Source organism: Paenibacillus sp. B01 (assembly GCF_009649995.1).
In the GTDB taxonomy this organism is placed as follows: Bacteria; Bacillota; Bacilli; order Paenibacillales; family Paenibacillaceae; genus Paenibacillus_O; species Paenibacillus_O pasadenensis.
In genome coordinates this window covers 2,715,091-2,771,440 of the sequence record NZ_CP045802.1, presented here as the reverse complement: position 1 = coordinate 2,771,440, position 56,350 = coordinate 2,715,091, and the positions used below count along the sequence as shown (strand labels likewise).

Below are 56,350 nucleotides of genomic sequence, written 5' to 3'. Positions count from 1 at the left end.
TCTTGTCGCCGCCGGCCGTCGTCTGCAGCTCGACGTCCAGCCCCTCTTCCTTGAAAAAGCCTTCGGCCAGCGCCACGTACTGCGGAGCGTAGAAGACCGAGCGGGTCACCTCGCCGATGCGCACCTTGACCGCCTCTTCCTTCCCGGCGCCGCATCCGGGCAGCGCCGCCATCGCCAGCGCAGCCGCCAGCATCAGCCCCGCGATCGCCTTTCGATTCATGTCAGATAGCCTCCCTTAGGTTCGAACGTTCTGTGCTGTAGCCTATGCGCGGCTGGCGGGAGGGGTGCATAGGCCGCACGCCGCCTGGGGGCGGCATGAAACGCAAGCAGCCGGGGCAGATTTGCCCCGGCATGGACCGGAAGCTCGCGCGTCGAGGAGCGGGCATCGTCACCGGCTGCGCTTGCCCGGCGGAGCTGGCAACGTAACCGGAGGCGCTTGTACGGCGGAGCTGGCTCCGAAACCGGAGGCGCTTGTACGGCGGAGCCGGCTCCGAAACCGGCACCCGCTTCGCGGAGCGGGAACTCGTTCCGATCTCCCTGGAGCCCAGATTCCTTTGATTCCATTTTTCCGAAACGGAAGGAATCCGGCCTCCAAGGGAACCGCTGCCGCTTCTCCACGAGCCCCCGTCCGCTTCGCTCTCCGGTTCCCCATCGGCTGCCGCTTCGCTTGCCAGCCGCAATCCGATTGCACGCCGTTTGGCTCTCCTCACCCCCGAGCCCTTCGTTATCGGGCCTCCGGCCAGCCCGCAACTCGATTCTTCGACTTGCTCGCGCCGAGTTGCTCGGTTTTTCCGCATAATTCCCCCGTTCAGCCGCCGATCGCGCCGAGTTACTCGGTTTTTCCGCGCAACTCCGCCCGTTTCCCTTGCTGCACACCCGAGTTACTCGGTTTTTCCGCGCAACTTCGCCGTTTCTCCCGCTGCGCGTCCGAGTTACTCGGTTTTTCCGCGCAACTCCGCCCGTTTCCCTTGCTGCACGTCCGAGTTACTCGGTTTTTCCGCGCAACTCCGCCGTTTCTCAGTTAAGTCCATATAATTGTGTAAAATGCTCCTGACCATAAAAAGAAAAGCCATGGTAGGACTCTCGGTTAGAATGGAAGTTGTCGAGACCAACATTCCAAGGAGAGTGCCTACACATGACTCAATACCAGATTACCGTAGATCAGGACATTTTGCACCAGCTGTTTATCGGAACCGATCGGGACGCGGGAGTGGCCCGCTTGTTGGAGACGGTGCTGAATCAGGTGCTGACAGCCCAGGCGACAGATCAGCTGGCGGCGCAGACGTACGAGCGCACCAGCGAGCGCAAGGGCTATCGCAACGGCAGCTACGAGCGCGACGTCATTACCCGCGCTGGCAGCGTCACCTTGCGCGTCCCCCGGTTTCGGGACGGCTCCTTTTCTACCGAGCTTTTCGCCCGGTATCAGCGCAGCGAGCAAGCGCTGGTTCTCTCGCTCATGGAAATGGTCATCAACGGCGTGTCGACGCGCAAGGTGACTAAAATCACCGAGGAGCTGTGCGGAACCGAGTTCTCCAAGTCAACGGTCAGCCACCTGTGCAAGCAGCTGGACCCGGCTGTCCACGACTGGAACAACCGCTCTCTGGCCGACCACGCCTTCCCCTTCATCACCATCGATGCGATCTACGTGAAGGTGCGTGAAGAAGGCCGTATCTGTTCTCGAGGCGTTCTGGTGGGCTACGGCGTGAACGAGCAAGGCCGGCGTGAGATTCTGGGCCTGCGCGTCGACGACACCGAGTCGGAGGAGAGCTGGGGCGCCTACTTCCGCTGGCTGAAAGAGCGCGGCCTGCACGGCGTAGAGCTCGTCACGAGCGACTATCATGGCGGGCTGGTCAAGGCCATCGAGAAGGAGTTTCAAGGGGTCTCGTGGCAGCGGTGCCAGACGCACTTCATCAAGAACGTGCTGAACGCAGCGCCCAAAGCGCTCCAAAGCGAAATCAAGAGTCGCGTCCGATCGATCTTCGATGCGCCCGACATGAAGACGGCTCGTTCCTATCTCGAACAGACGCTTGAGGCGTATGCCGAGACAGCACCCAAAGCGATGAAAATACTGGAGGACGGGTTCGAGGACGCCGTCGCGGTGCTGGCCTTCCCGGAGGCCTACCGCGTGCGGCTGCGCACCTCCAACGGCATGGAACGCCTGAACGGGGAGATCCGCAGGCGCGAGACGGTCATCCGCATCTTTCCCAATCGCGCTTCCGTCATCCGTCTCATCGGAGCCATGCTCATGGAAGAGAACGAGTACTGGATGACGAAGAAGCCGTACATGGACATGACGGACTTCAAGGCGTGGAAGAAGCAGAAAGCCACTCAGGGCGCCGGCTCGGAGGAGCAGGAAACCAGCACCACCATGACGGAAGCGACGGACAGCCTTTAAACCCGATTCCATTTTCTACCGAGAAGTGTTTTTACACACAATTATGGACTTGACCCGTTTCTCCCGCTGCACGTCCGAGTTGCTCGGTTTTTCCGCGCTGCGGCCAGGACAGCAGCGCCGCAACGTCAAAAAAGCCGTCAAGCCTCCCGTCCGGATCGGTCGGGAGGCTTGACGGCTGCGGCGCTTCGGCGCCTACAGCTTATAGATATCGGTGTACTTCGTCCGCAGGTACTGGACCAGATGGGACGAGTCAAGCGGCTTGCCCGTCGCGCCGAGGATGATCTCCTTGGGCGTGCGCAAGCGGCCGTGGCGGTGCACATGCTCGGTCAGCCAGCCGCGGATCGGCGCCAGCTCGCCCTTGGCGACCAGCTCCTCCATGTTCGGCAGGGCGGTCTTCATCGCATCCGCCAGCTGCGCCGAGTAGATGTTGCCGAGCGAGTAGGACGGGAAGTAGCCGAACAGGCCGGCGCTCCAATGCACGTCCTGCATGACGCCGTCGGCGTCGCTCGGCGGCGTGATGCCGAGGTACTCGCGGTACTTGTCGTTCCAGATCGCCGGCAGATCGGCTGCCTTGGCGCCTTCGTTGAAGATCAGCTTCTCGATCTCGTAGCGGATGATGATGTGCAGGTTGTACGTCAGCTCGTCGGCCTCGATGCGGATGAGCGACGGCTGCACCGCGTTCTGCGAGCGGTAGAACGCCTCGGCGTCGACGCCGGCGAGCTGCTCGGGGAACCGGCTCTGCAGATCGGGGAAGTACCGCTGCCAGAACGGGCGGCTGCGGCCGACGATGTTTTCCCAGAAGCGCGACTGCGACTCATGGATGCCCATCGACGTGCCGTGGCACAGCGACGTGCCTGCGAGCTCCGGCGATATGTTCTGCTCGTAAAGGGCATGTCCCGCCTCGTGGATCGTGCCGAACAGCGCGCTCGTCACGTCCTCCGGCAAATAGCGCGTCGTGACGCGCACGTCGCCGAGATTGAACGTCGTCTGGAACGGATGGGCGCTCTCGTCGATGCGGCCGCCTTCGAAATCGTAGCCGAGCTGCCCGAGCATGTAGCGGCTGAACTCCTTTTGCCGCTCCTTGTCGAACAGGCCCTCGAGGAAGGCGCGGTCCGGACGGTTCGGCGAGGCGGCGATCGCGGCCGCGAGCGGCACGAGCTGGCCGCGCAGCGAGGTGAAGATCTCGTCGAGCTCCTGGACGGTCATGTCCGGCTCGTAATCGTCCAGCAGCGTGTCGTAGCGGGTCGCCTTCGGCCCCCACAGGTCGATGAACTGGTTCGTGTAGCCGATGACCCGCTCCAGGTAGCCCTGGAACGCCGGGAAATCGTTGTCCTTGCGCGCCTGCTCCCAGGCGGATTCCGACTGCGACGCCAGCACGACATACTCCTCGTACAGCTTGGGCGGAATCTTCACGCTGCGATCGTACGAGCGGCGCGTCTCGGAGACGAGCTTGCGGTCGATCTCGCCGAGCGCCGCCTGCGCTTCCTTCTCCTCCAGCTGCTCGAGCAGCTCGCCCATGCGCGGCGAGGTGGCCAGCTGGAACGCTTCCGCGCCGAGCATGCCGAGCACCTCGGCGCGGCCGGCATGGCCCTTGCGCGGAGCGCCTGTCCGGAGATCCCAGCCGATGACGGCCGCAGCCTCCTGATAGCGGACGATCTTGCGGTCCAGCTCGCGGAATTCGGTCAATGCCTTTTCATAAGCGGTCGCGGCTTCTGCCATGTGCTTCATCTTCCTTTCCTCTTCGAAGGTCGTCGGTCTACTTGAATCATAACGGGCACAGCCCGTATAATCAACGGTAACCGCGCGGGAGCCCGGTCCGGCAGGACTCCCCGCAAAAGGAGGAGATTCGGATGCGCATCACATTCCGTCCGGAAGCGGCGGACAAGCTGCAGCCGTATGTCGGCGACGGGCAGGCCATGCTCAAGCTGGTGTACGATACGGAAGGCTGCGGCTGCGTCGTAAACGGCGTGTCCGCCCTGTATGTCGTGCAGGAGCCGCTATCCGGAGACGTCCAGGGCGAGGGAGATCCTTATCCGTTCCTGTACGAGGAGCGCTACGAGGTGTTTTTCGAACCGGAGCTGAAGCTCGGCTACAGCCGGGAGCGCGACGCGTTCATCCTCTCCAGCGACAGCCAGATCTACAACTACGACTTGCGCTTCTTCCCCCGCGCGCCGCAGTTCCAACCCTCGGAGAAAGGTCGGTAACGTCCATGAACAACATCGAGCAGATCCTGTCCTTCAACAAGCAGTTCGTCGAAGAGAAAAAGTATGAGGAGTACCTCACCGACCGCTTCCCCGACAAGAAGATGGTCATCCTCACCTGCATGGATACGCGGCTGACGGAGCTGCTGCCGCGGGCGATGAACCTGCGCAACGGCGACGCCAAGGTGCTCAAGAACGCCGGCGCGATCGTCACGCAGCCGTTCGGCAACATCATGCGCAGCATCCTGGTGGCGATCTACGAGCTGCAGGCCGAGGAAGTCGTCATCATCGGACACTACAATTGCGGCATGACCGGCATCGATCCCGAGGCGATCATCGGCAAGATGGTCAGCCGCGGCGTCTCCCAGACGACGATCCGCACGCTCAAGCATTCCGGCGTCGACTTCCACCGCTGGCTGACCGGCTTCGACAACGTGCGCTCGAGCGTCGAGAAGAGCGTCGGCATCGTGCGCAACCACCCGCTGCTCCCGTCCGGCATCCCCGTCAGCGGCCTCATCATCGACCCGCAGACCGGCAAGCTCGACCTCGTCACGGACGGCCATGAGTTTCTGAAGCAGCCGCCCGCATCCGAGAACTGATACTGATTCCTCCCAAGACAACGAAAGCGGAAGCGGGACGAAAGCCGAGCTGGCTCGGCGATCGTTCCGCTTCCGCTTTTTTGTTCTCCATGGCCCCCCGGGTCCGCGCTACTCCGGCGATACGCCGGGCCGCCTGCGCTCGATCGACTCGCGCCGCGCCAAAATCACTTCGCTGCGGTCGCGCAGGCGATGCCGGTGGACGATCGCCGCCGCCGGCTCGCCGCCGGCGCACCAGTCCGCCTCGAGCCGAGCGCACTCCTCCCGCGCCGCCTCGAGCAAGGAGTCGTCCGCGATCGGAAGCGTCCAGCTGAGATAGGGCAGCGGCTCCCCCGCTTCCAGACGTCCGGCCGCGTCGTCCAGCCGCGCGAGCAAGGCCGGACCGTCCAGTCCCGCCTGTCCCAGATCCTCGCGCCGCAGCCGCTCCCAGGCGGAGCGCAGCATTTTGCGTGCGCCCTCCCGGTTGCCGCGGCGCAGATGGTACTGGCCGACCGCGATCTGGATCAGTCCGTGCCACAGCCCGGAGTCGCTCCCGGGATGCTCCTTCCAATAATCCTCCAGCAGCTCATGGCATTCAAAGTAGTCCCGCGTGCCGTGAAATTCCGCCAAAAACCGGATGTAGGCATCCGGATAGAACGACATCGTCCGCATCACTCGTCCAGCCCTTTCCTATCCTTAAAAACCGCGTTTGCGGGCAAGCTATAAATTAAATGAAACCTGCTTCCCATGATAGACGTATAGGCACCCGAACGCAATGTTCGCCACATATTCCACATGGAGGGGACAAATCACCAGATGAAAAAAGGATTTATTTTGATGATCGCCTTCACGGTCATGCTCGCCTTCACCGGCATCGTCTCCAGCACGGCAGACGCGAAGCGCGGCGGCATCAAATCCCCGCGCCAGGGCTACACCCAAGCGCCGAAAAAATCGACCGACAACGTCCAGCGCAGCGATGCGAACAAAAATACCGGAGCCGCCGCCGGGACCGGCGCCGCAGCGAAGCCGGGCTTCTTCTCCGGCGGCGGGCTGATGAAGGGCCTCATGATCGGCGGCCTCGCCGGCATGCTGTTCGGCGGCATGTTCGGCGGCATGGGCTTCATGGGCGAGATCCTCGGCCTGATGGTCAATTTGCTTGCGCTCTTCGCCCTCGTCATGGTCGTCGTCGCGCTCTTCACCTACGTCCGCAGGAAGCGCAAGCCGGAGCCGGACACGCGGAGACCGTACTGATCCGATGCGGCTTTCGATGGATGAGATCATCAATGCCGTCTGCCTGAGCGAGTCGGCCCGCCGCGGCATCCAGCCCGGCGCGATCGAGGTCCAGCTCAGCTGGGAAGAAGAATACGGCTTCACGGCGGAGGTATGGATCGCCGACCGCTCCCATTACCTCGTCGAGGCCAACCTCAAGGAAGCGATCGAGCAATACGTATTCAAGGAATACGGCCGCAGGATCTACCGCTCCCAGATTACGCTGGACGCGGACGAAGAGTTCTGGGCGGACATCGCCGAATAAGCAGCAAAGACGCAAAGGGACGAAGCTGAGCAGCGCTCAGCCTCGTCCCTTTTTCGTTGTCCGGCGCTCGGGAAGAGGCCGGGCTGCGCCGCAGGCTCATCGTGTGCGGAAAGCAAGCGTCGCGTTGATGCCGCCGAAGCCGTACGAATTGGACAGCGCCGCTCCGAGCCGCGCCTCGCGTCCAGCGCCGGTCACGAGATCGAAGTCCGCCGCCTCGTCGTCCGGCTCCTCGAGATTGGCGGTCGGCGGCAGCCAGCCGCGCGACAGCGCCAGCGTCGTGATCGCCGCCTCGATCGCGCCGGACGCGCCGAGCGGATGGCCGTACAGCCCTTTCGTCCCGCTCACGGCGACAGGGCGGCTGCCGAACACGCTGCGGATGACCCGCGACTCCGTGCCGTCGTTGAGCGGCGTCGAGGAGCCGTGCGCATTGATGTAGCCGACCTCTTCCTGCAGCATGTCCGCATCCGCCAGCGCGAGCCGCATCGCCCGCTGCGCCTGCGTGCCGCAAGGCAGCGGCGCGCTCATATGATGCGCGTCGTTGCTGACGCCGAAGCCGCTCAGCTCGGCGAGCACCCGCGCGCCGCGCGCCCTGGCGTGGCCCTCCTCCTCGATGACGAGCACCGCCGCGCCTTCGCCCATGACGAAGCCGTCGCGCCGGCGGTCGAACGGCCGGCTCGCCGCGGCCGGCTCCTCGTTGCGCGTCGACATCGCCCGCAGCAGGTCGAATGCGCCGAACGACAGCGGCGAGAGCGGCGCTTCCGAGCCGCCGGCCAGCATCGTGTCGGCCTCGCCGCGGCGGATCGCCTGCAGCGCCCGCCCGATGGCGACCGCGCCGGAGGCGCAGCTCATCGCATTCGTCTCGTTCGGCCCCGTGAAGCCGAATTCCATCGCCATATTGCAGGAGGCCGCTCCGCCGAATACCGAGAAGCCGAGCGTCGGCGAGACGCTGCGATAGCCGCCGTTCATGAACTGCCCGCATTGCTCCTCCGCGTAGGCGATGCCGCCGAGCGCGCTGCCCATGAAGACGCCGGCGCGATCGGAATCGACCGCAGCCGGATCGAGTCCGGCATGCTGGAGCGCCATCCGTCCCGATGCGATCGCCAGCTGCGAGTAGCGGTCGGTGCGATGCGCCCGTTTCCGATCCATGTAGTCGCCCGCGTCGAAGCCGCGGATCTGCGCGGCGATCCGGCTGCGCAGCCCTTCCGGCGCGAACCGGTCGATCGCTCCAATCGCGCTTTCTCCTTTTCGCAGCCCTTCCCAAAGTCCTTCCGCGCCGATGCCGATCGGCGTCACGCAGCCGATGCCGGTAATGACCGCCCTCCGCTCGCCCATTCTAGTCGCCTCCCTTTCCCTTTTCGGCCGCCGCCTTCAGCCCGAGCAGCGTGCGCTCCGCGATCGCATGCACGAAGCCCGGACCGATGATGCCGCTCGCCGCCAGCCGGCCGACCGGCGGCCGCTTCCATTCATGCACGATGACCGCCCGGCTGCCGCCTGCATGCGGCTCGACGATCCATTCCACGTCCATGCCGGACGTGACGCCTTCGATATGGCGGTAGACGATCCGGCCCCGCTCCGGCTCCAGCCGCATCTCGCTCACCCACCAGACCGGCCAGCGCAGCGCGCCGAACGGACGGTACGCCTTCATCTCCACGATCCCGTCCCCGGCCTCGCCGGAGCGGAACGTCACCGAACGATAATGCTTCAGATGCCCCGGCCACCGCTCCACGTCGCTGGCGAGGCGGAACACCCGCTCCGGCGACGCCTGCATCGCCGTTTCATTGTAGGTACGCATCGCATGCCGCCTTCTTCCTATAAAATATCTGTCAAATCTCCATCCGCTGTTTCAGCGAAAACGCGGCAAGCCGGGTCCGGCGCCTCTCGGGCAATCCCCGATGCGCGCAGCGAGCAGCGGAGCCGATCCGCTCCAGCGGATGCCGGCCAGCGCCGCGCGGAACAGCCTCGGCCGGGAAGCGCCGTATTCGACCAGCCGCTGCAGCGCCGCTCCCGGCCCGAATTCTCGCTGCAGCCGCCTCTCGTACGCCTGCAGCGCCTGCGCTCCGTCGGATCGCCGGGCAGCCGCGAGCGCCGCGGCGGCGAGCTCCGCTCCGCGCAGCGCGCGGAACAGGCCCTGGCCGGTGAGCGGGTCGTAATAGCCCGCCGCGTCGCCGACGAGCAGCACGCGCCCGGAGCGGACCGCCCGCACCGGCGCGTCGAACGGACCGCAGGCGAGCGTCTCTCCGCTCGCTTGCGCTGAGGCCGTCCTGGCGGCCAGCGACGGCGAAGCGCGCAGGGCGCTCAGCAGCGCCTCCTGCCCGTTCCTCAGCGCGGCGGCGGAGGCGGCCGCCGTCCTCGCAGGCAGCACGAGCGTGGCGTTGGCTTCTCCGCCGGACAGCGGCGCGATGCCGATCAGGACGCCCGGCTGCGCATGCAGCTCGACGAGCGGCCGCAGCTCCGCCAAGCCGCCGATGCGCCCGGTCAAGGCGACCTTGCGCAGCGGTCCGGGCGGCGCCGACAAGCCCGCCGAGCGCGCGACGGCGGAGCGGATGCCGTCCGCGCCGACGACGTAGCGGGCGGCCAGCGTGACGGGCCGGCCCTCGCGGATCGCCGCCGCCCGGCAGCCGCTTCCGTCCTGGCGCACCTCCTTTACCCGGCACTCCGGCAGCAGGCTCGCTCCGGCCCGCATCGCCTGCTCCAGCAGCCAGCCGTCCAGCCGCTCCCGGCGGCAGCTCCAGCCTCCCGCGCCATCCGGATAACGAGCCTCCAGCCGCGCCGTCCCGCTATGGATCGTCCATCCGTCCAGCGGATGAAGCTCGTCCAGCAGCTCGCTCCATGCCGGAGCGCCCGCCGCGCCTCCGTCCCGCGCGAGCCGCTGCAGCGCTGCCGCCGCTCCGGGATTGAGCGACTCGCCGCATGGCTTGCGCCGCGGATGCCGCCCGGCGTCGGCGATCGCCACGCTCAGGCCGAGGCGCGCGAGCCGCCACGCGAGCGCGCTGCCGGCCGGCCCTCCGCCGCAGACGAGCACGTCAAGCATCGCTCAGCAGCGCGAGCCGCCATGGAAAATGGCGGCGCACGGCGGCGCCGTTCAGCCCGGCGCGCCCGAGCAGCTCGAGCGCTTCGTCCGCCGTGTACGAGCGCCGCACCGACAGCGGGCCGTCATGGCGCGTCACCGGGCTGCGCCAGACGGCCAGCGCCAGCAGACGCGCCGCGCCGTACGCGAGCGGATGGCGCTCCAGGTCGGTGACGACCCAGCCGTGGCGCGCCACCCGCTGCAGCTCGCTCAGCATCGCGACCGCATCGGCATCGCTCAGATGATGCAGCGCCAAATTGCTGAAGGCGACGTCGAAGCTGCCGTCGGCATACGGCAGCCGCCGCCCGTCCGCGACGTCGATCGTGATGTCGGCGTTAGCGGCGGTGCGCCGCCGGGCGAGCTCCGCGATCGCCGGGCTGATCTCGACGCCGGTCACGCGGAGCCGCCAGCCTCGAGCCGCCGCCCAGCGGTGCACGGCGAGCGGCTGGTCAGCGAGTCCGGTCGCCACGTCGAGCACGCGCAGCGGCCGCGCCGCCGGGCCGGCCTTGCCCGCCCTGTCCAGCAGCCGCTCCAAATGTCGCAGCAGCGGCGGATTCCCGCCGAGATAGCGGTTCACCGCCCATACTTCCCGCAGGCTGCGCTCCAGCTCCTGCGGCTCCACCGCGCCTTCCTCGTCCAGCCATTCCTTGGCATCATGGCGCTTCATCGGTCCATCCTCCTCCTTCCGCGCGAGACGGGCTTAGTCTGCTCCGCCCGTGCCAAATTCATCCATCGGCGGCATGGATTCATCGGCGGCCGGAGCGGGTAATTTTCCGAAGCGCATTCCCACTCATTCCCACACAACTCGACCGCCGCCGCCGCGTCCAATGAAGGGCAGGCGACAAACGCGCCGGGAGCTTTAGCGACGCTCCTCTACATAACGCCATCATCCTATTCGAACGGGAGGAATCCACCAGATGAAATTCGCTCCGCTCGCCGCCGCGGCCGCCGTCGCGATCGGCTTGCAGGCTTTGGCGGCGCCGTCCGCCGGCGCCGCCAAATCGCTGTCCGCCATCACCCAATACCGCGTCTACCAGAACGACCGGCCCTTGCAGGAGTTCGCCAAGCAGGCGGACGCCGAAGCCTACGCCGCCCGCTATGCGTACAGCCGCGTGGAGCGCATCGCGGACCGCGCGTGGCTGTGGGACAACCTGCCCCGCTACAAGGTTTATCTGAACGGCCTGAGCCGTCCCGAATGGGAGTATGCCGGCTACGCCGCCGCGCGGGCCAAGGCGGACTCGCTGCCGTCAGCCCAGATCCGCGACCTGCAGCAGCCCGGCTGGGTGTACAGCAAGTCGCCGCGCTACCGGGTCTATCAAGGCGGCAGCACGAAGCCTGAATGGGCTTTCTCCACGCTGAAGGCAGCCAAGGCGGAGGCCGCCCGCTGGGCGAAATCCCATATCGTCGACATCGAGGCGGCGGCGTGGATCTGGGACAGCTATACCGCCGAGCAGGCCAAGCAGGCTCGCGCCGCCAAGCCCGTCTACGCGGTCGAAAACAGCGCAGGCGTTCGGCAAAGCGCCTACTCGTTCCTCAAGGACGCCGCGCTCGCCGCCGCCGAGCTGCCCGGCAGCCGGGTCGTCCACGCGGCGACCGGAGCCGTGCTGTTTTCGCGGGAAGCCTCCTACGAGGTGCGGCAAGGCGGCAAGCCGGTCGCCCGCTACTTCGCGCTGCAAAGCGCGCTGGCCAAAGCCAAGACGCTCGCCGGCTCGCAGATCATGCAGGGCGGGCTCATCTGGTGGACGAACGAGCCCTATCTGACGGTGATGCAGGGAGACAAGCCGCTGCGCAGCTTCCATACGCGCCAAAGCGCCCTCTCCTACGCGCTCGGCTACGCCCGCAGCCGCATCGTCACCGCCGACAGCCGCGTGCTCTGGAGCCAGCCGCAGTCGCTGCAGGTGCTCGGCTGGAGCGGCACCTCCGACGAAGCCAGCATCGTCGCGCAGCTCGCCGGCACGCAAGGCGTCGACATCTCGTCGCCGTCGTGGTACGAGCTTGCGGACGCCTCCGGCACGCTCAAGGACGACTCGCTGCCCGAGCTCGCCGCGGCGCTCAAGCAGCGCGGGCTCAGCGTGCAGCCGCTCGTCCACAACGGCTTCGATCCGAAGCGGACGAGCGCGTTCCTGGCCGACGGGAAAGCCCGCGCCGCGTTCGTATCGAAGCTGACCGCCAGCCTGAAGAAGCTCGGCGCAGACGGCCTCAACCTCGACTTCGAGAGCGTCGCGGGCAAGGACCGCGCGCTCTACAGCCTGTTCGTCGGCGAGCTCGGAGCCGCCCTGCGCAAGGCCGGCATGACGCTCACGGTCGATCTGCCGCGCGGCGACACCGCCTGGGACCATCTGACCGCATACGACCATCAAGCGATCGCGGAGGCGGCCGACCGGATCGTCATCATGGCGTACGACGAGCATTGGCAGGGCAGCGACGAGGCCGGACCGGTGAGCAGCCTCGGCTGGGCCGAGGGCGGCATCCAGCAGTTCCTCTCCTATGGCGTGCCGCGCTCCAAGCTGCTGCTCGGCGTTCCGTTCTACGTCCGGCTCTGGGAGCTGGACAGCTCAGGCGAGCCGCTCGGCAGCCGCGCCGTCGCGATGAAGGACGTGCCGCAGCTGATCAGCTCCAAGCCCGTCTACGCCTCGCTGGACGAAGCGGCCGGCCTCACGAAATACACCTACGCCGAGAACGGCAGCACCTATGTGTTCTGGGCCGAGACGGAGCAAAGCGTATCGAAGCGCATCGCGCTCGCGAGGAAGTACGATCTCGCGGGCATCGCCGCCTGGCGGCTCGGCTACGAGCCGGCGTCGCTCTGGACGGCCGTATTGAAGCAGAAGCAATCCTAACTTATTTTTTTTCGGAACGTGCAGCGCTGAACGCCGCAAAAAAAAGCTTGCCGATTCGCCTGAGGGCGAACGGCAAGCTTTTTTTCTTTATTTTTCGCGCGGCTGCAGCCGATCGTGGAGCGCCAGCAGCAGCGTGACCGCTTCGGCGCGCGTCAGCTTGTCGGCCGGGGCGAAGCGCGATTCCGGACGGCCTTTCATGATGCCCTGCCGCTGCATCTGCGCGGCGGCGGCGCGAGCCCATGCCGGAATCGCGGCGGCATCGACATACTCGGGAGCGGCGCTTTCACCGGCGGACGCTGACGCGGCCGCAGCCGCGCCGAGAGCGCGCTCGGCGATGACCGCCGCTTCGGCTCGGCTCACGGCGCGGCCCGGACGGAAGCTTCCGTCCTCATAGCCGTTCAGCAGCTTCGCCTGGACGCCTGCCGCGACGGATGCCGCCGCCCAAGCCGGGATGGCCGCGGCGTCCGTGAACGTCGGAGCCGCGCCTTCCCCGCTCTGGCCGAGCGCCTGATGCAGCAGCACGGCGAGCTCGGCTCGCGTCACGGCGGCGTTCGGCTTGAAGACGCCGTTCTCGTAGCCTTTTGCCCAGCCGCGCGCGACAGCCAGGGCGATCTGCTCCTCGGCCCAGTGGCCTTGGACATCGCCGAAGCGGACCGCCGCCGGCGTGGCCGACGGCGCCGGGACCGGCGACGGCGTCGCGCTAGGGCTCGGAGGCTGCGCTTCCGCCTTGACGCTCGCGGCATCCAGCAGGAGCTCGAGCTCATAGGAGGTATCGAACATATTCGGGACGAAGAAGCTCGGGCGGATCGCCAGCTTGTCCCCGGCCCGCTCGACCTCGATGCGGAACACCCGCTTGTTCGCCTTTTCGTCGGCTGCCGGCTGCTCGGCCTCGATCCATTTGTCATCCTTCTTCACCGACAGCTTCGGAATGTTGCGGTAGCTGGCCTGCAGCTCCACGAAGCTGCGGCCGTCCGCGACGACCAGCTTGGCCGGGCGTTGGAAATAATCGTACAGATGCTCGATCTGCTGGCCGGACGGCGACTTCAGCTTGTACCCGATGTCATAACGTCCTGCAGCATGCAGGTCCGCCAGCTTCGCCTCCGGCGCGGACATGGAGGCGCCGCCGATGGAGATCAGCTTTTTCGATTCGGGCTTCAGCTTGAGATCAACGTCGTAGGAGTGGAAATAGTCCATCTCCGGCCACTTCACGTCGACCCAGCCGCGGTACGTCTGATCCAGGCTCGGCACGGCGAATTGCACCGTCCTCGTATTGGCGGCCGCGTCCGTCGAGACGACGGCCGGCTCCATCAGCCCCGATCCGGTGTCGATCTTGAAGCCCGGAATTTCCTTGCTCTGCTTCAATTGGAACGAGAAGGCCATGACGCCGCCGCGCACGGTCAGCCTGCCGGGAGTGACGACGTAATCCTGCATGACCGATAGCGATTGCGTGCCCGCCTTGTTGAACGTAAACTCGATCGAATAGACTTCTTCCGCGCCGGCGCCAGCCCCGCCTCCGCCGCCTCCGCCAGGGACGGCGGCATAGGAGGCGGTGGCGAGCTCCAGGCGGAAGACGAGCTCTTTTCCGCCCTCGGCCAGCGTCAGGCGATAATACGACTTGCGGTCCAGCTCGAAGCTTGCCCGAGAAGGTAGCTCCTCCGCCGTCCGCAGCGCGGCCGCGGCCGGAGCGGGCGCAGCCGCCTTGCCGAGAATCAGCTCCAGGCTGCCGTCCGCCTTCTCCTTCTGCAGCCGCACGACGCCGACGCCGCTGCGGAAGGACAGCACCGCGGTGTCTCTGGCATCGTCTGCGTACAGGAAGCTGCCGTCCGGATCGAACAGGTCGGCCAGCGCGCGGCTGCCGGTCTCATCCCGGATGGCTTCGCTCAGATGGATGCGGTACACCGCCGCCGATCCGAGCCGGACCGACCCCTTGAAGCGGACGATCGCCTGCTCCAGCTGCCGCGACGCCTCGGCGACGCCGTCCGGAGCGGCGCTTCCGAGCGCCTGCCGGGCCGCCTCGGCCACCTCGGCCAGGCTCGCTTTCGCCCCCGCTTCATACTGGCCCGCAGCCGTTCCTTCCACGGCGTCCTTCAGCAGGGCGTCCGCCTGACGGAGCAGCGACTCCAGCGCGCTCGTCTGCGGCGGCGCCGACCGGAGCGCGAACGAGAGGTCGACCTCGTATTCATGATCGTAGAGGAAGTCGTCCGTCACCTTCCAATAGATCTTCACCCAGCCGGGCAGCCGCTCCTTCAGCGTCTCCGCCTGGAAGCGGACGATCCGCGTATTCGCCTCCGCGTCCTCCTCCAGCCGCTCCGTCTCCTGCAGGCTCCCTTGGCGCATCGTCTTGAAGGAGACGATCTCGCGGCTCTGCTTGAGCCGGAAGGAGACGAACAGCGAGCCGCCGGACACCTCCAGCTTGCCGCTCGACAGGTCGACGTAATCGGCCATGACCGAGTTTTCATCGGTTCCTTTTTTGTAGATGCGGAAGTCGAGCGGATAAGTCCCGTCTGCTAGAGCCTCGCCGTCCTTAACGACGGAGCTGCGGAACGTCTGCACGGCCTTCTTCAGCGCCGCCAGAGCAAGCTCGCTGGCCGCCTGGCTGCCGACAGGCGCGGCCGCCTCGCGCTCCGCTTCCGCGAGCGCGGACTGCAGCGCGGCTTTGGCCGAGGCCGGGTACTGGCCTTGCGCCGAGCCGACGGCCGCGCCGGCGAGCAGCTCGGCGGCTGCCGACGCCTCCGCCGACAAGGCGCGGTTGTCGACGCCGTTGAAGTTGAGCCGGAGCTCATGGACGGCTGCGGCGTCCGCTCCGGACGGAGCGGACTTCAGCCGAGCGGCCGTCAGCCCGTCGCCGGCGATCGGGAAGCGGATCGTGCGCGTGCCGGCCGCCTCGTCCGCGGAGACGGTTTCCGCTTGCCGATACTCGCCCTCCGCGAGCACCTCGAACGTCTGCGCCGCCGCTTGTCCCTGCAAGGTGAGGACCGCCTGCCGGACGCCTCCGGCGGTGGAGAGCAGCGCCGGCTTGAGCAGGTCTCCGTCTCGAGGCGAAAAGCGGTCTGCGGCTCCGTCGGCCGCCGTGTAGTTCCAGCGGTAGGCCGCCTGCTCGCGGAATTCCGCGATCGCCGCTTCGAGCCCGGCGATGGCCGCCCGCAGCTCCGGCCGGCGCGCCGCATAGTTGGACGCGGCCGCGTCCGTGGCGCGGAGCGCTTCCTGCAGCGCCTGCGCAGCCGCTCCTTGCGGCTCCGAGGCCGCCGCGAGCAGCTGCGTCGCGCGCTCCCGCGCGCCTTTCAGCTCCTCCAGCTTGTCGGCGTTGTAGCTGATGTAGAGGGTGCGGGTCTCGCCGCCGATCTCGTACTGGATCATGCTCAGTCCGAGCCATTCTTCGTCCGCCTGCACGAAGCCGGCCGGGTTCACCTGATAGACCGGGCGGCCGGCGGCGGATTCCGCCGAGTTCAGCCCCGCCTGAGGCAGGAAAAACGTGATCGGCTCATACGGCGGATATGGATTGGCGATGCTCTGCCGCACGCCGTTGTCCGGCACGACGTTGAGCCGGATGTTGACCGAAAAATCGGCGAGCGGATGAGCGGACGAGCGCAGCACGACCGAAGTCGCCGCACCGTCGAGCTCGTTTCCGTAGATCGAAAGCTTGTCCGTCGGCTCCAGCGTATCCAGCGCATAAAGCGTAAAGCCGCGGCTCTGGATGTACTGGTTCGCCAATGCAGCCTCATAAGCCGACTCGAGCTGCTCGATGCGCTGGCGGATCTGCGCCGGAGCGGAAGCAGGGTCGGCGATCGCCGCCCTTGCCGCGGCGGCCGCATCATCGAGGAAGTCGAGATTCGAGGCGTAATACTCGCCGGGATGGATCGCGACCGACACCCCGCCGGGGTTGCCTTCGGCGTCCCCGTGCCGCTTGGCCGTCCGGAGGAACGATTCGATCGCCTGCAGGACGTTTTTCAGCTCTCCCTTGTCGGCTTCCAGGCGCTTCGACTGGAAAAAGGCGAGCGACGCCTTCAGCGACGCATGGATCTGGGCATAAGCCGCCTCGTCGCCGTCCGCCGTCAAGCCGAGCATCGCGCGCGCCGAGCCGATCGCGGCTGCGAGCGGCTCCTTGCTGCCGGGGGCGTACATGCCGTAGTTCGGCCCCTCCACCGCTCCGGCATAGACCGACTCGGCGACCGAGATCAGCTCCTTCACCTGCTCGTACGTGACGCGGACGACGCTGCCGCCTCCGTCGCCTGGCCCCGGATCGACCGGTCCGGTCTCCGGCAGCGCCAGCTTGAGCTGCACGTTGTACCAATGGTCGTAGGCGAACTCCGGCATGTTCACATGCATCAGGATATCGAGCGGCTGATCGACTTGCTCGATCGGATACCGCAATGTATAGGAGGTCCCGCCGCCGCTCGCGCCGGCTTGGACCGGAGCATACCCATCCATGCCTTCCACCCGGTCCTTCTGCGTGACCGGATCGAGCCCGATCGACGCCGCCGGCTTGCCCGGCAGACGCGTGCCCAGGTAAGGGAAATAGCCGTAGTTGCGCACGCTGACCTCGTGCTCGAAGGTCGCCGTCCCTCCGGACACGCTCAGCCGCCCTTTTTGCCTCGGCTCCTTCAAATAGTTGTTCGAGACCGATACGGAATTCTTGCCATAAGAGTAGTAATTATAGTCCACTTCGTATACGCCATCTGCAAGGCCGGCAGGCTGCGCCGCTTTCGCGGCTCCCGGCTGCACCATGGAAACGAGCATGCCGGCCGCAAGCAGCACGGCCAGGCTTCTTCTCCAGCTTCTCCATCGCATCGCCACTATTCTGCACTCCCTAATCGTTGATCGGACGCATCGGACATGGAAAACGAAGAGCGCATTCGGCGCTCTTCGCCTTTGTCCGAGCTTCCGCGGTTCGCTCAGAGCCAGTCGATCGTCAAGCTGTACGTCGAGCTATGGATGCCGGCTACCGTCGTCTGCAGCTGGACCGGAACGTTGAACGTGCTGTCGGCCAAGCCGCTGAACGTGAAGTACGTGTAGCCGCCCGAGACCGTCTTCGTCGCCGTGACTTCGTACGTTCCGTCGCCGCCCGGCGCGCCGTTCAGGTCCGCATTCAGGAAGCCGTAGCTTGCCGGAAGCGTGATGCCGCCGTACGAGCCGGAATTTTTGAGCTTGATCGTCACCGTATAATTGCCGGCGGAGCCCGTGACGACAGCCGGTCCTTCAATCGAGCCGGAGGCATGCGACGTCGTTCCGTCCGCCTTGGCGAACTGGTAGTTCTGATCGCCGGCGAACGCCGGGACCGCAAGCGCCAGAGCGAGCACCATCATCATCAGCACGGAAACCATTCTTTTTTTCATCGTTCAACACTCCTTTTTAGGGTTGGGTTGGCTTGCCTGCACTCGAGCTTCCTTCCGCTTGCTTCGTAGAGTCGCGGACTCGATTTTCGCCTCCTTTCGTCGCTTCGACCGGCGCCGTCATTATGATATTGATTATCATTATCACTGAATGGCTGCGCCGATCCGTCTCGCTTGGGCCGGCAAGGGGGCTCACGCTCCTTGCCGGACGTCCGTCCGCTTCCGCTAGAAGAAGCTGCATCAAGCATAAATTTGGAATTTATAATTTGTCAACTGTAATTATTTATTATTGGAATTAATTCGTTTTACTTCTTTTTATCCATGACAAATAATCGAAATCAACCCTTTGATTTCATCGTTTCAATCAATTGGATATGATTCATTTTCGTTTCCGAACAAAAATACAGCCTTGCTTTCACTCCATAAACATCGGCAATAAGCTCCGGCGTCAGCACGAGCTCGGGCCGGCCGCGGACAGCGACGGCGCCGGCCTTCATGACGATAAGCTCGTCGCTGTAGCGGAGCGCTTGATTCATGTCATGGAGCACCATGACGATCGTCAAATTTTGCTCGCGGTTCAGCGCCTGCACGAGCTCCATCAGCTCGAGCTGATGGAACGGGTCCAGGAAGGTCGTCGGCTCGTCCAGAAAAAGAATGCCGGTGCGCTGGGCAAGCGCCATCCCGATCCACGCCCGCTGCTTCTCCCCGCCGGAGAGGCGCGCCAATGGCTCGGAGCGCTTGTCCAGCAGGCCGGTCACGGCGAGCGCCCAGTCGACGCATGCCTCGTCCTCCCGGGCATGCGGCTTGAGCAGGCTGCGATGAGGCTGCCGGCCGAACGCGACCAGCCGCTCGACCGTCATGTCCTCCGGCGCGGAATTCTGCTGGTGGACGACCGCGAGCTTGCGCGCGAGCTCCTTCGGCTTGAAGTCCGCGATCTCCTTCCCGTCGATCCGGGCTGACCCTTCATAGGGCAAATAATTTCGGGACAGCACGCCCAGCAGCGTCGATTTGCCGCTGCCGTTCGGACCGATGATCGTCGTAATCCGCCCCTTCGGAATCTGGAAGGTCAGCTTGTCCAGCAGCGGCGCGTCGGAACGGTGCGAAAAGCTCAGCCGCTCAATGTCCATGGACGCCCTCCTTCCTTCGGATGAGGAAGATCAGGAACGGTCCGCCGATGACGGCCAGCAGCAGCGAGGCCGGAATTTCGGCCGGAGCGAGCGCCGTCCTGCCCAGCGTATCGGCCGCCAGGATCAGCAGCGCCCCCGCCAGCGCGGAGAAGGGCACGAGCTTCCGATAGTCCGAACCGACGAGGATGCGCGCGATATGCGGCACGAGCAAGCCGACAAAGGCGATCAGTCCGCCGATCGCCGTCGCCACGGCGGCCAGCAGCACCGCTGCGGCCGAGACGAGCCACCGCGCGCGCGCGACCCGCAGCCCCAGATTCCGGGCCGACTTGTCCGGCAGCGACAGCAGGTTGCACCATCCGGCGGCGAGCCACGCCAAGGCGAGGCCGACGCCTCCGTATCCGGCTATGACCGCGACATCGTCCCATGTCTTCATCGTCAAGGTCGATGCGGCCGCCGGATTCGCCGTCGCAACCGCAAGGCTGCCCCGATAGTGGAGCGCCTGGCCCAGCCCGCTGAAGGTGGCGTTGACGGCGATGCCCACGAGGATCATGCGGATCGGATCGAGGCCGGACTTCCAGGAAAGCGTATAGACGAGCACGAACGCGAGCGCTCCGCCGAGGCAAGCCAGCGCCGGCATCCAGAAAAACAGTCCCGGAAACAGCGAGACGGTCAGGATGGAGACGAAGCCGGCTCCGGAGGAGATGCCGATGACGCCGGCATCGGCGAGCGGGCTGCGCAGCACGGCCTGCAGGAGCGCGCCGGATGCCGAGAGCGCCGCTCCGACCAGCATCGCCGTAAGGATGCGGGGCAGGCGCAAGTCGCGGATGACCTCGACCTGCTTGTTCCCGCCATGGATCAGGCCCTGGACGAGCTCGCCGAAGCCGACGCTGATGCTGCCCGTCCGCAGCGAATAGATGGCGGTCGCGGCCAGCAGCAGCGCCGCGGCCGCGAACGACAGGACCGTCCGGCTCACGGCTTCTCCTCCAGCTCCGGATAAAGCTTGCGAACCGTATAATCCAACGCCGCGTCGGCCTCGATCGTGCCCGTCGTCGGGAACAGCGGCTCCGGCAAATCGTAGACCCGGCCTTGCTGGACCGCCGAGAAATGCTTCCAGATGTCATTGCGCTTGAACTCCCGGTCGAACATGGCCACGACCTCGTCCGGCATGCCGTGCGCCGCCCGCAGGATGACGTCGGGATCCGCCTGCTGCAGATGCTCCGTATTGGATGCCAAGTACTCCACGTCTTCCCCCTGGACGATATTTTTGCCGCCGGCCAGCCGCACGAGGTCCCCGATATACGACTTTTCCGTGGCGACCAGATAGCTGCCCGGCACGCCGAGCAGAATCAGCACGGTCGGAGCCTTCCGGCCGCTCGTCTTCTGCCGGATCTCCTCGATCTTGGCGTCGAACTTGCCGATCAGCGCCTGCGCCTTCTTCTCGGCGCCGTACTTTTCCCCGAGAAGACGGATTTCCCGGCTCATGCTCTCCACGCTCGTGAAGTCCAGGAAGGTCGCGCGGATCCCGGCCTTGTCGAACATCGGAGCCAGGTCGTATTGAAGCGTCGTCACCGACAGCACCTCGGTCGGCTCCAGCGATTTCACGATCTCCATGCTCGGCGTCATCGGATTGCCGACCTCCGTCACGCCGCGATAACGCTCCGGCAGCGGCTTGGAGCTCGTCGGGATGCCGACGAGCTCGAGGCCGATCGCATCGGCGAGCTGCGTGGCGGCGACCGTCGTGGAAATAAGGCGATACGGCTCCGCAGTCGGAGCCGTCGGAGCCGTCGGAGCGGCCGAGGCGGACGGGTCAGCCTGCGCCGGGGAGCCCGGCGAAGCCGAAGGCGCTCCTGGCGCGGAAGCGCCCGTGCCGCCGCTGCAGCCGGCCGCCAGCGAGCCTGCCGCCAGCAAGCCGGCGAGCAGCAGCATCGGCAGAGGACGCTTCCTCCAAGTGGTGCGAGATTCGTTCATGAATGCGATTCCGCCCTTTCTAGCTTCCGCGCTGCAGGCGGGATTTCAGCCCGAGCATCAGCGTGGCCGCTTCCGCCCGGGTCGCCGTCGCGGACGGGACGAACCGGCTGCCGTCGCGGCCGTTCATGAGCCCTTCCCGCCGGACAGCGGCTACGCTGGGCTGCGCCCATGCCGGTATCGTATCCGCATCGGAAAACACGGGCTTGTCGCCCGGCTCGACCTTGAGCGACAGCGCGCGCGCCAGGACGACGGCAAGCTCCGCTCTTGTGATCGGCCGATTCGGCCGGAAGCTCCCGTCGGCGTATCCGCCGAGCGCCTTGGCCGCGACGGCCGCCTGCACGGAGGAGGCCATCCAGGACGGGATCGACGCTTCATCGGCGAAGCGTGCCTTCGTTGCAGGAGCGGCATAACCGGCGGCCCGGCTGAGCAGCACCGCGAATTCGCCTCGGCGCACCGCTTCGTTCGGACGGAACGTTCCGTCCGCGTATCCGCTCGCCAAGCCGAGCTTCACCGCCTGGGCGACAGCAGCCTCCGCCCAGTGCCCGTTCAGGTCGGCAAACGCGGCCGCCGAGCCGGAAGCCGCTCCGGCTCCGGCCGGATCCGTCCCGCCGGTCCCGGCTTGCGCTGCGGAAGAACCTGCCGTCGGCGCGAGCGGCTTCAGAGAAGCCGGATCAAGCTCGAGCTCGACGTCGTATTCGTGATCGTAGAGGAAGGTCGGATTGACCTGCCAATATATTTTCACCCAAGCTTTCCAGCGGCCGTCGATCCGGTCGACCGGGAACGAGACGACGCGCGTATTGGCGGCCTTGTCCTCCCCTGCGGCGGCGGCCTCGGCGAGCCCGCTCCCGCTGTCCACTTGGAACGACTTGATTTCCCGGCCTTGCTTGAGCGTCAGCTCGAACATGCCGGCGCCGCCGCGCACGAGCAGGCGCCCCGGCGTCACGACATATTGCTGCATGACGGAGTCCTGATCGGTGCCGAACCTCAGCATTCGAAAATCGAGGGCGTAGTCGCCGTCGGCCGGAAGCGGCGCGGCGGCTTCAGCCGACGCGGCTGCGGCCAGTCCGGCCGCAGCGGCCGGCGAAGGCGCGGCCGCCAGCAGCAGCGCGGCCGCCAGCAGCAGCAGCGAAGCGTTGCGGACGGAGCGGGAGATGCGGCTCATCGTCATCGCCCTCCCCTCACTTCGCCTTGGAGCCGAGCGCTTTTGCCGCTTCGGCTGCCGTGCCGGTCTTTTTGATCGTATCCGCATCAAAGACGAACCGGATCGTATAGTCGTGATCGTACTCGATGTCCGGCACCGTCACATGGATTTTCGACACCAGCGGCTTCTGGATGCCGTCCATCCGGAACTGGACGACTCTCGTATTCTTCTTCGCGTCCTTCTGCAGCACGGTCGCGGCAGGAAACTTGTCTCCGCGCGCCGTCTTGAACTCCGTGATCCATTCGCTGTGGTTCAGCTGGATCTTGCCGATGACGACGCCTTTGCTGACGATGATCGTCGCCGGCTTCTCGAAGTAGTCGTTCGCCATCGACACCGACTCGTTCTCCGCCTTGCGGATTTCGTACGACAGCTTGTAGATGCCGTCCGCGAGCTTGCCCGCAGCGGCCGCCTCGGCTTGAAACGGTGCTGCTGCCGGCGCCAGCAGCGCGATCGCGGCGAGCGCCGCGCCGATCGTTCTTCGCATCATGGATTGTCCTCCCGTGTGGTATGAAGCATGGTCCCCGCTTTCCCGTTCCTCGTCCGTATCGTAGGACATCGCCCCGAAAACTGTACATGGATTCCAATTTTTTTTGACATTTCCAATTCGTCCATTGACAATGATAACCATTCTCACTTATCATAAGCCGACTCCCCTCTTTCCCGCTCCCGGGCCGCCGCTCTCCAAGCTGCTCGTGGAAGCTGCCCACACCATAAGGAGGTTGATTCCCCTGTTCATCGTGACCAATACGTCCCGCATCCGCAAAGGCGAAGCCGGCAAGCTCGCCGACCGGTTCGACAAGATCGGCAAAGTGGAGTTCATGCCAGGCTTCCTCGGCCTGGAAGTATGGCAAAGCGAGAAGTCCGCCGAGCATGACCTCATCAATGTCGTCACGCGCTGGGAGCGCATGGAGGATTTCCACGCGTGGACCCGCAGCGACGCCTTCCGCGAATCGCATTCCGGCCGCCAGGTGCCGGACTATATTCTGGACAATACGATCACGCAGTACGAGGTGAAGGTCGTCCGCGAGCCGCGTTCGGCCGCTGCCGAGCGTGATGCGGACTCCGCCTGAAGGGGCTCCGCAGCCGCTCGGGAGCGGTCTCGACACCGTCTCCGAGCCCCTTTCCGTGCTGCGATACGCAAAAAAGCTTGCCTGCCGGCAATTGCCGGCGGGCAAGCTTTTTGCGCGCTCTTGGCGCGGATGATGCGATAGAGACGGCGGTCAGAACGCGACGCCGATGCCTCCGCGGCCCGCGTACGTGCCCATGACCGGTCCCATGCAGGACAGATGGACCGCCCGGAACGGATGCTTCGCCAGGATGCGCTCCTTGACGTCGAGCGCCAGCTGCTCGCTGCCGCTATGGACGATGGCGATCTCCGAGTTCTCGTAGTCATGCTCCTTCTCGTCGAGCTTGGCGAGCAGGCTGCCGACGGCCTTGCGGAAGCCGCGCGTCTTCTCGACGACTTCCACCTTGCCCTCGCCGCTGATGCGCAGCAGCAGCTTGATGTTCAGCACGGAGGCGACGCCCCCGGACAGCCGGCTCAGCCGTCCGCCCTTGATGACGTTTTCAAGCGACTCCAGCGTAAAGTAGGCGCTCGTCTGCTCGATGATCCGCTCCGTCCGCTCCTTGAGCTCGGGCAGTCCGCAGCCGCCCTCGGCATAAGCGGCCGCCATCGCCACGATGCGGGACAGCCCGCCGGAGAAGCTGCGCGTATCGATCACCTCGATGCCGCGTTCGAAGCCTTCATCGAGCAGCATGTCCTTCGCGATGAGCGCGGACTGATAGGTGCTGCTTATATTGGACGACATGCAGAGGACGAGCAGGTCGCTGGCCGGATCGGCGTTGCGGAACGCTTCCAGAAAGACGGCCGGGCTCGGGCTGGCCGTCGTCGGCAGCTCGCTGAACGACTCCATCTTGTCGTAAAACGCTTCGGCGCTTGTCCCTTCCGCCATCGGACCGTCCGGAAACGTCACGGTCAGCGGAACGATTTCGATGCCATAGCGGGCTTGCAGGGGAACGGGCAAATCAGAACCGCTGTCTGTTATGATCTTGATCGGCATAGGTGGGCTCCTTTCGTTCAGGAGACATTATACCGGATCGGCTCCCTTCCCAGTAGTCACAAATATAACTTGTCAAACCCGCTTCTTTATGCTACGAGAAGCGATTCAGCCGTCCAGCTCCGCGCCTCTCACCTTGGCGAACACCATCGTATCGCGCCGGCTGCCGTCAGGCGACAGGTCGTTTCCGCGCAGCACGCCCTCGAGCGTGAAGCCGCAGCGGCGGGCGACCGCGGCGCTGCGCTCGTTGCGGGCGTCGCACCGGATCTCGATCCGATGCGCGCCGAGCCGGCCGGCGGCGAAGGCGGTGATCGCATCGACGGCCTCCGTCACATACCCTTTGCCTTCCTCGCCCGTGCGCACCCAATAGCCGAGCTCGAAGCATCTCGCCTTCCAGTCGATCCGGTGCAGGCCGCTGCAGCCGATCAGCCGCCCGCTCGCGCGGTCCAGCAGCAGCAGCCGCATGTCCTCGCGCTGCCGATAGGCGATGTCCGCCCGCCGCGCGTCCAGCTCCGACTCCTCGGATGTCGGGGCCTGCTGCGCCCACGGCATCCAGACCTTGAGCCGCTCCAGGCTTTCCTTCACCGCTTCGTTGATGGCCGCCCCGTCGCCGCTGCGCGGCGCGCGGATGAGCAGCCGGCCGCTTTCGAACGGCTCGTCGATGTCGAGCAGCATCGGCTCCATCGTACCGCCTCCTCTTTCCAAGTGGGAATATGCTCCATCTTACTTGAAGGGCGGCTTCCTGGCTAGAGGCCGCCAGACGCGAAAAAACCGCCGCCCCGCTCACCAGGAGCGGATGACGGCGGCGCTTTCTTCCGAAGGGTAGTAGCGCTTGTCCGGACTGGCCTCGCCGATGGCGAACACCGAGTAGCCGAGAAACGACTCGCGCCCGCGGAACGCGTCCCGGTACGCCTCGAACAGCCGGGCCTGCAGCTTGGCGTCCGGCGCATCGGACGGCGCGGAATTCCACGGCTCGCTCGCCGCGCCCTCGCGTGCGGGAAAGCCGAGCTCGCCGAAGAAATACGGCTTGCCCCATCGCTGCGCCAGCTCCTCCAGCTCGGCGGGCACGTCCTGGCCGCGCCCGTGGCGCTCCGCATGCCTCAAAGCCGCCTTGAGCTCGGCCGACGACGGCGACATCTTGTCGGTCAGCTCGAAGTATGCCGCCACCGAGATGAAGTCGACCTCCGCCCACAGCGGGTTGTCCCGCTTGGCGCGGAATGCCGCGAGGCTGGCCTCGTCCCAATCCGCCGTGTACCACCAGTTCGTCTTGTAGGTGACGAGCCCGCCGTACTGCGCCTTCAGCTCCTTCAGCAGCCGGATCCAGTCGCCGCTGCGGCTTTCCAGATGGACGAGATTGGACGCCGCCACGACCGCCTCGACCTGCAGCGGAGCGGCCAGCTCGCGCACGAGCGGCTGCAGCACGTCCTCCTGCCAGTGGCGGAAAAAGGCTTCGGGCTCCGACGGATTCCATGCCGTCTCGGCGACGCTGCCGTCCGCGATCCACGGATACGGCTCCAGCAGCACGCGGATGCCTCGCGCATGCAGCATCGGGATGATCCGGCGCGCCTTGTCCAGGCTTGCCTCGTCCAGCTCGAAGCGGCTCGCCCGCGAATCGGCGACGTTCACCGCGACCGGCACGTTGACGGCGTTCAGCTCGAGCCGCCTCGCATCGTCCAGCGCCGTCTCGATGACGTAGTCCGTCGACAGGCTGCCGGAGCGGATGCCGCCCTCGAGCAGCGGCCTCATGCCGTCATCGTTGCCGGCGGCAAGCCACCAGGCCGCCGCGCCGATGAGCAGCGTCCCCGCCGCGCCGAGCGCGAGGACGCCGCGGCTGAAGCTCCTGCGCGCCATCCTCATCCCTCCTCGATCAGCTTCGGTTTTTGCGGTATTTGCGCCAGATCAGGATGATGCCGAGCAGCAGCAGCAGCAGGATCGTGCCGAACAGGATCGCGAACAGCCTCGCTTCTCCCGAGCTCAGGCTGACCCGCTCCGCTACGCCCGGACTGCCTTCATCGGCGAAATAATGGTTCAGCGCCTTCTCCCAGCGGTCGACCAGCGTCGCGTTGCCGACGAGCTCGCTGCCGTAGGAACGCATCGACAAATAGTTCTCCGCCTGCTGCAGGCTCTCCTCCTCGGGCGCCGTCACGGCGAGCAGCGAGCCGCCGCCCTCCGCGGCGGGGAGCAGCTGGATCGAGGCGAGCCGCGCCGCGAAGTCCGGCAGCAGCCGGCGCTTCTCGTTGCCGACGAAGCGGGCGAGGCCGCTGTCGTACGGGAACCATAGCCGCTGGGCCGCCGAGCGGATGAGCTCGCTTTGCTGCGGCGTGCCGACGGCAATCAGCTGCAGCCCTTTGAGGCTGTCCGACTGCCACGGAGCATCGGCACGCGCCTGCAGCGAGCCGCTGTTGTCGGTCAGGTAGGATCCGAGCCGGGCGGCGATGCGGGCCTCGCGGCTCAGGTCGGTCCAGCCGCCGCCCGGGAGGACAAAGGCGGCGGCATTCCAGCGGCCGTTCTTGATGAACGGCCACGGATAATGCTCCAGCAGCAGCGCGCGCTCGTCCTCGGCCGGCAGGCTGACCGTCGACTCCGGCGCGATGTACGCCCACGGCGTCTGCTCGCCGGGACGGATGCAGTCGTAGCCGGTCATCTGCAGGTCGAACGCCACGCTCATCGCCAGATAGCCCGACTGGGCCGCGCCGCTCGGAATCGGCACCTCCCAGACGTCGCCGTCGGCCGACTCGGCGTCCAGCTTCTTGCTGCCGGCCGGGATGCCGTTGACGTAAAGCGTCGCGAGCGACTGGTCGAAATTCAGGTTTTTCGCGTATTTGAGCTCGAAGCGGGCTTTCGCTCCCGGCAGCACGAGCTTGTTGGACGGCAGCTTCACGTCGAAGTCGGCCTGCTGGCGGAACGGTCCTTGCGCCTGAAGCCCTTGCGGATAGCCGAGCTCCTCGAACGTCCAGCGATCGCGGGAGGCGTCGGCGGCCGGCCGGTTCACATTCGTCCCGCGCGGCAGCAGCACGGCGCTGCCGTCCAGCTGGGCGACGAGATCGGGATTTTGCAGCAGCCGGGCGGCCGTGTCGAGACCGCTCTCGTCCGCCCCGGATACGATGCCCATGAGCAGCCGTCCCGGCTGCAGCGGCGATTCCGCGCGGAACAGCAGCGTGCCCTCGGCCAGCCGTCCGAGCGCTTCGGCCGGAGCCGCCGCCTTGAGCGCCTCCGGCATCGAGGAGGCAGGGCCGACATAGAGCAGATGGTCGCTCCGATGCTTGCCGGCGGCGACCTCGGCATAGACGCCCATATGCAGTCCCGGTAGCCCTTCCTCGACGGTCAGGCCGAGCGCGGCCGCCGTCTGCAGGCCGGCGGCGACGGCGGCGGGCGACGCTCCGTCCGGCAGCACGATCGACGTGCCTTCGCCGCGGCGCTCGCCCGCGTCCGGCACGAACGGATACGGGAACTGGCGCAGCTCGCCCGTCGCCGCCTGCTCCTCGTAGTCCGCCTGCAGGTAAGAGCCTTCGCCGACAAGCAGCCAATTCTCGTCGGAGCGGTCGTCGGCGCAGATCTCGAACCGGTCGTCCGCATGGCCGAGCGACAGCCGGATCTCGTTGACGCCCGCGGCCAGATCGGCTCCGGAGATGGCAAGATCGAGGCTGCGGCCGCCCTCGCCGATTTCGGCCAGGCGCAACGATCGCGACGGCTTGCCGTTCACCTCGACCGTCAGCGCGGAATCCGCGGCCAGACGGCTCGAGCGCAGCTCGAGATGGAGCATGCCCGAGCGCAGCTCCCAATGCTTGCCGAGGGTGAAATACGTCGATTGAGCGGAGTAATAGCCTTGGAGCTTCACATCCTTGCCGTATGGAAGACGGATCCGGCTCGAGCCGTCCGGCGCCTGCATGACGGCCGGCGACAGGCTCCTCCCGGGCGCCGGAGAGCTCTCCGGCGCCGCCGATGCGGCTGGCGCGACCGATGCGGACGGGTCCGCCGGCTGCGCCGACGCGGACGGCGCGGGAGACGGCGCTGCCGCGTCTACGGCGGCCGCGAGCGGCGAGGTCAGGATCGAAAGCAGGACTGCTGCGGCCACGATCGTTTTTTTCATGGACATTCTCCTTAGAACCGTTCCGTCTTGTACCATCGGGCTTCCCGCCGCAGGATGGCATCGCGGATGAATTGGTAGACTCCCTGCAGGGCGACGACGAGCCACAGCTGGCAATACGTGAAGTACATGATCGCGACGAGCGCGATGTTGCGCGGGCGGCTCTGCCCCTTTTCCATGCTGAGGGCAAGCCCCATCTCCAGCACGAACACGAGGAACGCCATCAGCCAGAGCAGCAGCGTGTTGCCGACGATGTTGTACTCGATCAGGCCGAGGATGCCGAGCACGAAGATCGCGTCGGACAGCAGCGCCGAGCTGAGGAACAGGAAATAGACCGAGCAGAAATAGATCAGGTCGAAGCGGATCCGCTTCGACTCCGGAGAGAACAGCAGCGGAATGTTCTTGAGCAGGACATAGATGTTGCCCTTCACCCAGCGGCTGCGCTGCTTCATCCAGACCGGCACCGTTTCCGGCTCCTGCTCCCAGGTGACGGAGAGCGGCATGTACTGGATCCGGTAGCCGAGGCGGTAGATGCGAAAGCTGATCTCCGTATCCTCGGCGATCGCCTTCGTATCCCAGCCGCCCATCTGCTCGATGATGCTGCGGCGGACGACGAAGTTGGTGCCGGGTATCGTGCACAGGCCGAACAGCTCCCAGCGTCCCGCCTGCACCATCCACTGGAAGCCGAGCGTCTCGATGTTGATGAAGCGGGTCAGCCAGTTTTTGCTGCCGTTGCGCGTGCGGAACTTGCCGATGACCGCTCCGAGCCGGTCGTTCCGCCAAAGCGTGTGGATGAGGATGCGAAGCGCCGAGCGCTCCGGCGTATTGTCGGCGTCGTAGACGGCCAGCACCTCGCCGGTGCTGACGGCGTAGCCGTTGTTGAGCGCGCCGGACTTTCCTTTGCCGCCCGTCTCCGGACCGGTCGTCAGGATGCGCAGATTCACGTCGGGACGGCTGCGCTGCAGCTCCGCGAGGATCGCTCCTGTGCCGTCGCTGGAATTGTCGTTGATGACGATGATCTCCAGCTTGTCCTTCGGGTAGTCGAGCTCCATGAGCGCGCCGACCGTCTGGCCGATCACCTTTTCCTCGTTATGGGCCGGGATGAGCACCGAAACGGTCGGATAGTCGTCCAGCGGCTCGTCCACGCGCATCTGCAGCGTTTTCAGGTAGTAGCGGTATCCGCCTGCCGTGAGCACGATATTGATGAGAAGCATGATCCAGATGCAGACCATGCAATACAGAAAGAGGTAATCGATCCAGCCCAGCTGCTCCATGGCTCACCTCAGATGCTTTCTGCGATTGATCTGGCGGCCGACGACAAACGCCGCCGTAAACGCCCCCACGACGAGGACCGAGACGACGAACAGCACGGATAGGACGTTCTGGACGCCGCGGTTCACCGTCGTCAGCCCCCCATCCGCCGGCGGCGCGGCTGTCGGCTCGGGGACTTCGGGAGCGGTCCAGGACGCGGGACTGCCGTTCAGCAGCGTCTGCCCGTCCCGGCGGACGAGCGACTGCTCCTCCCAGACGATCCGGCTGTCCACGGAGGCGGGATCGGCGAATGCGGTCCCCCGCCCCAGCTCCGCCTCCACGGCGGCCTGGAACGCGGCCAGCGGCAGTCCGGCCTCGACCGCGAAGACGCGGGCGGAGCTCTCCGGAAGCGGAGCTTCGCCCTCGGCGCCGGCCGCCGGCGCCAGAGCCGCGTAGCGGCCCATCCACGCCTGCGCGGCGTCGAGATCGCGCGAGAAGCCTTGCCAGCCGGCTCCCTCGACGAACAGGTCGGCGGAAGCGGCGAGCCCGCTCCATTCCGGATCGAACAGCAGATCCGGCGGACCGGCGAGTCCGGCCGGATAGACGCCGCGGCTCACATAGGCGTACATCGAGCGCGCGCTGAGCACCGCGGCATCGTCAGTATCGGTCGCGCCGGTCACTTCGTGGCCCGACAAATACGAGTCCCACTCGTCCGGCGGCGTCCAGCCGGCGAGCGGACCGAGCAGCGCGACGCCGCCGAGCTCCTGCATCCGGCGCAGCGTCTCGTAATAGCCGTCCAGCGAAGGCGAATCGCCGCCCGTGAACAGCGGACGCAGCTCCATCCAGTACGGAATGCCGCGCTCGTGCAGCCAGGCGGCCTTGCGCTCCAGCTCCTCGCGATCGAGAAACGGGCTGATGCCGCTCAGAAGCGCGTACGTCGGCGCCGACACGCCGGAGGCGTCGAGCCAGCCGGCGAGCTGACGCGCCGCAGCGGCCAAGCCGTCCGTCGTATCCAGCAGCACCGTATCGCCTCCGGCGGCGCCGGACGGCAGCGGCAGCCCGCTTCGGAAAGGCTCCTCCGCGCCCCCGGCAACAACGACCAGATCCGCCTCCTGCAGCTGCTCCGGCCGCGCGTCTCCGCCGCGGACGAAGCCTACGGCGGCATAGGGCCCGCGCAGCATCCGGTACAGCTCGATCAGCCGCTCGCGCCCGTCCCGGCTGTTCCACTCGCGCCCGTAGACGACGAGCGCCTTGCCGCCCTCCGGCTGCGCCGCCTGGCGCAGCGCCGGAGAAGAATCCGCGCGGAAAGCCAGCGTAGCGGCGGATGCGGGAGACGGCGCGGCGGCCGGCAGCAGCAGGAGAACGAACAGGAAGCAGCAGACGAGCCTCCGGCCGGCCGCATGCCTCGCCGCGCCGCCGGCATGCCGCGCGCTACACATCGTACTCCATGTCCTTTTCGGCCGCGCGGCGCAGGGAAAGCGGATCCGAAGGCTCGGAAGGATCGTAGGCGGCGAGGCCGACGCGAAGCTCGAGCCGCACCGTGACCGCCTTGGCCGCTTTTTGCAGATCGTACGAATAGATGCTTTCCTTGATGCGCGATTTGACGACCTGCGCCCCTTCCCGGTCGCCGAGCAGCAGCAGCGCGAACGTGCGGCCGTCCTCGAGGATGTAGCTGGAGTCCTCGGTGCGCGTGCTCTCGCCGAGCCGCTTGCCGATCCAGGCGACGACGTCCTTCATCGCCTCGCCCCCGACGATGCCGCGGATGTCGTCATAGTAGTCGAGCCGCACGAGCATGACGCTGAGCGGAAGCTCGTAGCGGCGGGAGAGGCTCATGAACTGGCCGAGCACGGCGTAGAAGACGCGCGCGTTCTCGAGCCCGGTGATCTCGTCGATCGTGACGAAGTCCGAGTAGCGCTCCCGCATGCGCAGGTTTTCCTGCTGGATGGAGCGGATCAGGCCGCCGATGACCGCCGTGAGGACGGCGACGAGCGGCAGCAGCACGAGCCAGTAATACACCTGCGACTCGATGCCCTTGCCTTGCATGACGCTGCCGTACATCACATAGCTGCCGTAAAAGAAAATGCAGACGGCCGAGGCGGTGAGCGCGATCATGAGGCCGCTCAGGTAGGACAGCACCGCGACGGCGAACAGCGCGCTCAGCAGCAGCGTGTTTTGCAGGTAGCTGTCCTTTGGAAGCAGGACGAACCAGTTGACGATCCCGTAGCTCAGGACGGCAAGGACGATGACCCAGATATCGAGCTTTTTGACTTCCATTTCGTTTTCCCAGCCTTCCCGCGCAGGCGCAGCCTTTGCATGATCTTGTGCGCGACCCAGCCGGCCATCAGGCCGAACATGAGGTCGAAGCAGACGTTGTAGAGGAACAGATGCTTGGCCAGGTCGGCATCGCCCGCGCCGAGGAACGACACCCCGAGCTGCGACAGGCCGATCAGGCCCGGCAGCGCGAGCGCCTCGAGACGGAACTGGTCCGCTCTGCGGCGGCCCCTCCAGGCCGCGACGTAGAGATAGGCAAGCCCGCCGTAGAAGACGGCGTAGAACAGGACGATGAAGCGGAACGTGCCCGGGAACAGCTGCTGCTTGAGGCTGCTCCACCCGGAGAAGAACGACGACTTCGCTCCCGGCTCCCGGCCGGCGCTTTTTTCGTAGTTGCCCATCGCCGTCGGGCGGATCTGGTAAGCGTGGCTCGCGGCCTCGTTCAGCTTGTCGATCGCCCGGTCCGCATGCAGCGCATAGTAGCGAAGCAGCGCCAAGTAGCCGAACTTGGAGTAGAACTCCTCCTGCATGAGCTCGGATTCCACCGGCTCCAGCTGGTACTTGTCGTAATACGTCGTGCCCGCCAGCACCGCGAACTTCGGATCGAGCCCGATCTCCTGCAGATCGCGCTCCGGATGCTCCGTGTTCTGGAGGATGCCGCGCGTCACGGCGTGGTACTGGTTGATATGCTTGATGTCGTCGGACATCAGGCCGTAGGTGAGGACGCTGACCGCCGCGACCGCCGCCGCGCCGCCGATCGCCAGCCGCCGCAGCCGCCTGCTTTGGTACAGAAACGCCGCGCGCAGTCCGAGCAGCGCCAGCAGGATGCCGGCCGGAGCGTTCTGCTGCTTGGCGGCGGCGAACAGCCCGGCGGCGGCGACCCAGGCGGCGAGCCAGCCCGCCGAGCGGCGGTCGAGCTCAGGCAGCCGCATGAGCAGCGCCATCGTCAGCAGCAGCAGCACGTAGGAAGCCGGCTCCCCGTAAAAGGAGCTGAAATAGGCCGTATAGCCCGTGTCGGCGAGAACGAATACGGCGATCAGCGCCGCCGCGGCTGCCCCCGCCGCGGTCAAGCGCTCGGCCGCCTGCCTCACGATCAAGTAGATCGCCGCCAGGAACAGCGCCGCATACAGCGCGGCGATCGCCCGCATATCGAAGCGGTTGTCGCCGGTCAGCAGCAGGTCCGCTCCGATCGCCCCGCGGATGAACAGCGACAGCGAGGAGATGAAGGCGGTGTTGGAGTCGTACGGATATTCGCGGACGCCGTAGATGCGGTTGTAATAGTCGAAATGCCGGTCCTCGTACGTCTCGTTCAGATCGTACAGGCCCGGGTTGTGGATCTCCCGAAAGAAGTCGCCATTGTCCGCCATGCCGAGATACGGCTTGACGAACAGCGCCGTTATGATGACGATGGCGGCCGCAAGCGCGGCGGCGGCGGCGATTCGAGCCGGATGCTTGGTGCGCCGTGCCTCGTCGAGCATGTCCGGCTTCCCTCCTCTTCTCGAAACCGACGGCGGATTGCGTCGATTCGTCACATCATCTATACCCAATATTTAACGATAACTCCCAAGCGTAATAAAGATATTTTTCGCAAGCTCCTCTAATCTTACGCAAAAAAGCCTTTGGCACAAGGCCAAAGGCGGTTCTTCCAGCAGATTCCTGACTCGCGCGGACCGCTCGGCGATGCGGCATGCGGTACTACTTGGAAGCGGCTGTCCATATCCTTCTTTAGGAAGGAAAGGAGAGTGCCGACGATGAGCGTTCCCGTATATCTGCTGTCCGGATTTCTCGGAAGCGGCAAGACGACGCTGCTGCTGAGGCTGCTGGAGGAATGCGCGCGCCGGGAGCTGAACGCCGCCCTGCTCATGAACGAGCTGGGCCAGATCGACGTCGACGGCAGCCTCGTCTCCGAAAAGCTGCGCCTGCCCGTGCGCAAGCTGCTGGACGGCTGCCTGTGCTGCACGAAGCGCAGCGAGCTGGAGTCGAGCCTCGTCTCGCTTGCCCGTACGGAGCCGGATGTCCTGTTCGTCGAGCTGACCGGGGTAGCCGATCCGGCGGAGCTGCGGGAGTTGCTGCAGGACGGCGGGACGGCGCATGCGGCCGGTCTGGAGCTGGCTGCGGTCGTCACGGTCGTCGACGCCGGCACGTTCGCCGAGTACAACAGCCGCTTCAGCGCCGATCGCGAGCTCGTGCGCACGCTGCGCAGCCAGGTGGCAAGCGCGGATCTCGTGCTGCTCAATAAAGCCGATACGGCGCCGGAGGCACAGCGTCTCAAGGCACGGCGGGCCGTCAAAAAGCAAAATGCGGCAGCCGCCGTCCTGGAGACAGAGCGCTGCCGCATCGATGCCGCTTCCTTGCTACATGGGATTCACCCGCGCCGAAGCACTGCCGGAGCGGCGGCGTCACGGGGAGATGCCGCCCCGGCCGGAGCCGTCCCCGGCGCTTCGGCCGGGACGGGCCCTTCCATGGCCGGAACGGCGGCGGCCGCATCCCGCACGCTGAAGACGCTGCCGACGGCGCAGCCGCTCGCGGACCGCTACAGCGGCGGCTCCCTGCGCTCGCTGACGCTGCCCGCTCCGGCCGGCACCCAGCCGGAGCGGGCCGAGGTCGAGCGGTTCCTGCGCGAGCTCGGCGACGGCCTCGTGCGGGCCAAAGGCTATCTGCGCCTCGGCGGCGAGACGCTGCTGCTCCAGCATGCCGGAGGGCGCGCGGAGTGGGAGCCTGCCTCTTATCCCGGCCAGCCGTACCTCGTGCTCATCGGCTCGGCCCTTGACGAGGGACCGCTTCGCGAGCGCTGGGCGTCCCTCTACGGCAGACGGCCATGAGCCGGAGCCGTCGTTCCCGGCTGCAGCGCCGCCCGCTTCCCGGCTGCGCTCGCCAAGCGGCAGCGGCAGCCCGAATCGTCAGCGCGTCTCGCGGTGAAGCGTCACCCGTTTCAGCCGCGGGCTGTATTTTTTCAGCTCCAGCCGCTCGGGATTCGTCCGCTTGTTCTTGGTCGTCGTATAGTTGCGGTCTCCCGTCTCCGTGCAAGCCAGCGTGATCGTCACTCTCATCCATCGTCACCTCCTTGGTCGAATATCCGGGGCCGCTCAGGCCGGCATGCTCCCTCCGGGAAGCAGATCCGCGAACAGCGACCAGTCGGATGCGAGCTCCGCCTCCGTCAGCAGGCAGCGGTCGAGCGAAGCGGTGACCGTCTCCGGGTCCAGGCCGATGCCGATGAAGACGATCCGGTTCACCCGATCGCCGTAGACGGGATGCCAGCTCGCCGCGAGCTCGGCGTCTTCCCGCTTCAGCTGCTCCTGCTCCTCTCGAGGCAGCGCCGCCGCCCAATATCCCGCCGGTCCGAAGCTGATCGACGGCCCGGCCTGGCTCAAGTTTTGAGCCGTCTGCATCCGCGAAGCCAGCCAGACGTAGCCTTTGGCGCGGACGACCTGCTCCGGCCAGTCCCCCAGCCAGCGCCGCAGCCGCTCCGGATGGAATGGGATACGGCGGTCGTAGACGAAGCTCGAGATGCCGTATTCGTCCGTCTCCGGCGTATGCGCCGGCTTGGCCAGCTCCTTCATCCAGCCGGCAGAAGCCGCTGCCTCGTCATAATCGAACAAGCCCGTATTCAGGATGGCGGAAGGCTCTACCCGGCCATGCTCGGCGCGGATGAAGCGGGCGCGCGGCTGCAGCCGGCGCAGCACGCCCTCGAGGCGTTGCAGCTCCTCCTCCGGCACGAGATCGCATTTGTTCAGCACGAGCACGTCGCAGAACTCCACTTGATCGAGCAGCAGGTCGGAGACGTCGCGGGTGTCGTCCTCGCCGACCGCCTGGCTGCGCTCGAGCAGCGACTCGCCGGAGCTGTAGTCGATCCAGAACCGGTTGGCGTCGACGACCGTCACCATCGTATCGAGCCGGCAGTAGCGGGTCAGGTCGATGCCGAGCTCCTCGTCCACATAGGAGAACGTCTGCGCGACGGGCACCGGCTCGCCGACGCCGGTCGATTCGATCAGGATGTAGTCGAAGCGGCCTTCCTTGGCCAGCCGCTCCACCTCGACGAGCAGGTCCTCGCGGAGCGTGCAGCAGATGCAGCCGTTCGACATCTCGACGAGCTTCTCGTCGAGGCGCGACAGGCCGCCGCCTTCCTTGACGAGCCCGGCGTCGATGTTCACCTCGCTCAGATCGTTGACGATGACGGCGACCTTGAGGCCATCGCGGTTGTGGAGCACATGGTTGAGCAGCGTCGTCTTGCCGGAGCCGAGATAACCGCTCAGGACGGTGACGGGAAGCAGGGATTGAGTCATGGGAATCCTCCTATAATGTAATTTTTACGATCTTTGGGCAAGGAACAAGCCGGCCTCAGCCAGCTCGGTTCCATGGATCGATCCGCATATCCTATCGTTATATTTACGATTTGATGACGGGAAAACAGCTCGTTCCGGCGCTGCGGGGCTCGTTGCCCCGGATCAGCCGTTCAGAGCGTCGACCAGCGCCTTCAGGTTGCTCTTCATGATGCTGATGTAGTCCTCGCCTGCGTCCGCCTGCTCCTTGGTCAGTCCTTCGAGCGGGTTGAGCACGTCGGTGCCGGCTTTTGTCTCGGCTGCGATCGTATCGGCCAGCTTGGAGTCGACAAGCGTCTCGAAGAAGATCGTCTTCACCTGATGCTCGCGCACGAATTCGATGACCTGGGCCATCTGCTCCGGCGACGGCTCCTGCTCCGGCGACAAGCCGCTGATCGGCACCTGCTTCAGCCCGTAGCGCTCCGCCAAGTAAGCGAAAGCGGCATGCGAGGTGACGAAGTCCTTGCGCTTCGAGCCTTTCAACTCGGAAACGAATTGCTGGTTCAGCTCCTCCAGCTTCGCGATGTACGCATCGGCGTTTTTCGCATAGTCCTCTTTATGCTCCGGATCGGCCTGCTCCAGTCCTTTTTGGATGGCGCGCACTTCCTGCTGGGCCAGCACCGGATCGAGCCAGACATGGGGATCCTTGGCATGCTCGTCCGCATGCTCGTCGGCGTGCTCATCCGCGTGCTCGTCGGCATGTTCTTCCTCGCCGTGATGATGGCCGTCGTCGATTCCTTCCAGCTCGGCCAGGCCGTGGCTCGCCTCGACGACGACGCGGTTCGGATTGGCCGCGCTGCCGATCGCCTGCTCGGCCCAGCTTTCGACGATGCCGTTGTAGACAAAGACGTCGGCGTCGCTGATCGCGGCCATGTCCTTGGCGCTCGGCTCCCAGTCATGCGGCTCCACGCCGGTCGGCACGAGCGGCACGACGTCGACATGAGCGCCGCCGACCTGACGGGCGAACTCCGCCATCGGGTAGATCGTGGCGGCCACCTTCAGCTTGGCGCCTGCTTCCGGCGCGGCTCCGTCGTTTCCGGCCGCCTCGTTCGCCGCTCCGCCCGAGCCGCTGCTGCCGCAGCCGCTCAGCGCCAGCGCCAGTCCGCCGGACAGCAGCAGGCCGGAGATCCATTTCCTTTGACTTGCCATGTTGACCTTCACTCCTTCTCTCTAAGCCTCAAGATGTATGGGAATCCTCGCCCAGCCTCGGAATCGGACCGTAGGAGTGCATCTCCGTGTCCGTGGCGGCAGCATGCTTGGACTTCGCCCGGACGAGCCGGACGACCTTCTGCGATGCGACGCCGAGAGCCAGGAAGGCGAGGAGCACCAGCGCGATCGTGCCGCCGGGCGGCGTGCTCAGCTCGTACGAAGCGGTCAGCCCGCTCATGACGCCGGCCAGGCCGATCGCCACGGCGAGCAGCAGCGCGGCGCTGAAGCGCGACGTCAGCCGGATCGCCAGCGCCGCCGGCAGGATGATGAGCGACGAGACGAGCAGCACGCCGACAATCGGCATCGCGGCCGCGACGATCATGCCGGTGATGACGCTGAACAGCATCGAGATCAGCCCCGTCGGCAAGCCGCTTACTTTGGCCGTCTCCTCGTCGAACGTCATCTGATACAGCGGACGGCGCAGGAAAAAGAAGAACAGCGCCGCGGCCGCGGTGACGATCAGCATGAGCAGCAGCTGGGAACGGTCGACGGCGACGACCGACCCGAACAGGTACGAGGTGAAGCTTTTGCTCATCGTCTTGTTCAGGCTCATGAGCACGACTGCCGTCGAGAGGCCGCCGACCATGATGATCGCGATCGACATCTCGCTGTACGTCTTGTAGAAGCGGCGCACGTACTCCACCGCCACCGCTCCGATCGTCGCGGTCAGGAACCCGGAAAGCGTCGGGCTGAGGCCGAGGAAAGCACCCGCCGCGACGCCTGCCAGCGAGACGTGGGAGAGCATGTCGGCCATGAGCGCCTGACGGCGCAGCATCAGATACACGCCGAGCACGGAGGCGACGACGGCGATCAGCGCGCCGGCGAAAAATGCCCGCTGCATAAAGTCGTAGTGCAGCATTTCCATCCTCCCTCCCCCTTTCGCTCGAGCTCGATGATCCGATCCAGGTAGGGGCGGCATTCCTCCAGGCCGTGGGTGACCATGACGATCGACATGCCGTGCGCGTCGACCATATGGCGCATCAGCTCGTAAAAGCCTTTGCGGCTCGCCTCGTCCATGCCCGTCGTCGGCTCGTCCATGACGAGCAGATCCGGCCGCTGGGCGAGCGCGCGGGCGATGCAGATGCGCTGCTTCTGACCGCCGGAGAGCTCGCCGATGCGCCGCTCCCGCAGCTGCCACATGCCGACCTGCCGCAGCGACTTCTCGGCCAGCTCGCGGTCTTCCTTGGTCACCCGCCTCAGCCAGGAGCCGCTGCTTAGGCAGCCGGACAGGACGAACTCCTGCACGTTGCTCGGAAAGCCGCCATTGAACGCGGCGATCTGCTGCGGCACGTAGCTGACCTTGAGCGGCCGGCCGTCCTCGCGCTTGCCGGCGAGGAACGTCTTGCCCTTCCACGGCTTGAGCAGCCCGAGCATCAGCTTCAGCAGCGTCGTCTTCGAGGCTCCGTTCGGCCCCGTGACGGCCGCGAACTCCCGGCTCCTCACCTCGATCGTCGCATTATGGAGGCTGGGCGCATCGTTGTAGCCGAACTCCACTTCTTTCAACGAAGCTAAGATCATCGCTTTCGTCTTCCTTTCTATCTTTCGGGCGTCTCCGTCTATCATCGTAATATTTACATCTCGAGACAAAAGAAATCGCTGCCTGTCCGCACGAACGAGGTCAGCGAAGAAAGTTGTAATGATTACACTTTAAGTATAGTACCAGCCGCGAAGCGGGCTGTCAACGCCTAGCGGCCTACTTCGCTCTGGCAGCCCTCGCAAAGGCCGTATACCTCGAAGCGATGGTTCATGATCTTGAAGTTGCCCGGCAGCCTCATCTCCTGCTCCATCGGGCAGTAGTCGAACGTGAGCGTCTTCTCGCAATTCGTGCAGATCAGATGATGGTGGTGATGATGATTGCAGGCCGCCTTGAACTTGAGCCCCGCGTCCATCGAGTAGAACTGCTCCAGCACGCCCATCTCGCTCATGAGGCGCAGATTGCGATATACGGTATCGAAGCTGACGCCCGGATAGTGGACCGTCATCGCCTCGTAGACGTCCTTCGGGGACAGATAGCCTTCGCAGCCGGCGAAAATTTCCGCCAGACGCCGCCGCTGCTCGGTGATGCGCCAGCCTCCGCGGGCCATCGCGTCGACGATCTCCTTGGCCGTGCCGCCGGCATGGGTATGCGCCATGATCCCGTCTCCCTCCCTTTACATTCCAGTCGATGGTCCTATTGTACCATAACCGGACGTGGACAAGGTAGCTCCGCCCGACCGCGCATGCCGACGACCGGCAGGCGGAATCCGCCTGCCGGTGTCCGGGACCTCAGCCGCTACGACTTGCCGCCGCGCCCCGCCAGATGGATCATGGAAACGACGAGGGCGAGCAATGCGATCAGCGTATCCGTACTCATGAAAACCGCCTCCTGAAGCGTAGGCTTCTGTCGGCCGGCTTCCTCTCCCATGAGCGGTGCGGAATCGGTTTCCCCGTACTAGGACTATGCGGGCGCGGCGCCGAGTATTCTCCTTTTCCTGCCAAAAAAGCTCTCCCACATCCCCAGCCGCGCACGTATAATAAGAACTACGCTCTCGCGAGCCGAGCGCGGCCTATCCGAACCTTCAAGGGGAGACCATCATGAACCTCTACTTGATCGTGCTGTCCTTGTTCATGTATCTCATCGCCTTTTTCACCGGCGTCAAGCGCACGCCATGGCTGCTGGCCGCCTTCGCGCCCGGCAGGATCCGCAACCGCGACAAGCTGTTCCGAACCGTCTCCCTCTATAATTTGATCGCTTGCGTCATCGTGTTTTTCGTCGGCGTCATCAACCTGCCGGAGCTGTCGTATCTGCTCGTGCTCATCGGCTGCGGCTACGTCGCGCTGCTGCTGTACTGCAACCGCAGCATGTAGGGTCCCGTCCTCCACCGCGCAAAAAAACAAGCCCTGGATGAAGCCATCCAGGGCTTGTCTTGCGTGAAGCGATGCGGCGGCCATGCGTCCGCCGCGCGTTGAATGCTCTTGCGCGGATCAGCCTTCGAGCAGAAGGGATTCCGGATCCTCCAGCAGCTCTTTGACCGTGACGAGGAAGCGGACCGCTTCGGCTCCGTCGACGATGCGGTGGTCGTAGGAGAGCGCGATGTACATCATCGGGCGGTTCTCCATCTCCGTGTCGCTGGTCGCGACCGGACGGATCTGGATCTTATGCATGCCGAGGATGCCGACTTGCGGTGCGTTGAGGATCGGCGTCGAGAGCAGCGAGCCGAAGACGCCGCCGTTCGTGATCGTGAACGTGCCGCCTTGCAGGTCCGACAGCGCCAGCGAGTTTTTGCGGGCTTTGCCGGCCAGCTCGGAGATCGACTTCTCGATGCCGGCGAAGCCGAGGCGGTCGGCGTCGCGCACGACCGGCACGACGAGGCCGTCCGGAGCGGCGACGGCGATGCCGATGTCATAGTATTTCTTGACGATCAGATCGTCGCCGTCGATTTCCGCGTTGAGGAGCGGGAATTTCTTGAGCGCGCCGACGACGGCCTTGGTGAAGAAGCTCATGAAGCCGAGGCCGATGTCGTTCTTCTCCTTGAACGCATCCTTGCGGCGCTTGCGCACGTCGAGGATCGCCGTCATGTCGACCTCGTTGAACGTCGTCAGCATCGCGGCCGTCTGCTGGGCTTCGACGAGGCGCTTGGCGATCGTCTGGCGGCGGCGCGACATTTTGGTGCGCTCGACCGGCTTGCCCGGCTGCTCCGTGAACGCCGGCTTCGCGGCCGGAGCCGGAGCGGCGGCCGGAGCCTTGGCCGCAGGAGCCGGAGCGGAGCCGTGGCTCGCCACGTCCTGGCTGTAGATGCGGCCGTTCGGGTCGGTTCCCTTCACCTGGTTGAGATCGATGCCGCGCTCGCGGGCCAGCTTGCGAGCCGACGGGGAAGCGATCGGCTCTCCCTCGGAGGATGCGCTCGCAGGAGCGGGAGCTGCCGCCGGCGCAGCGGCCGGAGCCGCTGGAGCCGCCGCCGGAGCGACCGGAGCTGCCGTCTGGACCGGCTGCGCCGGAGCGGCGGCTGCGCCGCCCTCTCCGATGACGCCGATCGACTCGCCGACGAGCACGGTATCGCCCTCGCCCTTCAGGATGCTCGAGAGCACGCCTGCGGATTCCGCGCTGATCTCCAGGTTGACTTTATCGGTTTCAAGCTCCAGCAGCAGGTCGCCTTGGCTTACGGCTTCCCCTTCCTTCTTGAGCCATTTGGTGATTGTCGCTTCCGAGATGGATTCGCCCAGATCGGGAACTTTGATGTCAGCCACTTGCTTCTACCTCCCAAGTAAAATCGTGTTCAGAGCTTTTTGCTGCAGCGAGAGCGAAAGGATGGACTGCTGCTCGGCGGCGTGCACTTCCTGATGGCCGCTAGCCGGGCTCGAGCGGTCCGGACGGCCGATGTAATGGACGGCCTTGCCTCCGGCCAACTCGCGGATGCGAGGCTCCATGAACGTCCAAGCGCCCATGTTCTTCGGCTCTTCCTGAACCCAGACGATCTCCTCCAGCTTGCTGTAGCGGGAGATGATTTCGGCGATCTCCTTGGCCGGGAACGGATACAGCTGCTCGACGCGCACGATGTGCAGCCAGCTCATGTCCTGGTCCTTGGCGGAATCCAGCGCTTCCTCGAGGTCGACGGCGACCTTGCCGGTGCAAAGGATCAGGCGGCGCACGGCGGACGCCTTCTTGCCGAGGCCTTGCTGCTCCAGCACGAGCTTGAACGAGCCGCTCGCCAGCTCCGAGCCCGGCGACAGGACGCGCGGGTTGCGGATGAGGCTTTTCGGCGACATGAGCACGAGCGGACGCGCGCCCTCATGCTCCGTCCAGGCAGCCTGGCGGCGCAGCAGGTGGAAGTATTGGGCGGCCGTGCTCAGGTTGGCGACGGTCCAGTTGTTCTCGGCGGACAGCTGCAGGAACCGCTCCAGACGGGCGCTGGAGTGCTCCGGTCCTTGGCCTTCGTAGCCGTGCGGCAGCAGCATCGCGAGGCTGGAGCGCTGCTTCCACTTCGTCCGTCCCGCGGAGATGAACTGGTCGAAGATGACCTGCGCCGCATTGGCGAAGTCGCCGTACTGCGCTTCCCAGATCGTGAACGTCTCCGGCGAGAAGACGTTGTAGCCGTACTCGAAGCCGAGCACCGCGCCTTCGGTCAGCGGGCTGTTGTACACCGCGAAGCTCGCCTTGGCTTGCGGGAAATGATGCATCGGCGAAAATTTCTCGCCGGTCTTGTGGTCGTTCAGCACGATATGGCGATGCGAGAACGTCGCGCGCTCGGCGTCCTGGCCGCTCATGCGGATCGGCTTGCCGTCGGCGAGGATCGTCGCCAGGGCGAGCGTCTCGGCGAGCGCCCAGTCGACCTTCTCGCCCTCGTCGAGCATCGAGCCGCGGCGCTGCAGGATGCGCTGCAGCTTCGGATAGACGGTGAAGCCATCCGGAACCTGCAGCAGCGCGGCGTTGATTTCCTTGAGGCGCTCGAGCGGCACCGCCGTCTCGGTCGTCTCCGGGGCGTCCGGAATCGAGCCTTCGTTCCGGCGCTTGCCGCTGGCCGCCTGCTCCTTCATGACGTCGTAAGCCTTTTGCAGCTCGGCTTGCGTGTCCTGGATCATCCGGTCGATGTCGGCGGCGCTCAAGGCGCCTTCGGCCTTCAGGCGCTCGGCATACAGCGTCGCGACCGTCTTGTGGGCGCGGACCTTTTCGTAGACGAGCGGCTGCGTGCCCTCCGGATCGTCCATCTCGTTATGGCCGTAGCGGCGGTAGCCGACGAGGTCGATCAGGAAATCCTTCTTGAACTTGTCGCGGTACTCGCAGGCGAGGCGGACGGCGGCGATGCAAGCCTCCGGATCGTCGGCGTTGACATGCACGATCGGAATCTCGTAGCCCTTGGCGAGGTCGCTCGCATAATGCGTCGAGCGGGAATCCTTGCTGTCGGTCGTGAAGCCGATGCGGTTGTTGGCGATGATATGGATCGAGCCGCCGTTCGTGAAGCCGTCGAGGCCGGTGAAGTTGAGCGTCTCGGCGACGATGCCCTCGCCCGGGAACGCCGCGTCGCCGTGCACCTGGATAGCGAGCGACTTGCTCGGATCGCGGCGCGGGAAGCCCGGCTGCGTGCGGTCCTCCTGCGCGGCGCGCGAGAAGCCCTCGACGACGGAGTTGACGTACTCCAGGTGGCTCGGGTTGTTGGCGAGCAGGATGCGCGCTCCGGCGACGGAGCGGTCCGCGCCGAGGTGGTACTTCACGTCGCCCGCCCAGCCGGAGTTGATGCCGACGGAGCCTTCCGACGGCACGAGCTCCTTGTTCGGCGCATGATGGAACTCGGAGAAGATCTTCTCGTACGGCTTGCCCAAGACATGCGCAAGCACATTCAACCGGCCGCGATGCGCCATGCCCATCAGGATATGACTCGCCCCGTCCTGAACCGCTTGGCGGACGATCTCGTCGATAACCGGAATAAGCATGTCGACACCTTCTACGGAGAACCGTTTCTGGCCGACGAACGTGCGGTGAAGGTAAGACTCGAATTGTTCGACATGAAGCAGCAGATTGAGCAGGGACTTGCGTTCTTCAACGTTCAGGGAGGCGTTGGCAATGCCCGATTCAGCCTTCGCGCTGAGCCAGTCCCGTTCGGTTTCGTCGTGGACGTGGCTGAACTCGAAGCCGATGGATTGGGTATACGAATTGCGCAGCTTCTGGATCGCTTCCCAGCCGTTGGAGACGCCGGCCGGCGCATGATCCCAGAGGAGGGAGGCCGGGAATCGGCTCAGATCCGATTCGTTCAGCTCAAAAGTGGATGGCTCGAGCAAGCGTGTATCCGAGGATGCGCGCAAGCCGAGAGGATCGGTATTGGCGGCCAGATGGCCGTAGGTGCGGATGTTGCCCACCAGCTTTTCGGCGGCGACGAGCTTCTTGAGCAGCGTCGCGTCGACGGCGACCTGTCCGCCCGCGGCCGGGGCCGTGCGGGAAGGCTGGGCGCCGAGTTCGGCAGGAGGCGCTCCCAGTTCGGCGAAAAGCTCGCGGAAGGAAGCGTCGACCGATTCCGGGTCGCTGCTGAACTGTTCGTACTGTTCCTGGATGTAGCCCAGGTTAGGTCCGAAAAAGTCTTTCCATTGCCTTTTCGTGTTTGATTCGTCGGTCATTTGCCAACTACCTCCGTTAAGTGAAAAAGGTTGGTACGGATGATAACCAAGCGCTGCCGAACCTCCGTCATGCCCGTGAAAAAGCCGCCGGCAGAGTACCGGCGGCCTGACAACAACGAATCATTGAACAGGTTCGGCTTCGATTGTGCCTCTATTATAAAGAAAATAAAGCGCTTATTCAACGTTTCGCGACAACCTTTCCGAAATTGTGACGATTTCGTTCACAACCTTGAGCGAAGCCGGCCTCTTTGCGGCCGAACATCGCGGGCAAAAGTCCGTCCTCCAGCCGAACCAGGCGCCGAGCGCCCAGCCGGATGCCGGATCAGGAGCGGTACAAGCCGCTGCGGAAGCTGACGAGCTTGGCCTCGGTCATCTCCTCGGCGGCGTAGCGGACGCCTTCCCGGCCGCTGCCGCTGTCCTTGCGGCCTCCATACGGCATATGGTCGAGCCGGAACGTCGGCACGTCGTTGATCATCACGCCGCCGGCCTGCAGCTCGGCTGCCGCATGGAGCGCATGCTCCACGTCCTTGGTGAACACGCCGGCCTGCAGCCCGTAGCGGGATCGGTTGGCCGCGGCGACCGCCTCCTCCCATCGGCGGAACGGCGCGATCGCGGCGACCGGGCCGAACGCCTCCTCGCAGCTGAGCTCGGCGTCCTCCGGCACTCCGCGCAGCACCGCCGGCCGCATCAGGCTCCCCTCGAAGCTGCCGCCGCACAGCAGCTCCGCTCCGCGCGCCAGCGCCGCGTCCAGCCAGCCCTTCAGCCGCTCCGCCGCCTTGGCGCTGATGAGCGGCGTGATGTCGGTCTCCTCGGCCAGCGGATCGCCGGCGACCAGCGCCTTCGCGCGCTCGGCGAGCATGGCGGCGAACCGATCCGCCAGCTCCTCATGCACGAAGACGCGCTGCACCGAGATGCAGACTTGTCCATTATAGGCAAACGCTCCGGCCGCCGTCTCGTCGGCGATCCGGCCTAGCTCCTCCTCCGTGAAGCCGCGATCGATCAGCAGCGGCGAGTTGCTGCCCAGCTCCAGCGTCGTGCGGCGCAGCCCGGCCAGCTGGCGGATTTGGCGGCCGACCTCAGGGCTGCCCGTAAAGGAGACGAACGAGACGAGCGGATGCGAGGCGAGCGTCGGCCCGAGCTCGCGCCCGTCTCCGGGCACGATGTTCAGCAGCCCGGACGGAAGGCCGGCTTCCTCGAACAGCTCGGCCAGGAACAGCGCGGAGATCGGCGTCTGCTCCGCCGGCTTGAGCACGACCGCGTTGCCGGCGGCCAGCGCCGGCCCGACCTTATGGGCGACGAGGTTGAACGGGAAGTTGAACGGCGTGATCGCGCTGACGACGCCTACCGGCTCCCGCCGCACAGAGGCGGTCCGGCCTTCGCCGCGCGGAGCGGCGTCCATCGGCACGGTCTCGCCGGTCAGGCTGCGGGCCGCCTCCGCGGCAAACAGATACGTCTGCACCGTGCGCGCGATTTCGGCGCGGGCCGCTCGGATCGGCTTGGCCGCCTCGAGCGCGACGATCCGCGCCGCCTCCTCCGCCCGCCGCTCGAGCAGATCGGCCGCTTGATACAGAATGGAGCTGCGTCGATGCGCCGGCATGCCGCAATGCTCGCGGAACGCCCGATCCGCCGCTTCGACCGCGCGCGCGGCCTGCTCCGGCGACGCATAGCCGACGAGGGCCAGCTCCTCTCCCCCGTATGGCGCGAGCAGCGGCGCCTGCTTATGCCCGTCTTCCCACGTCCCGTCGATCCATAACCGCATCAGTTGCGACATTTCGTATCCCTCCATCTTCATATTGTGATAGAAGCCAAACAAAGTCTAATGAATTCGTGCTTTCATGCGCCAATTTTCAAAGCGCTTTGCTTGACATGATACAATTTGTATCATAAAGTTTGATTATAAGGCCTGCTCGTCAAGCCTTTCTTTGAACCGCCAAGGTTCAGTCTGATGTAAGGAGCCACCGACATGACCATGACCATGGGCGACCGTCTGCGCGAGCTGCGACTCAGCAAGAACCTGTCCCAGGAGGAGGTGTCCCGCCATATCGGCATCACCCGATCCGCGTACAGCCATTATGAGATCAACAACCGCCAGCCTGTCTACGAGACGTTGATGAAGCTGGCCGCCTTCTTTGAGGTCTCCCTGGATTATATGATCGGCGGCGACCAAAATCAAAGCGAGTCCCAGCAGTTGAACAAGGATACGCTGGATCTGATCCAGACGCTGAACCGGATGGAGCCCGACAAGCGGAAGCTCTATATCGATCAGATGCTGAAGCTGCTTCGCAAGGCCGAATCCGCCGGCTAGCGGCCTGCTCCGCCTGCCGGCGGCAGGCGCGGCCGGCCGCGCCTTTCCCCGTTTTTCCCCTCGTCCCGATCCGGCCCTCCTCCTGCCTCTTGCCGGGCGCCTCCCCGTCTGCGCGAATCGGCGGCTTTCCTTCACCCCGCCTTGCCCTCCGGCTCTCTCCTTCATTGCTTCGATCCATCGCTCCCGATATAATGAATGGACGATCGCATGACAGAAGGGACCGAGAATTCATCGATGTATACTGCTGACCAATGGAAAGATTACGAACTGATCGACACCGGCGACGGAGACAAGCTCGAGCGCTGGGGCGACGTGACGCTGCGCCGTCCCGACCCGCAGATCATCTGGCCGTTCCGCGGAGACCGCAAAGCCTGGACGTCCGCCGACGGCCATTACCATCGCAGCAGCGCCGGCGGCGGCAGCTGGGATTACCGCAAGGCGCTTCCCGAGCGCTGGACGATCCGCTACGGCGAGCTGAGCTTCCATATCAAGCCGACGAGCTTCAAGCATACCGGACTGTTCCCGGAGCAGGCCGTCAACTGGAGCTGGATGATGGACAAGATCCGCTCCGCAGGCAGGCCGATCCGCGTCCTCAACCTGTTCGCCTATACGGGCGGAGCGACCGTCGCCTGCGCCGCCGCCGGTGCGGAGGTGTGCCATGTGGACGCCGCCAAGGGCATGGTGCAGTGGGCCAAGGAGAACGCCGCGCTGTCCGGGCTGGCCGAGCGCCCCATCCGCTACATCACCGACGACGTGTTCAAATTCGTGCAGCGCGAGCAGCGCCGCGGCAGCAAGTACGACGCGATCATCATGGATCCGCCGTCCTACGGACGCGGCCCCGGCGGCGAGATGTGGAAGCTCGAATCGAGCCTTTTCCCGTTCCTCGAGTCGTGCATGGACATCCTGAGCGAGAAGCCGCTTTTCCTGCTCCTCAACTCCTATACGACGGGACTGTCGCCGCAGGTGCTGCACAACCTGCTGGAGATGACCGCCCGCAAGCGCTTCGGCGGCTCCATCCACTGCGGCGAGATCGGCCTGCCGATCACCGCCTCCGGCCTGACGCTGCCATGCGGCATCCTCGGCCGCTGGGAGGCGTGATCCGGTGAGCGCCAGCCCCGGCAGCGCGTCCGACATCCCGATCCTCTACGAGGACAACCATCTGCTCGTCGTCGTCAAGCCGCCCGGCGTGCCCTCGCAGGAGGACGAGAGCGGCGATCCGGACATGCTGACGCTGCTCAAGGCCGATCTCAAGCGCCGCTACGACAAGCCGGGCAACGTGTTTCTCGGCCTCGTGCATCGGCTCGACCGACCCGTCGGCGGCGTCATGCTGTTCGCCAAGACGTCCAAGGCGGCGAGCCGGCTGTCCGACGCCGTCCGCACGCGCGCGTTCCGCAAGACGTACCTCGCCGTCCTCACGGCCAAGCCGCAGACGGACTCGGGCAGCCTTCGCCACTACCTGCAAAAGGACGCCGCCCGCAACGTCGTGACGGCTTACGCCAAGCCGACCGGCGACGCCAAGGAAGCTCGCCTCGACTACCGGACCTGGCCCGGAGCGGACGGCGCGCCGCTGGCGGCGGTGCGACTCCACACCGGACGTCCCCATCAGATCCGCGCGCAGTTCGCCGCGATCGGCTGCCCGCTGGCCGGCGACCGCAAGTACGGCCCATCCGGCCGCGGCGCTCCAGCACGCGGCGGACACGGCGACATCGCGCTCTGGTCGGCGGCCGCCGGCATCGCCCATCCGGTGACCAAGGAGTGGATGGAGTTCCGCTCGCTTCCGCCGCGCGCCTTCCCTTGGACGGCTTGGACGGAGCAGCAGCTGGAGCAGGCGGCCTCCGCCGTCCAGCACGCTTCCGACTGAAGGCGGGCCGAGACGGATCGTCTGGCAGGAAAAGCAGGCGGCTTTGCCGCAAGAGAGCCGAGGGCCGAACAGCCGGAATCAGCAAACGGCCGAGCCGGCTTCCTGCGAGGAAGCCGGCTCGGCCCTTTGTGCGGCGCGGCTGAAAGGAAATGCGGCGCGGACGGCCTTGGCGGTCCGCCCTTGACCTGCCGCCGGGACACGCCCGGCATGGAAGCGGCTAGCCCGCGTTGGCGACCTTGCCGAGCAGGTAGACGAGCAGCTGCTGGTTATGGGACGAGATGCGGTCGAGCGCCCCCTTGAGGAACTCCTCGCGAATCTCCACTCCCCGCTTCACCTCGTGCTCGCCGTGGCTCGTCATCTGCACCCAGACGATGCGCCGGTCGGAGGAGTCGCGGCTGCGCTCGATCAAGCCGCCCTTCTCCATCCGGTCAAGCAGCGTCGTGATCGCCGCCGGCGTCGTCTGCAGATGCTGAAGCAGCTCCGACGGCTTCATCGGCTGATGCTTCTGCAGCAGCTCCAGCACGTTCAGCTGTCCTTCGGTCAGCTGAGGAAGCAGCTGCTCCTCCAAATGGTTCTTCCATTCCTTCGAGATCTTGATCCACAGCCTGGCGAAATCCTCGGTTATCAACGCGAACACCTGCTTTCTGAATGGATAGGTCCGACGAGGACAAGTCTGTCCTCTGCTAATTCCTGATTATACCATCTGACTTTGTCGAAAGAAAGGTTAATCGGATTAATAATTCTAGACCTTAATCGATCTCTTTCCGAACCTTTAGACATAGGTTGACATAGGATGCAAGACATGAAGGCGACAGAAGGCGAAAGGGTGATCATCATGGAAGGGCATAAGGAAGCGGTCATCCGCAAAATCCGTGCCTACGGCATCATCAAGGACCCCGAGCTGCTGGAGCGGCCCGACGAGCCGGTTCCGCTCTGGGTGCTGCTGGAAGCGCTCTTGCACGTGATCGACCGACTAGAGCCTTCCGACGACCGGCCGTACGACTGACAGGCTCTGCGAGGGGCCTCTTTTTTTCGTTAAAGCATTGAACCTTTACGGGCATGCTTGGTATAATCATTACATTTATTCCGTTAGATAGAGAGGGTTGAATTTCGATGACACAAAAGCTCAGAACCGGCATCGTAGGCGGAACCGGCATGGTCGGACAGCGCTTCGTCGCCTTGCTGGACCATCACCCTTGGTTCGAAGTGACGGCGATCGCGGCCAGCGCGAGCTCCGCCGGCAAATCGTATGAAGAAGCGGTGCGCGGCCGCTGGAAGCTGGACACGCCGATGCCCGAAGCCGTCAAGGCGATCCAGGTGCAGGACGCGTCCAAGGTCGAGGAGGTCGCAGCCGAGCTCGACGTGATCTTCTGCGCGGTCGACATGAAAAAGCAGGAGATCCAAGCGCTCGAAGAGGCTTACGCCAAAGCCGGCGTCGCCGTCATCTCCAACAACTCCGCCCATCGCTGGACCGCCGACGTCCCGATGGTCATTCCCGAAATCAACCCGGAGCATCTGGAGGTCATCGCCTCCCAGCGCGAGCGCCTCGGCACCGAGACCGGCTTCATCGCCGTCAAGCCGAACTGCTCCATCCAGAGCTACGTTCCGATGCTGACCGCGCTCAAGGAGTTCGGACCGAAGCAAGTCGTCGCGAGCACCTATCAGGCGATCTCCGGCGCGGGCAAAACGTTCGCCGACTGGCCGGAGATGATCGACAACGTCATCCCGTATATCGGCGGAGAGGAAGAGAAGAGCGAGCAGGAGCCGCTGCGCATCTGGGGCAAGGTCGAGGACGGCGCGATCGTCAAGGCTTCCGAGCCGGCGATCACGACCCAGTGCATCCGCGTCCCGGTCGCGGACGGCCATCTGGCGACGGTGTTCGTGAACTTCGAGACCAAGCCGAGCAAGCAGGACATCCTCGACCGCTGGGCCGCCTTCGCGGGCCGTCCGCAGGAGCTGGAGCTGCCTAGCGCGCCGAAGCAGTTCATCACCTACTTCGAGGAAGACAACCGCCCGCAGACGGGCTTGGACCGGGGCATCGAGAACGGCATGGGCATCAGCGCCGGACGGCTGCGCGAGGACTCGCTGTACGACTTCAAATTCGTCGGCCTCTCGCACAACACGCTCCGCGGCGCCGCGGGCGGCGCCGTGCTGATCGCCGAGCTGCTCAAGGCCGAGGGCTATATCGTCGCCCGCTGAGCACAGCGGACCGATCGAGAGCCGGCAGCAAGCAAAAGGGACGAAGCGGAGAAAATCTCCGCTTCGTCCCTTTTTTCGATGAATGGCCGTTCGGCAGCCGAACGTGAACCGGTCATCTGTCCATCTCTGCCCGGCTGCCGCCGCCGGATCAGCCTTCCTGGCTGATTTCCGGCCGCTGGAACAGCTGCATGACAGCGTCGTTCTTCTCGACCTGGACCATCGCCCGGCCGACCGACTTGCGGTCGTCGAGCGGCGTCTTCTCGCTCTGGAAGCGCTGCTCGCCGCCTCCGGCGAGCAGCGCGCTCAGCTCGCGCGGCTCCTTGCAGTACGAGGCGCCGACGAGCGCCGCGCCGTTCGGCTTGACCCGCTTGCCTTCCTTGAACTCGAACGTGATGACGCCCTTGCCGCCGCGGCCCTGGACCGGGTAGTCGGCGAGCAGGCTGCGCTTGGCGTAGCCGAGGTCGCTGATGACGAGCACTTCGCCCTCGTCGTCCGGACCGGCCTCCAGCGCGGCGGCAAGCTCGTCGCCTTCCTTGAGCTGGATGCCGCGCACGCCGCCGGCGACGCGTCCCATCAAGCTCACCTCGGCAGCCGGGAAGCGGATCGCCGCTCCCGCCCGCGAGACGAGCACGAGATGGCGGTCGCCTGCCGACTGCAGCACCTGGACGACCTCGTCTCCGTCCGCCAGCTTGACGGCCGCGATGGCGGTCGAGCGGTTCGTCGCATAGTCCTTGAGCTCGGTCCGCTTGACCTGCCCGCGCTTCGTGAAGAAGAACAGCGATTGGCCCGGCTGCTGGATGTCCTTGACCGGCAGCACCGCGACGATGCCGTCATCTTTTGGAATCGGGATGACGTTGACGATCGCCGTGCCGGCGTCCTTCCACTTGAAGTCCGGAATCTGATACACCGGCAGCAGGTAGTAGCTGCCCTTGCGCGTGAAGACGAGCAGGCTGTCGATCGTATTGCACTCCAGCACATGGCGGAGCGCGTCGCCTTCCTTGAGGCCGGACGCGTCCAGCTCTCCCCCGCTGCGGGCGAAGCTGAGACGGCTCGTCCGCTTGACGTAGCCGTCGCGGCTGATCGTCACGAGCACGTCCTCGGCGCTCACCATCACCTCGAGGCCGACCTTCAGCTCCTCGACCTGGCCGCGGATTTCCGAGCGGCGGTCGATGCCGTACTTCTCGCGGATCTCCAGCAGCTCCTCCTGAATGACCTTGAGCAGCTTCTTTTCGCTGTCGAGGATCGAGCGCAAATAGTGGACGCGCTTGGCGATCTCGCGCAGCTCCTTTTCCAGCGAGGTGATCTCGAGGTTGGTCAGGCGGTACAGCTGGAGCGTCAGGATCGCATCGGCCTGCCGCTCGCTGAAGCCGAACTTGGCGACGAGGTTGTCCTGCGCGTCGGCGCGGTTTTTCGACGCCTTGATCGCCGCGATGACGTCGTCGAGGATGTTCAGCGCCTTGACGAGTCCTTCGAGCACATGCGCGCGGTCCTCGGCCTTCTCCAGCTCATAGCGCGTGCGGAACGTGACGACTTCCTTCTGATGGTCGATGTACGCCGCCAGCATCTCCTTGACGCCGAGCTGGCGGGGAGCCTTGTTGACGATCGCGACCATGTTGAAGTTGTACGTCACCTGCAGGTCGGTCTTTTTGAGCAGATAGGCCAGGATGCCGTCGGCATCCGCGTCCTTCTTGAGCTCGACGACGATGCGCAGGCCGTCGCGCCCGCTCTCGTCGCGCACCTCGGCGATGCCGTCGACCTTCTTCTCGAGACGGATGTTCTCCATCGCCGTGACGAGGCGCGACTTGACGACCTGGTACGGAATTTCCGTCACGACGATCATCTTCTTGCCGCCGCGCAGCTCCTCTACGGCCGTTTTCGACCGCAGGTGGATGCGTCCCTTGCCGGTCGAGTAGGCGTCGCGGATGCCCTCCTCGCCCATGATGATGCCTCCGGTCGGGAAGTCCGGACCTTTGAGGATGCCCATCAGCGCCTCGAGCGGCATGCTGCCGTCGTTCATGAGCGCGATGCAGGCGTCGATCACCTCGCGCAGGTTATGCGGCGGGATCTCGGTGGCGAAGCCCGACGAGATCCCGCTGACGCCGTTGACGAGCAGGTTCGGGTAGCGGGCCGGCAGCACGACCGGCTCCTTGGTGCTGTTGTCGAAATTGTCCTTGAACAGCACGGTGCGCTTCTCGATGTCGCGCAGCAGCTCCATCGCGATCGGCGACAGCCTCGCCTCCGTATAGCGCATCGCCGCCGCCGGATCGTCGTCGAGCGAGCCCCAGTTGCCGTGGCCGTCGATGAGCGTATGGCCCATCTTCCATGGCTGCGCCATCCGCACCATGCCCTCGTAGATCGAGGAGTCGCCATGCGGATGGTAGTTGCCCATCACGTCGCCGACCGTCTTGGCCGACTTGCGGTACGGCTTGTCCGGCGTATTGCCGGCGTCGTACATCGCGTACAGGATCCGCCGCTGCACCGGCTTCAGGCCGTCGCGCACATCGGGGATGGCGCGGTCCTGGATGATATATTTGGAGTAGCGTCCAAATCGGTCGCCGACGACCTCCTCGAGGAATGCCGGCAGAAATTGCTCGCTTGCGCTCATGAGCCCGTCCCCCTATTCCTCGTATTCGGTGAAGTCGACATTGTCGATGATCCAGCGCTTGCGCGGATCGACCTTGTCGCCCATGAGCGTCGATACCCGCCGCTCCGCCTTGGCCGCATCGTCGATCTGCACCCGCAGGAGCGTTCGGGACTCGGGATTCATCGTCGTTTCCCAGAGCTGGTCCGGGTTCATCTCGCCGAGGCCCTTGTAGCGCTGCAGCTCGAAGCCCTTGCCCATCTCCTTGCCGTAGTTCTGCAGCTGCTCATCGGTCCAGGCGTAGCGCACCGTCTGCAGCTTGCCCGTCTTGCGGGACATCTTGTAGAGCGGCGGCTGCGCGATGTAGATCCTTCCCGAGTCGATGAGCGGCTTCATGTACCGGTAGAAGAACGTCAGCAGCAGCACCTGGATGTGCGCGCCGTCCGTATCCGCGTCGGTCATGATGATGATCTTGCTGTAGTTGCACTCGTCCGCCTCGAACTCCGGCCCGACGCCCGCGCCGATCGCGGCGATGATCGCCTTGTACTCGTCGTTCTTGAGGATGTCGCCCAGCCGCGCCTTCTCCGGATTCATCGGCTTTCCCTTCAGCGGCAGGATCGCCTGATACTTGGAGTCGCGGCCTTGCTTGGCGGAGCCGCCGGCAGAGTCGCCCTCGACGATGAACAGCTCGTTGCGCGAGGCGTCCTTGGACTGCGCCGGCGTCAGCTTGCCGCCGAGGTTGGACGACTCGCTGCGCTTCTTTCCGCTGCGGATCTCCTCGCGCGCCTTGCGCGCGGCCTCGCGCGCCCGGGACGCCTGGATCGCCTTTTTGAGCAGCATCTGGCCGACCTGCGGATTCTCCTCCAGGAACACGGCCATCTTGTCCGCGACGACGGCGTCGACGGCGCTGCGGGCGGAGCTGCTGCCGAGCTGGTCCTTCGTCTGCCCGACGAACTCGACCTCCGCCATCTTGATGTTGATGACGCACATCATGCCTTCGCGCAGGTCTCCGCCTTCAAGGTTCTTTTCCTTTTCCTTGAGCAGGCCGGCGCGCCGGGCATAATCGTTGAGCACCCGCGTGTAGGCTGTCTTGAAGCCGGTCTCATGCGTGCCGCCGCCCCGCGTCGGGATCGAGTTGACGAAGCTCACGATCGTCTCCGTATAGCCGTCGTTGTACTGCAGGGCGACCTCGACCTCGATGTCGTCCTTGTCCGCCGCGAAGCGGACCGCCTCATGCAGCACCGACTTCTCCTCGTTGAGGAACTCGACGAACTGCTTCGCTCCGCCCTCGTAGTGGAAGACGTTCTCATGCCCGCTGCGGTCGTCGCGGATCGTCACCTTGAGCCCGGAGTTCAGGAAGGCGATCTCCTGCAGCCGGTCGCTCAGCGTATCGAAGCTCAGCGAGGTGTTGCCGTGAAAGACGCGCGCATCCGGCTTGAACGTCACCTTGGTGCCGGTCTGGCGCGTATTGCCGACGATCTCGAGGCCGGTCGTCGGCTCGCCGACATGCTCCTTGCCCTGGCTGTCGACCCAGTATTCGAACCTCTGCTTATGTATCTTGCCCTCGCGGAAAATCTCCACCTCGAGCCATTCCGACAGCGCGTTCGTCACCGAAGCGCCGACGCCGTGCAGCCCGCCTGACTTCTTGTAGCCTCCGCCGCCGAACTTGCCCCCCGCGTGCAGGATCGTGAATACGACCTGCGGCGTCGGGATGCCGCTTTTGTGCATGCCGGTCGGGATGCCCCGCCCGTTGTCGTGTACGGTCACCGATCCGTTTTTGTGCAGCGTGACGGCGATCTCCGTGCAGAACTTGGCCAGATGCTCGTCCACGGCGTTGTCGACGATTTCCCACACGAGATGGTGCAGGCCCGAGCTCGTCGTGCTGCCGATGTACATGCCGGGGCGCTTGCGCACCGCGGTCAGGCCCTCGAGAATCTGGATATCGTCCGCCTCGTAGGAAGGGCCCTTCGCCGTATTTGCCGATTCGGTTGCGTAAAGGTCCAGTTGTTCGGCCATACGCGTCCCCCTTTTCTGTTCCTTGCTGTCCGTGCGAATAACTCACGCTATTTTAATTCAAGATGTCCTGTTTCGTAAAGACGCCATACGAGACGACGAGCGCCGCTGCGGCCCAGATGCCAAGCACGGCCAGGGAAAATCCGATGTCCATGCCCGCGATCGGCGGCGGCGTGCCTTCGAGATAGTCGGTCAGATCGATGTTCACGGAGAAGATGTATTTGGCGGTCTCCCAGGAGGAAGCCATGCCGGCCAGGATGCTGCCGGAGATGACCGCCGCCATCATCGTGACGATGCTCGCCGCCGTGCTGCGCACGAGCACCGACACCATCGTCGACAGGATGGCGATCGTCATGCAGCTGATCCAGATGAGGCCGCTCTGCATGAGCATGTACGCCCATTGCGGCACGGCATGCACGCCGGTCGCGTCGATGGCGGAGCCGTCGATGACAAAGCCGGTGAACACCGGCATCGTCCATCCCCCGTAGCCGAAGAGGAGGCCGGATATGAGATAGCATACCGCGCCGGTAGCGAGGATAGCCAGCGAAACGTAGAGCGTCAAGGCGATCAGCTTGCTCGTCAGGATTTTCCAGCGCCGCACCGGACGGGTCAGCAGCATCTTGATCGTGCCCCCGGTGCGCTCTCCCGATACGAGATCGGACGAAAGCGCGAGGATGAGCAGCGGGAAAAACATCGAGACGGAGCTCGCCATGAACTGACGGGTGAACGTAGCCGCGTCCGGGCTGTTCGGATTGATGTCATGATCCAGGTAATATTGCAGCTGCTGCACTTTGATGCGGTCGTACTTTTTCCACTCCTCCGGCATGCGGTCGCTCGCCAGCGTGTTCTGCAGGTCGGTGATCTGCTGCTGGATCT

General features: G+C 65.2%; 49 protein-coding genes (2 of these 49 running past the window's edge). 14 read left to right on the top strand and 35 right to left on the bottom strand.

What is annotated here, in order from left to right:
- Nucleotides 1-220: the start of an ABC transporter substrate-binding protein gene (locus GE073_RS11990; protein WP_028598373.1), read on the bottom strand. The gene continues 776 nt to the left of window position 1, outside the view; only the first 220 of its 996 coding nucleotides appear in the window; it begins with the start codon at nucleotides 218-220; the stop codon falls past the left edge of the window.
- A 915-nt stretch (nucleotides 221-1,135) separates the two neighbouring features.
- Between GE073_RS11990 and GE073_RS11985 the strand changes: the two genes are divergently transcribed.
- Entirely contained in the window at nucleotides 1,136-2,395 is a 1,260-nt protein-coding gene (locus tag GE073_RS11985; RefSeq protein ID WP_101808325.1) for an IS256 family transposase, read from the top strand.
- Nucleotides 2,396-2,587: 192 nt separating this feature from the next.
- Here the strand turns inward: GE073_RS11985 and GE073_RS11980 are convergent, their stop codons facing one another.
- Complete coding sequence (locus GE073_RS11980) at nucleotides 2,588-4,123, bottom strand: carboxypeptidase M32 (RefSeq protein WP_228551444.1); 1,536 nt, start codon at nucleotides 4,121-4,123, stop codon at nucleotides 2,588-2,590.
- A gap of 122 nt (nucleotides 4,124-4,245) precedes the next feature.
- On the opposite strand from GE073_RS11980, the gene GE073_RS11975 reads away from it, so the two are divergent.
- On the top strand, nucleotides 4,246-4,599 hold the full coding sequence (locus tag GE073_RS11975; protein ID WP_101809098.1) for an iron-sulfur cluster biosynthesis family protein: 354 nt from the start codon (nucleotides 4,246-4,248) through the stop codon (nucleotides 4,597-4,599).
- 5 nt (nucleotides 4,600-4,604) lie between these two features.
- Nucleotides 4,605-5,195: a beta-class carbonic anhydrase gene (locus GE073_RS11970; RefSeq protein WP_028599646.1), complete on the top strand. Its 591-nt coding sequence runs from the start codon at nucleotides 4,605-4,607 to the stop codon at nucleotides 5,193-5,195.
- A 108-nt stretch (nucleotides 5,196-5,303) separates the two neighbouring features.
- On the opposite strand, the gene GE073_RS11965 is transcribed toward GE073_RS11970, so the two are convergent.
- Nucleotides 5,304-5,843, bottom strand: a complete 540-nt coding sequence (locus tag GE073_RS11965; RefSeq protein WP_101809097.1) for a DUF309 domain-containing protein — start codon at nucleotides 5,841-5,843, stop codon at nucleotides 5,304-5,306.
- 144 nt (nucleotides 5,844-5,987) lie between these two features.
- Here GE073_RS11965 and GE073_RS11960 point away from each other — a divergent pair, with 144 nt between their 5' ends.
- Together GE073_RS11960 and GE073_RS11955 are read left to right on the top strand one after the other, a co-directional pair.
- Nucleotides 5,988-6,422: a hypothetical protein gene (locus GE073_RS11960; RefSeq protein ID WP_028599648.1), complete on the top strand. Its 435-nt coding sequence runs from the start codon at nucleotides 5,988-5,990 to the stop codon at nucleotides 6,420-6,422.
- 4 nt (nucleotides 6,423-6,426) lie between these two features.
- The gene (locus tag GE073_RS11955; protein ID WP_028599649.1) at nucleotides 6,427-6,705 is read left to right on the top strand and encodes a DUF2653 family protein; all 279 of its coding nucleotides are present in this window, start codon (nucleotides 6,427-6,429) and stop codon (nucleotides 6,703-6,705) included.
- Between the two features lie 96 nt (nucleotides 6,706-6,801).
- Here GE073_RS11955 and GE073_RS11950 read toward each other — a convergent pair whose 3' ends face one another.
- From GE073_RS11950 to GE073_RS11935, 4 genes are read right to left on the bottom strand one after another with little or no spacing between them, the layout of a single operon-like run.
- Nucleotides 6,802-8,037, bottom strand: coding sequence for a beta-ketoacyl-[acyl-carrier-protein] synthase family protein (locus GE073_RS11950; RefSeq protein WP_028599650.1), 1,236 nt, complete (start codon nucleotides 8,035-8,037; stop codon nucleotides 6,802-6,804).
- Between the two features lies 1 nt (nucleotide 8,038).
- Nucleotides 8,039-8,497 carry a type II toxin-antitoxin system RatA family toxin gene (locus GE073_RS11945; RefSeq protein ID WP_101809096.1) on the bottom strand — a complete coding sequence of 153 codons (459 nt, stop codon included), beginning with the start codon at nucleotides 8,495-8,497 and terminating at the stop codon, nucleotides 8,039-8,041.
- Between the two features lie 51 nt (nucleotides 8,498-8,548).
- The gene (locus GE073_RS11940; RefSeq protein ID WP_101809095.1) at nucleotides 8,549-9,736 is read right to left on the bottom strand and encodes an NAD(P)/FAD-dependent oxidoreductase; all 1,188 of its coding nucleotides are present in this window, start codon (nucleotides 9,734-9,736) and stop codon (nucleotides 8,549-8,551) included.
- The gene (locus tag GE073_RS11935; protein WP_028599653.1) at nucleotides 9,729-10,439 is read right to left on the bottom strand and encodes a methyltransferase domain-containing protein; all 711 of its coding nucleotides are present in this window, start codon (nucleotides 10,437-10,439) and stop codon (nucleotides 9,729-9,731) included. Before GE073_RS11935 ends, GE073_RS11940 begins: the two co-directional genes overlap by 8 nt.
- Nucleotides 10,440-10,689: 250 nt before the next feature.
- On the opposite strand from GE073_RS11935, the gene GE073_RS11930 reads away from it, so the two are divergent.
- On the top strand, nucleotides 10,690-12,609 hold the full coding sequence (locus tag GE073_RS11930) for a glycosyl hydrolase family 18 protein (protein ID WP_101809094.1): 1,920 nt from the start codon (nucleotides 10,690-10,692) through the stop codon (nucleotides 12,607-12,609).
- Nucleotides 12,610-12,696: 87 nt separating this feature from the next.
- Here GE073_RS11930 and GE073_RS11925 read toward each other — a convergent pair whose 3' ends face one another.
- The 7 genes from GE073_RS11925 to GE073_RS11895 form a co-directional block, all read right to left on the bottom strand.
- Nucleotides 12,697-17,397 carry an NEAT domain-containing protein gene (locus tag GE073_RS11925; RefSeq protein WP_228551854.1) on the bottom strand — a complete coding sequence of 1,567 codons (4,701 nt, stop codon included), beginning with the start codon at nucleotides 17,395-17,397 and terminating at the stop codon, nucleotides 12,697-12,699.
- Between the two features lie 104 nt (nucleotides 17,398-17,501).
- Complete coding sequence (locus GE073_RS11920; RefSeq protein WP_153783522.1) at nucleotides 17,502-17,942, bottom strand: hypothetical protein; 441 nt, start codon at nucleotides 17,940-17,942, stop codon at nucleotides 17,502-17,504.
- 335 nt (nucleotides 17,943-18,277) lie between these two features.
- On the bottom strand, nucleotides 18,278-19,066 hold the full coding sequence (locus GE073_RS11915) for an ABC transporter ATP-binding protein (protein ID WP_153783521.1): 789 nt from the start codon (nucleotides 19,064-19,066) through the stop codon (nucleotides 18,278-18,280).
- Nucleotides 19,056-20,039: a FecCD family ABC transporter permease gene (locus GE073_RS11910; protein WP_153783520.1), complete on the bottom strand. Its 984-nt coding sequence runs from the start codon at nucleotides 20,037-20,039 to the stop codon at nucleotides 19,056-19,058. Before GE073_RS11910 ends, GE073_RS11915 begins: the two co-directional genes overlap by 11 nt.
- Nucleotides 20,036-20,992: a heme ABC transporter substrate-binding protein IsdE gene (gene isdE, locus GE073_RS11905; protein ID WP_153784718.1), complete on the bottom strand. Its 957-nt coding sequence runs from the start codon at nucleotides 20,990-20,992 to the stop codon at nucleotides 20,036-20,038. The genes GE073_RS11910 and isdE overlap by 4 nt, the downstream gene beginning before the upstream one ends.
- Before the next feature lie 61 nt (nucleotides 20,993-21,053).
- Nucleotides 21,054-22,196 (bottom strand): S-layer homology domain-containing protein, encoded by a 1,143-nt coding sequence (locus GE073_RS11900; RefSeq protein WP_194843351.1) that lies wholly within the window; start codon nucleotides 22,194-22,196, stop codon nucleotides 21,054-21,056.
- A 16-nt stretch (nucleotides 22,197-22,212) separates the two neighbouring features.
- Complete coding sequence (locus GE073_RS11895) at nucleotides 22,213-22,722, bottom strand: NEAT domain-containing protein (RefSeq protein ID WP_194843350.1); 510 nt, start codon at nucleotides 22,720-22,722, stop codon at nucleotides 22,213-22,215.
- A 232-nt stretch (nucleotides 22,723-22,954) separates the two neighbouring features.
- Between GE073_RS11895 and isdG the strand changes: the two genes are divergently transcribed.
- Complete coding sequence (gene isdG / locus GE073_RS11890) at nucleotides 22,955-23,305, top strand: heme oxygenase (protein ID WP_323744199.1); 351 nt, start codon at nucleotides 22,955-22,957, stop codon at nucleotides 23,303-23,305.
- 150 nt (nucleotides 23,306-23,455) lie between these two features.
- Here isdG and GE073_RS11885 read toward each other — a convergent pair whose 3' ends face one another.
- From GE073_RS11885 to GE073_RS11850, 8 genes are all read right to left on the bottom strand, one after another.
- A complete protein-coding gene (locus GE073_RS11885) occupies nucleotides 23,456-24,295 on the bottom strand; it encodes a DegV family protein (RefSeq protein WP_028599655.1) in 840 nt (279 codons plus the stop codon).
- Between the two features lie 105 nt (nucleotides 24,296-24,400).
- On the bottom strand, nucleotides 24,401-24,976 hold the full coding sequence (locus GE073_RS11880; RefSeq protein WP_153783517.1) for a GNAT family N-acetyltransferase: 576 nt from the start codon (nucleotides 24,974-24,976) through the stop codon (nucleotides 24,401-24,403).
- A gap of 99 nt (nucleotides 24,977-25,075) precedes the next feature.
- On the bottom strand, nucleotides 25,076-26,143 hold the full coding sequence (locus tag GE073_RS11875) for a glycoside hydrolase family 113 (RefSeq protein ID WP_153783516.1): 1,068 nt from the start codon (nucleotides 26,141-26,143) through the stop codon (nucleotides 25,076-25,078).
- Between the two features lie 16 nt (nucleotides 26,144-26,159).
- Nucleotides 26,160-28,382, bottom strand: a complete 2,223-nt coding sequence (locus GE073_RS11870; RefSeq protein WP_153783515.1) for a cellulose biosynthesis cyclic di-GMP-binding regulatory protein BcsB — start codon at nucleotides 28,380-28,382, stop codon at nucleotides 26,160-26,162.
- An 11-nt stretch (nucleotides 28,383-28,393) separates the two neighbouring features.
- The gene (locus GE073_RS11865; protein ID WP_153783514.1) at nucleotides 28,394-29,653 is read right to left on the bottom strand and encodes a glycosyltransferase family 2 protein; all 1,260 of its coding nucleotides are present in this window, start codon (nucleotides 29,651-29,653) and stop codon (nucleotides 28,394-28,396) included.
- A 3-nt stretch (nucleotides 29,654-29,656) separates the two neighbouring features.
- A complete protein-coding gene (locus tag GE073_RS11860) occupies nucleotides 29,657-31,069 on the bottom strand; it encodes a hypothetical protein (RefSeq protein WP_153783513.1) in 1,413 nt (470 codons plus the stop codon).
- Nucleotides 31,062-31,904, bottom strand: a complete 843-nt coding sequence (locus GE073_RS11855; RefSeq protein ID WP_028599661.1) for a GGDEF domain-containing protein — start codon at nucleotides 31,902-31,904, stop codon at nucleotides 31,062-31,064. The genes GE073_RS11860 and GE073_RS11855 overlap by 8 nt, the downstream gene beginning before the upstream one ends.
- Nucleotides 31,856-33,379, bottom strand: coding sequence for a glycan biosynthesis hexose transferase WsfD (locus GE073_RS11850; RefSeq protein ID WP_153783512.1), 1,524 nt, complete (start codon nucleotides 33,377-33,379; stop codon nucleotides 31,856-31,858). Before GE073_RS11850 ends, GE073_RS11855 begins: the two co-directional genes overlap by 49 nt.
- A 273-nt stretch (nucleotides 33,380-33,652) precedes the next feature.
- On the opposite strand from GE073_RS11850, the gene GE073_RS11845 reads away from it, so the two are divergent.
- Entirely contained in the window at nucleotides 33,653-34,723 is a 1,071-nt protein-coding gene (locus GE073_RS11845; protein ID WP_153783511.1) for a CobW family GTP-binding protein, read from the top strand.
- Nucleotides 34,724-34,801: 78 nt separating this feature from the next.
- Here GE073_RS11845 and rpmG read toward each other — a convergent pair whose 3' ends face one another.
- The 6 genes from rpmG to GE073_RS11815 all read right to left on the bottom strand — a co-directional run bounded on the left by rpmG (nucleotide 34,802) and on the right by GE073_RS11815 (nucleotide 39,561).
- The gene (rpmG, locus tag GE073_RS11840) at nucleotides 34,802-34,951 is read right to left on the bottom strand and encodes a 50S ribosomal protein L33 (protein WP_028599664.1); all 150 of its coding nucleotides are present in this window, start codon (nucleotides 34,949-34,951) and stop codon (nucleotides 34,802-34,804) included.
- Nucleotides 34,952-34,987: 36 nt separating this feature from the next.
- Complete coding sequence (locus GE073_RS11835) at nucleotides 34,988-36,184, bottom strand: GTP-binding protein (RefSeq protein ID WP_153783510.1); 1,197 nt, start codon at nucleotides 36,182-36,184, stop codon at nucleotides 34,988-34,990.
- A 162-nt stretch (nucleotides 36,185-36,346) separates the two neighbouring features.
- Nucleotides 36,347-37,369: a metal ABC transporter substrate-binding protein gene (locus tag GE073_RS11830; RefSeq protein WP_153783509.1), complete on the bottom strand. Its 1,023-nt coding sequence runs from the start codon at nucleotides 37,367-37,369 to the stop codon at nucleotides 36,347-36,349.
- Between the two features lie 28 nt (nucleotides 37,370-37,397).
- Nucleotides 37,398-38,294, bottom strand: coding sequence for a metal ABC transporter permease (locus GE073_RS11825; protein WP_153783508.1), 897 nt, complete (start codon nucleotides 38,292-38,294; stop codon nucleotides 37,398-37,400).
- A complete protein-coding gene (locus GE073_RS11820) occupies nucleotides 38,240-38,947 on the bottom strand; it encodes a metal ABC transporter ATP-binding protein (protein WP_028599668.1) in 708 nt (235 codons plus the stop codon). Before GE073_RS11820 ends, GE073_RS11825 begins: the two co-directional genes overlap by 55 nt.
- 167 nt (nucleotides 38,948-39,114) lie before the next feature.
- Entirely contained in the window at nucleotides 39,115-39,561 is a 447-nt protein-coding gene (locus GE073_RS11815; protein ID WP_028599669.1) for a Fur family transcriptional regulator, read from the bottom strand.
- A 442-nt stretch (nucleotides 39,562-40,003) separates the two neighbouring features.
- Here GE073_RS11815 and GE073_RS11810 point away from each other — a divergent pair, with 442 nt between their 5' ends.
- Entirely contained in the window at nucleotides 40,004-40,276 is a 273-nt protein-coding gene (locus GE073_RS11810; RefSeq protein ID WP_028599670.1) for a hypothetical protein, read from the top strand.
- Between the two features lie 117 nt (nucleotides 40,277-40,393).
- On the opposite strand, the gene odhB is transcribed toward GE073_RS11810, so the two are convergent.
- From odhB to GE073_RS11795, 3 genes are all read right to left on the bottom strand, one after another.
- A complete protein-coding gene (gene odhB, locus GE073_RS11805) occupies nucleotides 40,394-41,656 on the bottom strand; it encodes a 2-oxoglutarate dehydrogenase complex dihydrolipoyllysine-residue succinyltransferase (RefSeq protein WP_028599671.1) in 1,263 nt (420 codons plus the stop codon).
- Nucleotides 41,657-41,662: 6 nt separating this feature from the next.
- On the bottom strand, nucleotides 41,663-44,515 hold the full coding sequence (locus GE073_RS11800) for a 2-oxoglutarate dehydrogenase E1 component (RefSeq protein ID WP_028599672.1): 2,853 nt from the start codon (nucleotides 44,513-44,515) through the stop codon (nucleotides 41,663-41,665).
- A 322-nt stretch (nucleotides 44,516-44,837) separates the two neighbouring features.
- On the bottom strand, nucleotides 44,838-46,286 hold the full coding sequence (locus GE073_RS11795) for an aldehyde dehydrogenase family protein (RefSeq protein WP_416362089.1): 1,449 nt from the start codon (nucleotides 46,284-46,286) through the stop codon (nucleotides 44,838-44,840).
- 192 nt (nucleotides 46,287-46,478) lie between these two features.
- Between GE073_RS11795 and GE073_RS11790 the strand changes: the two genes are divergently transcribed.
- The 3 genes from GE073_RS11790 to GE073_RS11780 all read left to right on the top strand — a co-directional run bounded on the left by GE073_RS11790 (nucleotide 46,479) and on the right by GE073_RS11780 (nucleotide 48,681).
- Entirely contained in the window at nucleotides 46,479-46,820 is a 342-nt protein-coding gene (locus tag GE073_RS11790; protein WP_028599675.1) for a helix-turn-helix domain-containing protein, read from the top strand.
- Nucleotides 46,821-47,054: 234 nt separating this feature from the next.
- On the top strand, nucleotides 47,055-47,918 hold the full coding sequence (locus GE073_RS11785; protein WP_028599676.1) for a class I SAM-dependent methyltransferase: 864 nt from the start codon (nucleotides 47,055-47,057) through the stop codon (nucleotides 47,916-47,918).
- A 4-nt stretch (nucleotides 47,919-47,922) separates the two neighbouring features.
- Entirely contained in the window at nucleotides 47,923-48,681 is a 759-nt protein-coding gene (locus GE073_RS11780) for an RluA family pseudouridine synthase (RefSeq protein ID WP_028599677.1), read from the top strand.
- A 217-nt stretch (nucleotides 48,682-48,898) separates the two neighbouring features.
- Here GE073_RS11780 and GE073_RS11775 read toward each other — a convergent pair whose 3' ends face one another.
- The gene (locus tag GE073_RS11775; RefSeq protein WP_028599678.1) at nucleotides 48,899-49,309 is read right to left on the bottom strand and encodes a MarR family winged helix-turn-helix transcriptional regulator; all 411 of its coding nucleotides are present in this window, start codon (nucleotides 49,307-49,309) and stop codon (nucleotides 48,899-48,901) included.
- A 174-nt stretch (nucleotides 49,310-49,483) separates the two neighbouring features.
- Between GE073_RS11775 and GE073_RS11770 the strand changes: the two genes are divergently transcribed.
- Both GE073_RS11770 and asd read left to right on the top strand, forming a co-directional pair.
- A complete protein-coding gene (locus GE073_RS11770) occupies nucleotides 49,484-49,687 on the top strand; it encodes a hypothetical protein (RefSeq protein WP_043111584.1) in 204 nt (67 codons plus the stop codon).
- A gap of 107 nt (nucleotides 49,688-49,794) precedes the next feature.
- On the top strand, nucleotides 49,795-50,880 hold the full coding sequence (asd, locus tag GE073_RS11765) for an aspartate-semialdehyde dehydrogenase (RefSeq protein ID WP_028599679.1): 1,086 nt from the start codon (nucleotides 49,795-49,797) through the stop codon (nucleotides 50,878-50,880).
- Between the two features lie 148 nt (nucleotides 50,881-51,028).
- Here asd and gyrA read toward each other — a convergent pair whose 3' ends face one another.
- The 3 genes in view from gyrA to GE073_RS11750 are tightly spaced (at most 52 nt apart) and all read right to left on the bottom strand, a layout consistent with a single transcriptional unit that may run on beyond the window.
- The gene (gene gyrA / locus GE073_RS11760) at nucleotides 51,029-53,485 is read right to left on the bottom strand and encodes a DNA gyrase subunit A (protein ID WP_101809091.1); all 2,457 of its coding nucleotides are present in this window, start codon (nucleotides 53,483-53,485) and stop codon (nucleotides 51,029-51,031) included.
- A gap of 12 nt (nucleotides 53,486-53,497) precedes the next feature.
- The gene (gene parE / locus GE073_RS11755; RefSeq protein WP_028599681.1) at nucleotides 53,498-55,477 is read right to left on the bottom strand and encodes a DNA topoisomerase IV subunit B; all 1,980 of its coding nucleotides are present in this window, start codon (nucleotides 55,475-55,477) and stop codon (nucleotides 53,498-53,500) included.
- Nucleotides 55,478-55,529: 52 nt separating this feature from the next.
- Nucleotides 55,530-56,350, bottom strand: partial view of an ABC transporter permease gene (locus GE073_RS11750; RefSeq protein WP_153783507.1) — the 3' portion only. The gene runs 166 nt beyond the window's last position; 821 of the gene's 987 nt are visible here — the last part of the coding sequence; its start codon lies off the right edge, out of view — the gene reads right to left on this strand; its stop codon occupies nucleotides 55,530-55,532.

Excerpts from the sequence above, each read along its gene's own strand:
- GE073_RS11985 (WP_101808325.1), top strand. The coding sequence starts at position 1,136 with ATGACTCAATACCAGATTACCGTAGATCAGGACATTTTGCACCAGCTG.
- GE073_RS11980 (WP_228551444.1), bottom strand. The coding sequence starts at position 4,123 with ATGAAGCACATGGCAGAAGCCGCGACCGCTTATGAAAAGGCATTGACC.
- GE073_RS11975 (WP_101809098.1), top strand. The coding sequence starts at position 4,246 with ATGCGCATCACATTCCGTCCGGAAGCGGCGGACAAGCTGCAGCCGTAT.
- GE073_RS11970 (WP_028599646.1), top strand. The coding sequence starts at position 4,605 with ATGAACAACATCGAGCAGATCCTGTCCTTCAACAAGCAGTTCGTCGAA.
- GE073_RS11965 (WP_101809097.1), bottom strand. The coding sequence starts at position 5,843 with ATGCGGACGATGTCGTTCTATCCGGATGCCTACATCCGGTTTTTGGCG.
- GE073_RS11960 (WP_028599648.1), top strand. The coding sequence starts at position 5,988 with ATGAAAAAAGGATTTATTTTGATGATCGCCTTCACGGTCATGCTCGCC.
- GE073_RS11955 (WP_028599649.1), top strand. The coding sequence starts at position 6,427 with ATGCGGCTTTCGATGGATGAGATCATCAATGCCGTCTGCCTGAGCGAG.
- GE073_RS11950 (WP_028599650.1), bottom strand. The coding sequence starts at position 8,037 with ATGGGCGAGCGGAGGGCGGTCATTACCGGCATCGGCTGCGTGACGCCG.
- GE073_RS11945 (WP_101809096.1), bottom strand. The coding sequence starts at position 8,497 with ATGCGTACCTACAATGAAACGGCGATGCAGGCGTCGCCGGAGCGGGTG.
- GE073_RS11940 (WP_101809095.1), bottom strand. The coding sequence starts at position 9,736 with ATGCTTGACGTGCTCGTCTGCGGCGGAGGGCCGGCCGGCAGCGCGCTC.
- GE073_RS11935 (WP_028599653.1), bottom strand. The coding sequence starts at position 10,439 with ATGAAGCGCCATGATGCCAAGGAATGGCTGGACGAGGAAGGCGCGGTG.
- GE073_RS11930 (WP_101809094.1), top strand. The coding sequence starts at position 10,690 with ATGAAATTCGCTCCGCTCGCCGCCGCGGCCGCCGTCGCGATCGGCTTG.
- GE073_RS11925 (WP_228551854.1), bottom strand. The coding sequence starts at position 17,397 with ATGCGATGGAGAAGCTGGAGAAGAAGCCTGGCCGTGCTGCTTGCGGCC.
- GE073_RS11920 (WP_153783522.1), bottom strand. The coding sequence starts at position 17,942 with ATGAAAAAAAGAATGGTTTCCGTGCTGATGATGATGGTGCTCGCTCTG.
- GE073_RS11915 (WP_153783521.1), bottom strand. The coding sequence starts at position 19,066 with ATGGACATTGAGCGGCTGAGCTTTTCGCACCGTTCCGACGCGCCGCTG.
- isdE (WP_153784718.1), bottom strand. The coding sequence starts at position 20,992 with ATGCTGCTGCTCGCCGGCTTGCTGGCGGCAGGCTCGCTGGCGGCCGGC.
- GE073_RS11900 (WP_194843351.1), bottom strand. The coding sequence starts at position 22,196 with ATGAGCCGCATCTCCCGCTCCGTCCGCAACGCTTCGCTGCTGCTGCTG.
- GE073_RS11895 (WP_194843350.1), bottom strand. The coding sequence starts at position 22,722 with ATGATGCGAAGAACGATCGGCGCGGCGCTCGCCGCGATCGCGCTGCTG.
- GE073_RS11885 (WP_028599655.1), bottom strand. The coding sequence starts at position 24,295 with ATGCCGATCAAGATCATAACAGACAGCGGTTCTGATTTGCCCGTTCCC.
- GE073_RS11880 (WP_153783517.1), bottom strand. The coding sequence starts at position 24,976 with ATGGAGCCGATGCTGCTCGACATCGACGAGCCGTTCGAAAGCGGCCGG.
- GE073_RS11875 (WP_153783516.1), bottom strand. The coding sequence starts at position 26,143 with ATGGCGCGCAGGAGCTTCAGCCGCGGCGTCCTCGCGCTCGGCGCGGCG.
- GE073_RS11870 (WP_153783515.1), bottom strand. The coding sequence starts at position 28,382 with ATGAAAAAAACGATCGTGGCCGCAGCAGTCCTGCTTTCGATCCTGACC.
- GE073_RS11865 (WP_153783514.1), bottom strand. The coding sequence starts at position 29,653 with ATGGAGCAGCTGGGCTGGATCGATTACCTCTTTCTGTATTGCATGGTC.
- GE073_RS11860 (WP_153783513.1), bottom strand. The coding sequence starts at position 31,069 with ATGTGTAGCGCGCGGCATGCCGGCGGCGCGGCGAGGCATGCGGCCGGC.
- GE073_RS11855 (WP_028599661.1), bottom strand. The coding sequence starts at position 31,904 with ATGGAAGTCAAAAAGCTCGATATCTGGGTCATCGTCCTTGCCGTCCTG.
- GE073_RS11850 (WP_153783512.1), bottom strand. The coding sequence starts at position 33,379 with ATGCTCGACGAGGCACGGCGCACCAAGCATCCGGCTCGAATCGCCGCC.
- GE073_RS11845 (WP_153783511.1), top strand. The coding sequence starts at position 33,653 with ATGAGCGTTCCCGTATATCTGCTGTCCGGATTTCTCGGAAGCGGCAAG.
- rpmG (WP_028599664.1), bottom strand. The coding sequence starts at position 34,951 with ATGAGAGTGACGATCACGCTGGCTTGCACGGAGACGGGAGACCGCAAC.
- GE073_RS11835 (WP_153783510.1), bottom strand. The coding sequence starts at position 36,184 with ATGACTCAATCCCTGCTTCCCGTCACCGTCCTGAGCGGTTATCTCGGC.
- GE073_RS11830 (WP_153783509.1), bottom strand. The coding sequence starts at position 37,369 with ATGGCAAGTCAAAGGAAATGGATCTCCGGCCTGCTGCTGTCCGGCGGA.
- GE073_RS11825 (WP_153783508.1), bottom strand. The coding sequence starts at position 38,294 with ATGGAAATGCTGCACTACGACTTTATGCAGCGGGCATTTTTCGCCGGC.
- GE073_RS11820 (WP_028599668.1), bottom strand. The coding sequence starts at position 38,947 with ATGATCTTAGCTTCGTTGAAAGAAGTGGAGTTCGGCTACAACGATGCG.
- GE073_RS11815 (WP_028599669.1), bottom strand. The coding sequence starts at position 39,561 with ATGGCGCATACCCATGCCGGCGGCACGGCCAAGGAGATCGTCGACGCG.
- GE073_RS11810 (WP_028599670.1), top strand. The coding sequence starts at position 40,004 with ATGAACCTCTACTTGATCGTGCTGTCCTTGTTCATGTATCTCATCGCC.
- GE073_RS11800 (WP_028599672.1), bottom strand. The coding sequence starts at position 44,515 with ATGACCGACGAATCAAACACGAAAAGGCAATGGAAAGACTTTTTCGGA.
- GE073_RS11795 (WP_416362089.1), bottom strand. The coding sequence starts at position 46,286 with ATGTCGCAACTGATGCGGTTATGGATCGACGGGACGTGGGAAGACGGG.
- GE073_RS11790 (WP_028599675.1), top strand. The coding sequence starts at position 46,479 with ATGACCATGACCATGGGCGACCGTCTGCGCGAGCTGCGACTCAGCAAG.
- GE073_RS11785 (WP_028599676.1), top strand. The coding sequence starts at position 47,055 with ATGTATACTGCTGACCAATGGAAAGATTACGAACTGATCGACACCGGC.
- GE073_RS11770 (WP_043111584.1), top strand. The coding sequence starts at position 49,484 with ATGAAGGCGACAGAAGGCGAAAGGGTGATCATCATGGAAGGGCATAAG.
- asd (WP_028599679.1), top strand. The coding sequence starts at position 49,795 with ATGACACAAAAGCTCAGAACCGGCATCGTAGGCGGAACCGGCATGGTC.
- gyrA (WP_101809091.1), bottom strand. The coding sequence starts at position 53,485 with ATGAGCGCAAGCGAGCAATTTCTGCCGGCATTCCTCGAGGAGGTCGTC.
- parE (WP_028599681.1), bottom strand. The coding sequence starts at position 55,477 with ATGGCCGAACAACTGGACCTTTACGCAACCGAATCGGCAAATACGGCG.